Genomic DNA, 54232 nt, shown 5'->3' on the forward strand with positions numbered 1-54232 from the left:
AACATCGTCGAGACGATCGACATCGGTGCGCCCCGCCGCCTGGTGTACGACCAGTGGACGCAGTTCCAGGACTTCCCGTCGTTCATGAAGAAAGTGGAGAACGTCAAGCAGGAGTCCGACGAGAAGCTCACCTGGAAGGCGCAGGTCTTCTGGTCGCACCGGAGCTGGACGGCGAGCATCGTCGAGCAGATCCCCGACCAGCGGATCATCTGGCGGTCCGAGGGGCCGAAGGGTCATGTGGACGGCGCGGTGACGTTCCACGAGCTGAGCGACGACCTGACGCGGGTACTGGTGGTGCTGGAGTACCACCCGCAGGGGCTGTTCGAACGGACCGGCAATCTGTGGCGGGCGCAGGGCCGCCGCGTACGGCTCGAGCTCAAGCACTTCCGCCGCCACGTCAATGCGCACCTGCTGCTGCACCCGGAGGACGTCGGCGAGGGCTGGCGCGGCGAGATCCGCGACGGCGAGGTGGTCAAGGACCACGAGACGGCGATGGAAGAGGAACGCGCGGCTCAGGCCGAGGAAGAGGAAGAAGAGCCAGAAGAGTACGAGGAGGAAGAGGGCGAAGAGCCGGAGGAGGGCGAGGAGCCCGCCGAGCAGGAGCCCGGGGAGGAGGCAGAACTGGAAGAGGAGGAAGCGGAAGAGGCCGAAGAGGAGCCGGAAGGAGGCGAATACGAGGAGGAAGAAGGCGAAGGCGAGGAGCGAAGCCGCTGAAAGGCGGCCGGACCGATCGGCCCATGACGGGCCCGCGCCTCGCCGCCACACGTGCCCGCCTCCGGCTCAGCGGCCCGGAGGCGGGCACTCCCCTGTTCCGGCACACCTGGCACGTTGAACGCACGCACGCTCGGCGGCACCGGCCGGCGCGGGCAGCACCTCGCCCGGCGGCGGGCTGACCCGTCACTTGAGGACTCAGCCGAGCCGGTCGCGCAGCCACTTCGGGTCGGGGTTGACGTGCGGCTCGCCCGCCAGCACCACGGTCGGGACGGTCTCGTCGCCGCCGGTGATCCCCCGCACCGCCGCCGCGCCCTTCGGGTCGCGCCAGATGTCCACCCAGTACGCCCGCCGGGCGGCGCGGCCGAGCCGGAACCTGAGGCGCATGCAGTACCGGCAGCCCGGACGCCAGTAGACGATCGCCCGCCCGTCGGCCGCGCTGCGCCGCCGCGCCTCCTCAGCGCCGACCGGCCTGGGGAACGCCAGCGGCGAGATCACGAAGCCGAGCGCGGCGTACACCACCAGCATCGCGGCCGCCGCCACGAGACCGCCCCTCGCGGCCGTCCACGCCGCGAGCACCACCCCGATCGCCGCCAGCAGGCCCGGTGCCATCCATCTGCGCCTCACGATCAGGCAAGCTATCGGAACGCCTCTCGCACCTGCGCTCCGGGGCCGTGTCAGCCGATCCTCCGCCGCTTCCAACGGCGTCAGCCGGTCCCCGGCGCCGGCCGATCGCGTCAGCCGCTCCCCGGCGCCGGCCGATCGCGTCAGCCGCTCCCCGGCGCCGGCCGGCCGCGTCGACCGCTCCCCGGCGTCGGCCGGCCGCGTCGACCGCTCCCCGGCGTCTTCGGCCGCGTCAGCCGGAAGACCGGCGCGGGATGCAGGCGAGTTCGGCGAGCGCGTCGTCCACCGACTCCGCCACCTCGATCCCGGCCCGCTCACCGGCGTGCCCATGGCCGGTGATGCCGTCCCCTGGGATCACGATCAGCCGTCCATCGGACACCCTGGCGTGCCGCGCCGCCGATCGCAGGACGTCGCGCCCGTGCTCGTCCACCGCCGCCAGCTCGCGCAGATCGACCACGATCAGCGGCGGGATCCGCGCCACCAGCGCATTGACCAGGTACTGCTGCAGGATCAGGCACGCCACCCCCTCAAGCCGCCCGGTCAGGGACAGCAGGACGACCTCCTCCTGCCTGTCGAGCCGGATGTCGAAGTCCGGAGCGCTCTCGTGGATGCCAGGTTCTGAGGGGTGCATGACAAGGGTCCCAGCGTGGACGTACGAGGAAGATCTGCGCCGACCAGATCACCTATCGCGACCATAACAGTCCTTTGCGTAACGCAACGATCGGACGGCACGGAAAGTGACCGAAAAGCAGCAGAAGCGTAAGCCCGTCCGCCATCGCACTAGTCTGGCTCCAGAGCCGCCGGACTGACGGAGGTGCGCCGCCGATGCGCGAGATCGACCCGCACATCCACGTCGAGCAGAAGGTGCTGCAATCCGGTGCCGCCTTCCGCAACGTGATCGCCTCGACGCTGGGCCGCGTCCCCGACGCGCCGTCCGTGGTGACCTCCGGCTGCGGGCTTCAGGTGCCGTACGCGATGACCTCGCCCCACCCCGAGCGCGTCACCTGCCTGCCGTGCAGGGAGCACGCCCACCGCGAGCACCTCCGCCTCGCCGAGCAGGTCGAACGGCTGAGCGGCATGCCCGGCTCGCCGATCCCGGACGAGCAGACCGCGCAGATGGTGCAGTGGGCCCGCGACCGCGCTCAGCGATTCGCCTCCGGCTAGCGCCCCTCCCATCGAGGCGGCGGTTCGGGTTGCGCTGGGAGTGAAGCGGGCCGGTTCCGCCTGCCTCGATGGGCCAGGATGAGGGCATGCGGACACTTGTTCTGGGTGGCACGAGGTTTCTGTCGAGGGAGATCGCGCGGCAGGCACGCGATCGCGGGCACGAGGTGGTGTGCGCGGCGCGCGGCCAGGCGGGCGACCCGCCGCAGGGGGTGGAGTTCGTCCGCGTCGATCGCGCGCAGGACGGCGGCCTGTCGCCCTTGGACGGCTCGTTCGACCTGGTGATCGACGTCGCCAGGCAGCCGAGCATGGTCCGCAGGGCGGTCGCCGAGCTGGCGGGGCGCGCCGGGCACTGGACGCTGATCTCCTCGTGCAGCGTCTACGCCGAGACCCACGAGGCCAACCAGGTGCTGCACGAGCCGCTCGCGCCGGGCGCCGACGAGAGCGCCCCGGAGAACTACGGGCCGGCGAAGGTGACGTGCGAGCAGATCGCCGGTGACGCGGCGCTGATCGTCCGCGCCGGGCTGATCGTGGGCCCGGAGGACGGGTCCGACCGGTTCACCTATTGGGTGGATCGGCTGGCGCGCGGCGGGCCCGTGCTGGCTCCCGGCTCCCCTGACGACCTGGTGCAGCTCATCGACGTACGCGACGTGGCCGCCTGGACGCTCGACGCCGCCGAGAAGGGGCTCGCCGGGCCGTACGACGTGATGTCCAGCCCGTTCACCAGGGGCGAGATGCTGGCCGGCATCGCCGAGGGGTTGTCGGTGCGGCCCGAGCTGGTCTGGGCCGACCAGGCGTTCCTCACCGAGCACAAGGTGGCGCCGTGGATGGGTCCGCGGTCGCTGCCGCTGTGGCTGCCGCTGCCGGAATACGCCGGTTTCATGGCCCGCGACGTCTCGGCCACGCTGGACGCCGGGCTGCGCATCCGCCCGGTCGCCGACACCGCGCGCGACACGCTCGCCTGGCTGCGCGACTCCGGTCACCAGGTCACCAAATCCGGCCTCACCGCCGAGGAGGAGGCCGAGCTGCTCCGCCTCCTCACCTGATCCCCGGGCGCGCGCCGATCGGTGCGTCATGCCCGGGACATCCCCGACGCTTGGCGGGCGATCTCGGTGCCGGGAATCGTCAGGATGGCGGGCATGAACGGAGAACTGGAGGCGCTCGTCCCGCTGATCCCCCGACATGACGTGAGCGGCTCGAGGCCGATCGACCTCCTCGCGTCCGAGATCCACCTGGGCCGGGACGGCGAGATCCGCGCGGGCAGGAGAGGCGCGGGCGGCGACCGGGACGGCTGGCGGCTGACGGCCTTCCACGCCAAGACCGCCGACGACGTGCACGCCGACCACTGGGAGATGCACCCGGAGGCCGACGAGATCGTCTCCTGCGTGGTCGGCAAGATCCGCCTCTTCCTGCGTCCGGACGGGCGCGGGGAGGAGGTGGTCAGGCTGGGGGCGGGCACCGCCGCCATCGTGCCGCGTGGCCGCTGGCACCGTATCGAGCTGGACATCCCGAGCACGATCCTGGCCGTCACCCTGCCGCACGGCACCCGCCTGGAGCGGCGGACCGGCGCGGAGCGGCCGGACCTGGCGAGGCCGGAGCCGCCCGGCGGGGCGCGTTGCCGCCGCCCGGCATGACCTCCCAGGTAATCGACGGCTTCCGGCCTGAGGTGGAAGCATCGCCGTCATGAGTGAACGCACCCGTGACGTCGTGACCCAGCTGCTGACCAGGATCGCCGAGGGAGACCACGACCGTACGGCGGAACTTTTCGCCGAACCGGTGGACTGGCGGCTCTCCTGGCCTTCCGAGGGGCATCCCGCCGTGCCGTGGATCCGTCCCCGGTCCAGCCGGGCCGAGGTGGCCGAGCATTTCCGGTCGCTGGCCGAGCACCACGTGCCCGAGCTGAACGGCACCTCGATCGAGCGCATCCTGGTGGACGGGCCGCATGCCGTGGTGCTCGGGGTGATCAAGCAGACCGTACGGGGCGGCGGAGTGGCGTACACGTCGCCGTTCGCGCTGCATCTGACGGTCGAGGACGGTCTGATCACCCGCTACCACATCTACGAGGACAGCCTGACCGTCACCCGGGCGCTCACCGCCTCCTGAGCACCGCCGTCATGAGCCGGTGCCTGAGCACCGCCGTCATGAGCCGGCGCCTGAGCACCGCCGTCATGAGCCGACGCGCAACCGCTCCGCCGCCCGCTCGTAGGCGCGCGCGGCCCTGCGGAAGTAGTCGTAGGGCACGTCGAGCTGGTCGTCGGTGCAGCCGGCCAGGATCTCGCCCACCTCGCGCCTGACCGGCGTCATGACCTCGTCGAGCTCGGCGGGCTTGCCGACGGGCTCGACGATGACCTTGCTGCGGTCGTCGGTGGCGGGGCTGCGGCGGACGTATCCGGCCTGCTCCAGCCGGTCGATGAGCCGGGTGGTCGGGCCGGTGGTCAGCCCGGCGCGGGCGCCCGGCTCCCCCGGTCGTTCAGGTTCCAGCCGGCCACCCGGCCCGCCGCCCAGGCGCGGTGAGGCCATCGCGTCCGGTCAGGCCGCCGTCAGGCCGAACGCCTCCACCAGCTCCTCCGTGGTGCGGATGGCGTGGGCGAATGTGGGGCCGTTCAGCTCGTGGGCGGCGTACATCATCTCCGGGCTGAACGCCGCCGTGGCGTCGCGCACCAGCGTGACGTGGTAGCCCAGCTCCATCGCGAACCTGCCGGTCGACTCCAGGCAGGTGTTGGCGAGCACGCCGATCAGCACCACGTGCGTGATGCCGTGCTGCTTGAGCTGGAAGTCCAGGTCGGTGTTGGCGAAGCCGCTCTGCGCCCAGTGCTCGTGGACGACGATGTCGCCGGGCTGCGGCGCGAGGTCAGGGTGGAACTCCCCGCCCCACGTCCCGCGCGCGAACGAGTGCCGCTCCATGATGCCGCGCTGGGTGGGGTTCGGGTGCCGCCAGCTCTCGTAGTCGCCCGGCTCCCAGCGGCGGTGCGGCACGATCAGCAGCCGGGCGCCGATCCCGCGCGCGGCGGCGGTCACCGTACGCAGGTTGTCCACCAGCCCGACCTCGGTGGCGACGGGGGCGAGCCTGGGCCAGAGCTTGCCGCCCTCGGAGATGAAGTCGTTGTACGGGTCGATCAGCAGGACCGCCGTGTGACGGGGATCGTAGAGCCGGGTCACAAGTGTTCCTCCGCCTTCGCGTACAAGGGGGCGGCGCCCGTTCCGCGCCTCCCGTCACGGCTCTACCCCGCAGGCCGGCACGTGCGCGTCCCGCGCGGGTCAGCGCGGCGCCAAACCCCCTTGACCGGAAGCGAAGGCGATCAGCCGAGCAGGATGTTCGTGGACTGCGACGGTACGGCGTCCAGCGCGGCGAGGGTCTCGTCGTCGAACGCGATCTCGCCCGCGGCGACGTTCTCCTCCAGGTGGGCGGCCGACGCGGTGCCGGGGATGAGCAGCACGTTGGGCGCGTGCCGCAGCAGCCAGGCCAGACCGATCTGGGACGGCGTGCGGCCGAGCTTGGCGGCGGCCTCGGTCACCGCCGGCTGCTCCACCACCCTGGGCATGCCGGGGAACGCGCCGCCCAGCGGGAAGTACGGCACCCAGGCGATCCCCTCGGCGGCGCACAGCGCCAGCATCTCCTCGTGGTCGCGCCCGACGAGGCTGTAGGCGTTCTGAACGCAGACGATGCCGGCGGGCAGGGCACGGCGCAGCACGTCGAGCGAGACGGCGCTGAGCCCGATCCCACCGATCTTGCCCTCGTCGCGCAGCGCCGTCATCACCTCGAGCTGGTCGTCCACGTCCACCACCTGGGGGCCGGTGGCGCGGATGCCGGGGCCGACGTCGAGCCTGCGGAGGTTCACGACCGGGATGCGCTCGACGCCGAGGCTCTTGAGGTTGGCCTCGACGCTCGCCCGCAGCTCCCCGGGACGCTGGGCGGGGCGGAGCGGGAACGGGCCGTCCGGGTCGACGACCGCGCCCACCTTGCTGACGACGACCACGCCGTCCTCGGGGCGCAGCGCCTCGCGGATCACGTCGTTGACGAAGCCGTCGCCGTAGAAGTCGGCCGTGTCGACGTGATCGACGCCCAGCTCGACGGCGCGGCGCAGCAGCCGTACGGCGGCGGCGCGGTCGTCGTGCAGCCGCTCGAGCTGCATGGCGCCGTAGCCGACGCGGGAGACGGTAAGGTCGCCGAGCAGGCCGGAGCCGCCGGGACGCGGTGCTCCGGTGGCCGTGACGTCGGAGGAAGAGGTGCCGGAGGACATCAGGAAACACCGTCCTTGAGACAATGACGAGAGAAAGCGGAGGACCCTCCGCCAAGACCGACCCTAGCACTATCGGAGGTGCCTCCGCTTTGGTTGCCCCGGAATCTTCCGAATCTCCGGCCCCCGGGCGGCCCGTTCGCGCGCACGCGCGCCGCAACCGCGAGAACCTGCTCGCCGTCGCCCGCGCGGCCTTCGCCACCGCCGACGGGCCCGTCTCGCTCGAAGGCATCGCCAAGCAGGCCGGCGTCGGCATCGGCACGCTCTACCGCCACTTCCCCACCCGGGAGGCGCTCGTCGAGGCCGTGTACGCCGCCGAGCTCGACGAGGTGACCGGATGCGTACCCGCCCTCCTTGCCGAGCACCCGCCCGAGGTCGCGCTGCGGGCGTGGATGAAGCGTTACGGGGCGTTCGTCTCGACCAAGCGCGCCATGCTCGACACCCTGCGCGCCGGCTGGGCCTCAGGACGGCTCGCCACGCCCACGACCAGGGAACGCATCACCGCCGCCATCGGCACGATCCTGGAGCGCGGTGCCCGCGCGGGCACCCTGCGCGGCGACATCGACCCCGACGACGTCACCGCGATGATCCTGGGCGTCTTCCTGTCCACGGCGGCCGGCGACACCTGGGACCGCATGGACCGCCTCTTCGACCTCCTCATGGACGCCCTCCGGCCCTAGCCGTCCGGGCGGGCATCGCTGCGGGGCGGGGTGGCGGATCGTGCCGCCCAGAGCGAGCGGCGGCCTGGCGCAGGTCGCGCTCCGCGGCGGCGGCCTGGCCGGGCACGCGCATCGCCCAGGCGGCAGGCGCGACGGGGCGGGCGGCCGGGCGGCGGGTCACTCCGTCACGAGGGTGATGCCCTCGGGCAGGCCGGTGACGTGGGCGGTGCCGGACGCGTCCACCGTGACGTCCACCGAGGAGCCCGCCACCCGCAGGCCGCGGACCGACAGGGCACCGAGCGGGGCGGAGGGCAGTGGACGGAGGACCGCCTTGCCTTCCGGGACGTCGGGGTAGAGGCCGGTGGCGGCGTGCAGGATCGCGACGGCGGCCGCGGCCGACCACGCCTGCGGGCGGCAGGCCGCCGGGTACGGCACCGGCCGGCCCAACAGCTCCCGCGAGTCGCCCGCGTGCAGTTCCGGCAGGCGGTAGTCGAACGCCTCGGCGGCGGCGAGCAGCCCCCGGGCGAGGCCGGCGGCCAGATCGGCCGGGCCGGACGGCGCGCCGGCCGCATCCGTCTCGCGGGACGGCGCGCCGGCCACATCAGGCTCGCCGGGCAACGTCCCGACCGCACCAGGCGCGCCGGCCACGTCAGCCCGCCCGGACGGGGCGGCGGTCAGCGCGGTCTCCCTGGACAGGGCGGCGCGGGCGAGGCCGGTGATGACGATCGCCGTGTCGTGGGTCCAGACGGAGCCGCAGTGGTACGACAGCGGGCTGAACCCCGCATCGCCGCTCGACATCGTGCGCAGCCCGAAGCCGCCCGACATGGCCGGGTCGCTCAGCAGGCCGGCGATGCGCAGCTCCTCGTCGGGCGTCAGGATGCCGGTGCCGAGCAGGTGCCCGATGTTGCTGGTGAGCGCGTCGACCGGGCGCTTGTCGCGGTCGAGGGCGAGCGCGGGGCGCCCGCGGTCCGTCCAGAACTTCGCGCGGAACCGTTCGGCCAGCCGGCCGGCGTAGTCGCGCCACCGCTCGGCGCCGGGCCGGCCGAAGGCGTCGAGCAGCGCCGCCCCGGCGGTGGCCGCCTCGTACGCGTACCCCTGGACCTCGACGAGCGCGATGGGCGGCTCGGCGTGCGAGCCGTCGTGGAAGCGGACGGCGTCGCCCGAGTCCTTCCAGCCCTGGTTGGCCAGGCCGCGCCCGCTGGTGTCGATGTACTCGAGGAAGCCGTCGCCGTCGGCGTCGCCGTGGTCGGCGAGCCAGCCGAGCGCCGCCTCCATGGCGGGCAGCAGCGCGGCGACCTCGGATTCGGGCATGCCCCAGCGCCAGGCGTCGTGCAGCAGCGTGATCCAGAGCGGGGTGGCGTCGATGGTGCCGTAGTAGGCGGCGGGCAGGCGGAGCTGGTTCGCTTCGAGCTTGAACTCGTGGCGGCGCAGCTCGTGCATGATCTTGCCGGGCGCCTCGCCCGAGGTGGGGTCGATCTTCGTGCCCTGGCGCCGGGCCAGGACGCGCAGGGTGCCGGCGGCCAGCTCGGTGCCGAGCGGGAGCAGCATGCGGGCGGCCCAGATGCTGTCGCGGCCGAAGAGGGTCAGAAACCAGGGCACTCCGGCGCCCAGGAACGTGTCATCGGGCGCGCCGGTCTCGGTGAGCCGCAGCGACTCGAGGTCGTCGAGCGACTGGCGGGCCAGGCGTACCAGGCGGGCGTCGTCGGCCTCCACCTGCGGCCTGCTCCATTCGAGCGCCTTGGCAGGCGCGGCGACGACCGCCTCGGGGTCCTGGACGGTCACGCCCCACCGTACGGTCACCCGCTCCCCCGGCGGGACGGTGACACGCCACCGCAGCGTCTGCCCGCTGATCTCGGCGTCGGCCCGCACGCTGACCCGGACGTCACCGGACTCCCAGACCAGCCCGCCTGCATCGGACACGGGGGCGAGAGGCGCCGTGTCCCCGCCGGACTTCACCACTTCGATGGGCGCGAGGTCGCAGCCGAGCTCCACCGTGATGGTGCAGGTGACGGGGGCCGAGGCGGTGGAGGCGAGGGTGATCTCCTCGTCCATGCCGCCGGGCGTGACCCGGCGCAGGCGGTCCACTCTGACGGTCGGGTCTGGGACGGGGTCGCCGAGCCAGCGGGCCAGCGCGACGAAGCGCGAGAGCCCCGGCCCCGGCACAGCGTGCGCGACGGCCTCCGGCTCGCGGCCGTCGATCAGCAGCCCGGCCTGGGAGAGCACCCGTGCGTCGGCGTGGAAGAGCCCCTGCACCCCTGCGGGCCTGATCTGGCCGTCCGCACTGCTGAGCGCGGTCGTCGGCGCCATCACGGTGCTGACGAGATCGTGCAACAGCGGTTGCAGCCGGTGGTCGGTCACGTGAGGCCCCCTTGACACTCCGTTAACTTGAACGATCTAATCCTGGCATACATCATTTTGATCGTTCAAACTCACGGAAAGGCGATATATGGCGGCGAAGGTCACGATCGCCGATGTGGCGCGGCTCGCCGGTGTGTCCCGCCAGACGGTGTCGAACGTCCTGAACTCCCCGGAGGTCGTCAAGGAGGAGACCCGGCAGCGCGTGCTCGCCGCGGTGGAGACCCTCGGCTACCGGGTGAGCGCCGCCGCCAGGCAGATGCGGACCGGCCGGTCGCGGCTCCTTGCCGTGCGGATCGAGACGACCGAGGACGGCATGAACGTCTTCGACCGCTGGCTGCACGGCCTCACCGAAGCGGCGGAGAGGTCCGGCTACCGGGTACTGCTCTACACCGCCACCGACGACGAGAACGAGATCGACACCATCGACCGGCTCCGCGGCGAGTTCGAGCCCGACGGTTACGTGCTGACCAGCACCCACCACGACGACCCGCGCACCGCCTGGCTGGCCGAGCGTGACCTGCCGTTCGTCACCTTCGGCCGGCCGTGGGGCGCCACGGACGTCGGCCACCCTTGGGTGGACGTGGACGGCGCGGCCGGCACCGAGGCCGCCACCCGCCACTTCCTCGCCACCGGGCACCGGCGGATCGGCTTCATCGGCTGGGAACCGGGCTCCGGTGTGGGCGACGACCGCCGCGCCGGCTGGTCGAGGGCGCTGTCGGCCGAAGGGCTCGACACCGACCTCGACCTCGCGACGGACGGCACGCTGACCCAGGGCAGGGCGGCCGCGCTCGAGCTGACCGGGCGCGGGGCCACCGCCCTGGTGTGCGTCAGCGACGCCGTGGCGCTCGGCGCCCTGCAGGTCACGCGCGACGTCGTCGGGTTCGACGACACGCCGGTGGCCGCCGCCGTCGGTCTCAGCAGCCTCGGCCAGCCGCTCGCCGAGGTCGCCGCCCGTTGCGTGGAGATGCTGACCGGCCGCCTGTCGGGCCGGCCGACCGAGTCCCACGCGCTGCTCAGTCCCACCTTGGTCATCCGGAAGGACCCTCGATCATGAAGAGATTCGCGATCCCCGCCGCGGCCGCCGTGCTCCTGACCGCCACCGCCTGCGGCAGCGGCTTCGACGACCGGCAGGCCGCGCCGCAGCAGCAGACCAGCGGCCCGGCGGAGCTACAGGTCCTGATGGCCTCGTCCGGCGACGCCGAGACGAACGCGGTCAAGGAGGCGGCCGACGCGTGGGCCAAGGCCACCGGCAACAAGGCCGTGGTCACCCCGGCCCAGGACATCCACCAGCAGCTCGGCCAGGCGCTGGCGGGCAGCAACCCGCCCGACGTGTTCTACGTGGACGCCTCGCGCTTCGCCGACTACGCGAGCGTCGGCGCGCTGGAGCCGTACGCCGACAAGATCTCCGACGTCCAGGACTTCTATCCGAAGCTGCGCGAGACCTACACCTACGACGGCCGCTTCTACTGCGTGCCGAAGGACTTCTCCACGCTCGCCCTGATCGTCAACGACGACCTGTGGAAGAAGAACGGCCTCACCGAGGACGACATCCCCACCACGTGGGAGGAGCTGACCGCCGTCACCAAGAAGATCAAGGACGTGACGCCGCTGACGTTCAGCGACACGCGCGACCGGGTCGGCGCGTTCATGGTGCAGGCGGGCGGCTGGATCACCAGCGCCGACGGCAAGCAGGCCACCGGTGACAGCCCCGAGAACCTTCAGGCGCTGCAGTACGTCAAGGACCTGCTCACCGGCAAGCAGGCCCAGTACGCCAAGGCGCTCGACGCCGAGTGGGGCGGCGAGGCGTTCGGCAAGGGCAAGGCCGCCATGACGATCGAGGGCAACTGGATCAAGGGCGCGATGAAGGCCGACTATCCGGACGTGAAGTTCTCGGTGCACGAGCTGCCCGCCGGGCCGAAGGGCAAGGGCACGCTGTCGTTCAGCAACTGCTGGGGCATCGCCGCCAAGTCCAAGCAGAAGGCCGCGGCCATCAGCTTCGTCGAGGCGATGACGAAGAAGGAGCAGCAGCTCGCCTTCGCCAGGGCGTTCGGCGTGATGCCGTCCAGGGCCTCGGCCAAGGAGGACTACCTCAAGGAGTTCCCGGGCGACGCCGCCTTCGTGGGCGGCGCCGACTACGCCCAGGGCCCGGTGAACGCCCCGAAGATGGACAGCGTCCTGTCCGACTTCGACGCGGGCCTGCAGCAGCTGGCCTCCAAGGACCCGAAGGAGATCCTGGCCAGGCTGCAGAAGAACACCGAAAGCACGCTGGGCTGACGTGATGCGCAGCCGTACCAGGGAGAACCTCGCGGGGTGGCTCTTCGTCGCGCCGGTCGTGGTGATCCTCGGGCTGTTCCTGCTCCTGCCCATCCTGATGGCGCTCTGGGTGAGCCTCACGGGATGGAACGGGCAGGGCAGCCCGTTCCGGGCCGAGGTGCCGTTCGTCGGCGTCGACAACTACGCCCGGCTGTTCACCGAGGACGGGCTGGCCCGCGAAGACTTCATGACGAGCATCCGCAACAACATCTACTACGTCGCCGCGGTCGTGCCGCTGCAGACGGCGCTCGCGCTCTTCCTCGCACTCGTGGTGAACAAGCGCAAGGGATTCTTCCGCACCGCCTTCTACTTCCCGTCGGTGACCAGCTCCGTCGCGATCAGCGTGGTGTTCCTGTTCATCTTCAGCAACTCCGGAGCGGTCAACCAGGTGCTCGGCTTCCTCGGCGTGCAGGGGCCGCAGTGGTTCTCCGACCCGCGCGGCGTGATCCAGCTCCTGATCGGCGATCCGCCCGCGGTGCTCACCGAGCACGGCATGCTCGGCCTGAGCTGGTGGGACTGGCTGTCGGGGCCTAGCGTGGCGATGTGCGCGATCATCATGCTGGTGGTGTGGACGACGTCGGGGACGTTCATGCTGATGTTCCTCGCGGCGCTGCAGAACATCCCGAAGACGCTCGACGAGGCCGCCATGATCGATGGCGCCACCCGGTGGCAGCGGTTCTGGCGGGTGACGCTGCCGATGCTCAAGCCGACCATGTTCCTGGTGCTGACGCTGGGGCTGATCGGCACGTGGCAGGTGTTCGACCAGATCTACGTGATGAGCCAGGGCGATCCGGCCAAGACCACGCTGACGCCGGCGTTCCTGTCGTACCGGACGGCCTTCCGTGACTTCGACTACGGCGTGGGCACGGCGATCTCGTTCGTGCTCTTCTCGATCATCGTGCTGCTGACGCTGTTCCAGCGGTGGGTCATGAGGGAGCGCAAGGCATGAGACGCCTCGTCCTGATCGTCTTCTCGGTCGTCTTCATCTACCCGTTCGTCATCCAGATCGCGAACTCCTTCAAGACCGACCCCGACGCCGCCGCCAACCCGCTGTCGCCCATCCCCCACCCGGCCACGCTGGCGGCGTTCGAGCGGGTGTTCGGCGGCACCGACATGCCGATCTGGCTGGGCAACTCGCTGCTGGTGACCATCGTGGTGACGCTGGGGCGGGTGCTGCTGGACTCGATGGCGGGCTACGCGCTGGCCCGGCTGCGCTTCCGCGGCCGGGCGGGGCTGTTCGCGGCGGTGATCGCGGTGATGGCGGTGCCGGGCGTGGTGCTGTTCATCCCGAAGTTCCTGGTGCTGAACCAGCTCGGCATGTACGACTCGTACCTCGCGCTGATCCTGCCCCTCGTGGCGGACGCGACCGGGGTCTTCATCATGAAGCAGTTCTTCGAGTCGGTGCCGCGCGGCGTCGAGGAGGCGGCCAGGATCGACGGGGCGGGCACGTTCCGGGTCTTCTGGTCGGTGGTGCTGCCGATGTCCCGGCCCGCGCTGATCACCTTGACGATCCTGTCGTTCCAGGGTTCGTGGAACGAGTTCCCGCACACGCTGGTGGCGGTGCAGAACCCGGAGCTGTTCACCCTGCCGCGCGGCCTCGCCGAACTGGTCAGCGGCTCGCTCGGCGGCGGCACCCAGTTCCCGCTCAAGCTGGGCGCCGCGCTCCTGGCCACCGTCCCGGTCGCGGTGATCTTCCTCATCTTCCAGCGCTACTTCGTCCGCGACGCCAACGAGGGCGCGGAGAAGGGCTGACGCCGCGTCGGGCTCGGGTCGCGTCCTCGGCTTCGAACGGCTCCGCCGCGGTCGCGGGTCCGGTGATGACCGCCGGTCTTCGCCGGAGCCCGCGGCCGGACGGAGCCGTCCTGTTGGGATGAGTGCCTCTCTTCCGCACCTCAGCGGGTGCGCCACCCATGCTCCCGGTTCCGGCCGCCGCTCCCTAGGGCCGAAAGTCCCTTGATCGCGAGGACTCTTGGCCTCGCTCAGCCGGGCTCGTGCTCGCCCGCCAGCGGCAGCCGCAGCACGAAGCAGGTGCCGCGCGGGGTCTCCTCGATGGCCAGGTTGCCCTGGTGTGCCTGGGCGATGGCGCGGGAGATGGCCAGGCCGAGCCCGCTGCCCCCGGGGTCGCGTTCGCGCCCCGCGGCCAGCCGGATGAAGGGCTGGAAGACCTGCTCGCGCTGGTCGGGCGCGATGCCGTTGCCGTCGTCCCAGACGGTCAGCACGGCCTCGCCGTCGGCGCGCTCGACGCTCACCTCGATCGCGCTTCGAGCGTGCCGCTCGGCGTTGACCAGCAGGTTCGTCAGCACCTCTCCGAGCTGGACGCGGTTGCCCCACACGCGGGGAGCGTCGTGGACGGACACGCGCGGCCGGTAGGCGGGCGACAGGCGCTCGACCTCGTCCCGTACGAGAGCACCCAGATCGACCCGCTCGGCCTGCTGCGGTGACGACGTGCGCACCCGGGTGAGCAGCAGCATCTCATCGATGATCACCTGGAGACGGCCCACGCTGCCGAGCGCGTCGCTGATCGTCTGGCCTCGGTCCACGCCCGGATAGATCAGCGCCTCCTCCAGCCGGGTACGCAGGCCGGTCAGCGGCGTACGCAGCTCGTGGGAGACCATCGAGGAGTAGTAGCCCTGCTGCCGGACGGCCTCCTCGAGCCTGGCCAGGGTCCGGTTCACGGTACGGGCGAGCGTGGCGATCGCGTCACGGCCGCGTGGCACGGGCACCCGCAGGCCGAGGTCGGTGACGGTGATCTCGGCGATCAGGTCCCGCATCACCTCGACCGGGCGCAGGGTACGGCGGATGAGCAGCGCCGCCAGGCCGGTCACCAGCGCGCTGGCGACCAGGACGGCGCCGGCCAGGCCAAGCTCGAGGTTCCAGCCGGCCAGGACGGGAGGCTCCACGCGGCCGGCGTACACGACGTGGGAGGCGCCGCCCCACAGCCCTTCCTCCTCCTGCGGGGACGGCCGGAAGGCGGTGAACATCACGCATTCGCCGTTCGCGCACTCCCTGCCGTGCTTGATGCGGTCGTCGGAGCCCGGCCACAGCGTGCTGATCGGCGGGCGCCCTGCCGCGTCGCGGCTGGCCGCCACGACGCGGCCGGTGGCGTCCACGAGCTGGAGCAGGTTGACCTCCGCCGTGGTCACGGGCTGCGGGGTCGAGGTGTCCATGGCCGCGATCCAGTCCGAGGCCGCGCGCTGGGTGCTCTGGTAGACCTCGCTCTCGACCTTCTCGCGCACGATCAGGTCCGCGGCGACCGCGACCCCGGTGAGGCTCGCCAGCGACAGCAGCGCGGTCATCAGGATGAGGCGGGCCTGCACGGAGAGGCGGCCGGGACGCAGGGGCATAGGCAACCTCCCCGCTCGCCTCGCTCCTCAGGGCCATGCTTGCAACTGCCGGTTCATGGGGAGCCAATGCCGCCGCAACGTGCGGGTCATAGGTGGAGAAACCGGGTCAACGCCCGTCGTGGACCAGCCGCCCGCCCACGGCGGTGGCGATCACGGTGACGTCCTTGATCGCGGCGGGATCGACGGCGAACAGGTCGTCGGAGAGCACCGCGAAGTCGGCCAGCTTGCCCCGGCTCAGCGTGCCCTTGAGGTGCTCCTCGTGCACCGCGTACGCCGAGCCCTCGGTGTAGGCGCGCAGCGCCTGCTCGACGGTGAGCGCCTCCTGCGGGTTGAACGGCCGCCCGCTCGCCGTGCGCTGGTTGACCAGGTCGTGGATGCCGAGCAGCGGCGCGCCCGCCACCACGGGGCAGTCGGAGCTGCCCGGCAGCACGATGCCGGCCTCAAGGAACGAGCGCTGCCGGTAGCAGCCGCGCGACCGCTCGGGCCCGAGCGCCTCCAGCATGCCGTCGCCGATCTCGGAGATGAACCGGCCCTGCGGCACGGGGATGACGCCCAGCTCGGCGACCCTGGCGACCTGGGCGTCGCTGGTGACCGCGCAGTGCTCGATGCGGTGGCGGGCGTCCGGGCGCGGAGTGCGGGCCTGCGCCTCGGCGTAGGCGTCGAGTACGACGTCCACGGCGGCGTCGCCGATGGCGTGGGTGGCGATCTGCCAGCCGGAGCCGTGGGCGCGCAGGATGAAGCCGCGCAGCGCCTCCGCCTCCTCCTGCAGGAAGCCCCGGTTGCCGGGCTCGCCCGCGTAGTCGCAGCACATGGCGGCGGTGCGGCCGATGAGCGAGCCGTCGGAGAACAGCTTGACCGGCCCGATCCGCAGCCACTCGTCGCCGAGCCCGGAGCGTACGCCGAGGTCGAGCCCGAACTCGGCGTCCACGTCGTGCAGGTTGGGCGAGCCCGGCATGAGCGTGGCCCGCTGCGGCAGCAGGCCCCGCCTGATCGCGTCCTGGAAGGCGGCGACGTCCCAGCGGCCGTTGCCGGCCAGGCCGGCGCCGACGCCCGGCTCGGTGAAGCTGGTCAGCCCCTCGGCGGCGGCGGCCCGCCCGGCCAGCGCGATGCCCTCGATGAACTCCTCGTGCGCGAGCGGCCGCAGCACCCGCAGCGCGAGGTCCTGTGCCTGCTCGGCGAGCAGGCCGTCGGGCAGCCCGCGCTCGTCGCGACCGACGGAGCCGCCCGGCACGTCGGGCACGTCCTCAAGCGACGGGAAGCCCATGAGCGCGAACGCCGCCGTGCTGGCCACGCCCATGTGGCCGGAGGTGTGCTGGAGCCAGACCGGGCGGCCGCCGGAGGCCCGGTCGAGGGCCTCGCGGGTGGGGTGGACGCCGCCCAGCTTGTTCTGGTCGTAGCCGCCGCCGCGGATCCAGGCCCCTTCCGGCAGGGTCGCGGCGCGCTCGGCGACCCGCGCGTACAGCTCGTCGAGGCTGCTCACGCGCACGTCCAGCTCGCGCAGCCGCTGGCCGCGCATGCTCAGGTGGTGGTGGGCGTCGTTGAAGCCGGGCACGACGGGCGCGCCGCCGAGGTCCACGACCGTCTCGGCGCTCACCCCGTCGAGCTCCTCGTCCAGCCCGGCGATCCGGCCGTGCAGCACGCCCAGTCGGGTGGCCTGCGGCCGGTCGCGGTCGAGGGTGGTGAAGCGGCCGTTGACGAACAGCGCGTCGAGACGCATCAGACCTCCAGCGGTTCCCGCGCCGCCACGCTCCTGCGCCGCAGTGCGGCCACGCAGGCCATGGTGAGCAGAATGATGACCAGGTACTGGGCGACGACCGCCCAGATGGTGCCGGTCGAGGTGAGCAGCGCCTGGGCGATCATCGGGGCGGTGCCGCCGATGAGGGCGCCGCAGAGCTGGTACGACAGCGAGATGCCGGTGTAGCGGACCCGGGCGGGGAACGCCTCGGCCAGGAAGCCGGCCAGGGCCGCGTACGACATGCCGCCGAAGACGATGCTGAGCGCCAGCCCCAGCGTGGCCAGGACGGGCGAGCCGGTGCCGACCATGGCGAAGGTGATCGGCGTGCACACGATGAGCGCGGTGAACGCGATCAGCATGAAGCGGGCGGCGCCGTAGCGCTGGCCGAGCACCGCGCCGATCGGCTGGGTGACGAACTGGGTGATGGCCACGATGAGCAGCACGTCGAGCATCGTGCTCCGGCTGATGCCGAGGTCGGTGGTGGCCCACGACAGGATGAAGGTGTTGGTGAAGTACGCCGAGGCGATGCCGACGCCGCTCGCGCCGATGCCCAGCAGCACCAGCGGCCAGGAGCTGCGGAAGACCTCGGCGACGGGCAGCTTGGCCACCTCGCGCCGCTCCTGCATGCGGGTGAACTCCGGCGACTCCTCCACCCGCATCCTGATGACCAGGCCGACCACGAGCAGCACGGCCGAGCACAGGAACGGGATCCGCCAGCCGTAGGACAGGAAGGCGTCCTCGGGGAGCATGCTGACCAGCGCGAACGCGGCGGTGGCGAGGATCGACCCGGCGGGCGAGCCCTGCTGGGCGAAGGCGGCGTAGAAGATGCGCTTGGGGCCCGCGTGCTCGGCGGCGATCAGCACCGCGCCGCCCCACTCGCCGCCGACGGCGATGCCCTGCACCAGCCGCAGCGTGGCGAGCAGCACCGGCGCGAGCACCCCGATCTGCGCGAACGTGGGCAGCACGCCGACGAGCGTGGTGGCCCCGCCCATGAGCAGCAGGGTGACGACGAGCGTGCGCTTGCGGCCGATGCGGTCGCCGAGGTGGCCGAAGACGACGCCGCCGAGCGGCCTGGCCAGGAACCCGACCCAGAAGGTGGCGAAGGAGGCCATCACGCCGGCGGCGGGGCTGACCTCGGGGAAGAACAGCTTGCTGAAGACGAGGGCGGACGCGGTGCCGTAGATGTAGAAGTCGTACCACTCGATGGAGGTGCCGACGAAGGACGCGATGCCCGCGCCGCGGGCGGTGGTGGAGCTCATACGGGGGGATTCCTAGGCGAAGTGGTGGAGTCGAGCCAGCGGCACCTCGGTGGCGGGGGCCATGCTCGCCGCGGCGCCGTCCACGAGGACGGGTCCGGGTTCGCGCGGCACCTCGACGCGAGGAGTCGCCATATTTCGGCACATGTCGGATCGGGTGAGGCCGCGGGAGTGCCGGATCGCCGCGTACCGCAGGCCGCGTGGCAGGGCGTCCCTGCTGTCGGCGGAGTCGAGCGCGTCGTGCGCGACGAAGATCCGCGACAGCCGGGCGGGCGCGTCGCCGAGTCCGCCGAAGTACGGCCGGTAGACGCGCGGCTGGGTGAGCCGGGTGGAGCCGGAGCCGCTGCCGGAGACGCCGTGGGCGACGAAACCGGCTTTGATCACCAGCTCGGGCTTGGTGCCGAACCAGGCCGGCTGCCAGAGCACGATGTCGGCCAGGCGGCCGGGCTGCAGCGTGCCGACCTCGTGGGCCAGGCCGTGCGCGACGGCCGGGTTGACGGTGAGCTTGGCGAGGTAGCGCAGGATGCGCGCGTTATCTCCCGCGGGGTCTCCCGCGCCGGCCGCCAGGGCGTTGAGATGCGCCACCTGCCACGTGCGCCGCACGGTCTCGGCCACCCGGCCCATGCCCATCGAGTCGGAGTTGACGATGCTGATCGCGCCCAGGTCGTGCAGGACGTTCTCGGCCGCGATGCCGTGCTCCCTGACCCGGCTGCGGGTCACCGCCACGTCGCTGTCGATGTGGTGGTTCTGCCGGTGCACGGTCATCGTCATCGGGAACAGCTCGCCGGCGGTGTTCGTGGTGTAGGGCAGCGTGGGGGTGGTGGACGAGGGCAGCACGTGCGGCTCGGAGAGGATCTCCAGCAGGTCGGGATGCCCGCCGCCGCCTTCGACGTGGTAGGCGTGCACGGTGCGCCCGCGCGTCGCGGCGATCGTGTCGGCCAGGTAACCGGACTCGTTCATCGAGTCGGAGTGCAGCGCCACCGGCAGGTCGGCCTGCTCGGCGACGCCGAGGCAGGTGTCGATGACGCGCGGCGTCGCGCCGAAGTCCTCGTGGATCTTGAAGCCGCCCGCGCCCGCCAGCACCGCCTCCTCCAGCAGCCGCTGCGAGCTGGAGGAGCCGCGGGCCAGGAACGCCACGTTCAGCGGGGTGCCGCGCCAGGCGGCCATCAGCGTGTGCAGGTTGTGCGCCGGGTTGACGCCGACGTCCCACACGCCCCCGAGGCCCATGCCGACCACGGTCGTCACGCCGGAGGCCAGCGCGGCGGGCGCGATCTCCGGCGACGACAGGTGCACGTGCGAGTCCACGACGCCGGGCGTGGCGATCAGGCCCTCGCCGGGCACGATCGCCGTGTGCGAGTCGATGATCGCGCCTTCGAACGGGACGATCCTGCCGTCCTTGACGCCGATGTGCGTCTTGCGCACGCCGAGCACCGGGTCCATGAGCACGACCCCGGCCACGACCAGGTCGAGCGCGGACTCCCTGTCGCCGCGCGGGCTGGCCAGCAGCCCGTCGCGCAGCGTCTTGCCGCAGCCGCCGAGCAGTTCGTCGCCGTGCGGCACGTCGTCGGCCTCCACCTCGGCCCACAGGCAGGTGTCGCCGAGCCTGATGAGGTCCCCGGTGGTGGGGCCGTAGATCGCGTTGTACGTCTCGCGTCTCATGACGTGATGACCTCCACCTCGACGGTCTCGCCCGGCGGGAAGGCGGTCGCCGTGCCGGCGGGGATGGCGAGCCTGAGCCCCTCCGGCGACCTGTCGAACGACAGCGCCGCGTTGACCTCTCCCAGCGGGAAGTGCGAGGAGACGTAGACCGTGCGCTCGCCCCGGTTGGTGATGCGCAGGGTGGTGCGCTCGCGGCCGGGGTTCAGCTCGACCTCGCGCGGCAGCGGCCGGACCGCGCCGGGGCCGCCGGGCTCCGGCGGGCCGATGGGGGCGTCCACGGCGACGAGCGCGGTGCCGTTCGGGAACAGCGCCTCGACCTGGACGTGGGGCACGAGCGCGCAGACGCCCTCCATCACGTCGCCGGGGCCGAGCACGGCCTTGGCGCCCTCGATGACCTCGGGCAGCGTGGCGCCGTCCCAGGCGAGTTCGAGGATCTCGTCGCAGATCAGGGCGATGGCCTCGGGGGCGTTCAATCTGCGCCCACGGGCGCGGCGGCGGCGGGCGAGCTCGGCGAGCGTGAAGATGGTGAGCCGCTCCTGCTCGCGAGGTGTCAGATGCAACGTCGAACCTCCCGTTTCGCTCACGGTATGGCGAGGTCAGGGGGCCGACCAACGGTGAGACGGTGCGTAAATGCGCGGCTAGATTGTGCACATGACCAACGACGTGCTGGTCCGTCTCGCCCGGCGATGTCTGGAGAGTTACGAAGACCTCATCGACGACTGGGCCGAGCAAGTGATGGCGATGGAGCCGTACGCGCGGGGCCTGGTCAGCCGCGAGGAGGTGCTGGAGGGCGCCAGGGTCGGGTTCGAGCTGATCCTGCGCCACCTCGCCGAGGGCCGGGTGCCGCCCGAGCTGCGGCCGCACTCCGAGCGGCTGGGCGAGCGGCGGGCCGGGCAGGGCGTGCCGCTGGAGTCGCTGCTCGCGGCGGCCCGGCTGGACGCCCGCGCGCTCTGGCTGGGCCTGGTCCGGCTGGCCGCGCCGGAGGACCTGCCGCCGCTGCTCGAAGGGGCCATCCTGGTGTGGGAGGCGGTCGAGCAGCACAACACCGGCCTGATGACCGGCTATCAGCGGGCCGTGCTGGAGATGGGCAGGCAGCGCGAGGACGAGCGGCGCACGTGGTTCGCGCGGCTGCTGGACAACGACGGCCGCAACCCCGACGTGGTGCGCGACGCTGGGCGGGTGCTCGGCTTCGACGTGACGGCCTCGTTCGTCGCGGTGGTGGCGTCCCCGGCGGCGGGGGCGGCGCTGCGGGTGGCGGCGAGCGGGATGAGCGGGCTCGGGCTGCGTACGCACCGTCACGAGTCGCCGTCGGGCGACATGTTCGTGGTGCAACTGCCCCATCGGGCGCCCGATCCGGAACGGCTGGTGCTGGAGGCGCTGGCGCGCGTGGCGTGCGGCGTGTCCCCGCGGGTGGCGGGTCTGGCCAGGGTGCCGCACGCGGTGCGTCTGGCCGCGGCCGCGATCCGGGCCGGCGGCGCGGCGCCTGCGGGGCCGATGCGGCTGGAGGACCGGTGGCTCGAGGTGTTCGTCGCGCACAGCCCCGAGCTGGCGGCGGAGCTGGCGGAGCGGGTGCTGGGGCCGCTGGAGTCGATCGGCGCGGTGGAGCGGGAGCGGCTGCTGGAGACCGTACGCGTGCATCTCGCGGGCAACGGCTCGATCGCCGACACGGCAGCGGCGCTCTACTGCCATCGCAACACCGTTCAGCACCGCTTCGCCAGGTTCAGGGAGCTGACCGGGCGCGACGTGCGGGTGCCGGGTGACGCCGCCGTGGTGGCGCTGGCGCTGCGCGTCCGGCCCGCGAGTGAGGGTGGGTGAGCGCGTGAGAGGGGCGGATGGCGCGAGACGGAGCAGGCGCGGGAGGCGGGTGAAGGCGTGAGAAGGGCCGGTCTCGAGGGCCGGCCCTGGTCTCATCGCCTCCTCGTCATGCTCATGCCGAGCGCCACCAGGCCGAGGATGAGAATGATCGCGCCGACGATCACGTTGGTGGTGATCGTGGCCGGCGTGTCCGCCTCCCCCCTGATCAGCCAGGGCGCGAGGATGGTCCACACACCGATGACGGGCACGATCCACGCGATTCCGTGCGTCCGCCCGTACGCGGAGCTGAACCCCGCCGCCAGCAGCGTCACAGCGAGCCCCGTCACCAGATTGCTGACGGTCAGCGACGTGATGCCGGAGAAGCCGACGATCCATGGAGACAGGGCCAGGAACAGCCCGGCCAGCATGGTCAGCCCGTCCGCCACCTGAAAGGCCGGTTTGGCCGCGGCCACGTCGTACTTCTCACGCATGCCGATGATGTCGGGATGCCGCTCCATTTCGCGGGTCATCAGGGACATCACCTCCCCGTACGACCGGCGAGGACCTTTCCCGCCGTGCCTCCACTACCCCGCCAGGGGTGAGTCATACCGGCGGTTTGCCTGGTCAGCGCGGGGGAAACGACTTGGAGCCGGTAAGAGGGGGTGCTTCGTGACAGCGGTCGACGCCATCGGTGGACACGGCAGGACCGTCCAGGACACGCCGGGCGGGCTCTCGCCGGGGCTGCCCGCGCCGCGCGGACCCGTCACCGCGCTGCTGTTCCGCCGCCTGGCCGCGCCCCCTGACGGGCGGGCGCTGCACCTCGACGTGACCGGCGCGGACCTGGGCGACGGCGACTTCCAGCTCGCCCTGTTCACCTGCTACGAGCTGCACTACCGGGGTTTCTCCGGCGTCGACGAGCGCTGGGAGTGGGAGCCGTCGCTGCTGGCCGGCAGGGCGGTGCTGGAGCGGCACTTCGAGAAGCTCCTCGCGCGCGCCGTGCCCCGGCCGCGCGTGAACGGGCCGGGCGACGTGCGGCGCACACTGGTCGCCCTCACGGCCGACGACAGCGGGCCGTCGGTCTCGCGGTTCCTGGCGCAGCGGGCCGGCCGAGAGCACTTCCGCGAGTTCGTCGTCCACCGCTCGATCTACCACCTCAAGGAGGCCGACCCGCACACGTGGGCGATCCCCCGCCTGGCGGGCGGGCCGAAGGCGGCGCTGGTGGAGATCCAGGCCGACGAGTACGGCGGCGGCCGCGCCGAGCGCATGCACTCCGAGCTGTTCCGCGCCACCATGCGCGGCCTCGGCCTCGACGACTCCTACGGCGCCTACCTCGACCACGTCCCCGGCGTCACGCTGGCCATCTCCAACGCCATGTCGCTGTTCGGCCTGCACCGGCGGCTGCGCGGCGCGCTGGCCGGGCACCTGGCCGCCTTGGAGATGACCTCGTCGCTGCCCAACCGCCGCTACGCGCGGGGGCTGCGCCGGCTCGGCGGCGACGCCGTGAGCACGCGCTTCTACGACGAGCACGTGCAGGCCGACGCCGTGCACGAGCAGGTCGCGGCGCACGACCTGTGCGCGGTGCTGGCCGCCGACGAGCCGCACCTGGCGGGCGACATCGTGTTCGGCGCGGCGTGCGCGGTGGAGCTGGAGCGGTTGTGGGCGGCGTACGTGATGGCGCGGTGGGAACGCGGCGACTCGTCGCTGTCCCGGCCCTCCTGAGCCTCAGCCGGGCAGGCGGTAGACCGACACGTGCTCGGTGCTGGTGTCGGTGAACGGCGTCCTGTTCCAGTCGGCCCAGCGGTACTCGCGCTCCATGCCGGCCAGCCGCGCCATCAGGTCGAGCTCGCAGGGCCAGGCGTAGCGGTGGTTGGCGGGCAGCAGGCGTACGCCGCCGTTGGTCAGCCGTACCTTGGTGGTGGCCATGAGCTGCTCGGCGGGCGAGATGCGGGCCGCCTCGGCGAGCACGACGTCCTCGTTCAGCGCGAGCAGCCGCAGCGCGCCGCCCCTGCGGAAGGCCGCGAGGTCGGGCACCCACGCCTCCACCACGAACCTGCCGCCGGGCCGCAGGTGCGCGGCCGCGTTGCGGAAACAGGCGACCTGCGCGTCCTGCGAGGGCAGCGCGTAGATGGTGTTGGTGGTCAGCGCCACCAGCGAGAACGAGCCCTCGACCCGGGTGGTGGAGAAGTCGCCCACCGCCACCGGGATGCGCTCGCCGCCCGGCTTGGCGCGCAGGAGCTCCACCATCTCGGGCGAGCCGTCGATGCCGGCCACCTCGTGCCCGCGTGCGGCGATCGGCACGGCCAGCCGGCCCGTCCCGATGCCGAACTCCAGGATCGGCCCGCCCTCGGCGAGCAGGCACAGCTGCTCGACGGTGGCCTCGGTGGGCAGGTTCGCCACCGTGAGGTCGTAGATGTCGGCGATGCCGCGCCCATAGGCGGCCGGGTCGAAGCCGGTCGTCATCGCCGCTCCCCCACTCTGGTCACGCGCTGCTCACGTGTGGTCACACGGCAGTGCTACCCCACAGGTCACGGATCATTCCGGCATACCGCCCCGCCTCTCGGGCACTGAAGTGGGATGTCGCAACACCGGGAAGACGGGGACGGCATGGACGATGTGGTGACCGTGACGCCGTGCGAGGACGGGCCGCTGCTGGTCAGAGGGCCGTTCCGGCTGGTCACTCAGGACGGCGTGCCGATCCCCGCCGGACGCTCGACGGTGGCGCTGTGCCGGTGCGGGCGCTCGGCGGTCAAGCCGTTCTGCGACGGCTCGCACAAGGTGGCCGGCTTCCGCGCGCCGAGCGAGCCGGACCCGCCGGACTGATGTCGCTCCGCAGAGGTACGTTCCGCCTGCGAGCGCGCCGCCCGCCGCAGCCACCGCAGGGAGTGGGCGGCCCGCCGCAGCCTGCGCCCCGCGTACGGAACGCCGCCCCGCAGCGCGGCACCGGCGGCGAGCCAGCAGCAGGTGGCCCGCTCCAGCACCCACACGGGCGCGAACAGCGCCGACGTGGCGGGAAAGACACGCCTGCCGCCCGCCCGCCGCCGCCCCGCCTCGGCCAGCGCGACCGCCAGCGCGGCTCCGGCCAGCGGCGGTGCGTACCGGCGCCGCCACAGGCACCAGGCCAGCGCGGGCAGCACCGGCAGGAACAGCGCCAGCCGGGCCGGTTGCGCCAGGTCGTCGTAGGCCTGGCGGACCCGCTGGTTCCAGAAGCGGGCCGCGTCGGGCGGCAGGCGCGGCACGTACAGGTCGAGCGGGCGCAGCTCCCTGCCGCCGTGGGCGCGCACCGTGCGGATGAGCTCCAGGTTCTCGAACAGCACGTCGCCGTCGTAGCCGCCCATGCGCTCGAAGAAGGCGCGGCGCACGCCGAACGTGCCGGGGTAGTCGGCGCCGGCGCTGCGGTTCAGCAGGGTGCGGGCGGTGTCCCAGCGGGCGTGCCAGGGCAGCTCGGTGAAGTGGTTCTGCGGGCGTACCAGCTCGGCGGTCTCCAGCAGCGCGTCGATCCTGGCGAGCGTGTCCCCGTCGTGGCGTACGTCGTCGTCAGCGATGACCACGTGCCGGGCGCGGGCCAGCCGCATGCCGGTGAGCACGCCGGCCACCTTGCCGTTGGCGCAGCGCAGGCCGGGGTCCGGGCGGGCGTGCGTGACCAGGCCGCGCCAGGCGGCGGCGTGCCGCTCGTACAGCGGGGGCGGCGAGCCGTCCACGACGATGATCTCCCGTACGTGGCGGGCCAGCGCCCGCAGGTAGGCGGTGAGCTCGCCGAGGCCGCGGTCGTCCTCCCAGCGCAGCGGGAGCACGTAGTCCATCATGGGCGGCGGCTTCCCGGGGAAGATCGGGTTAAACGAGCTGCGACCTGCTGCAACGGACCGGCTCTAACGGGCCAGGCGGCCGAGCAGCGCGGCCGCGGCCGTGATCCCCGCCGCGGCGGCCACCGCGAGCACCGCGAAGTCCAGCGGCAGGTGCGCCGGTACGCCGAGCAGCAGCCCGCGCAGCGCGTCCACCTCGTAGCTGAGCGGGTTGACCGCACTGACCACCTGCAGCCAGTCCGGCATCGTGGTCGTCGGGTAGAGCGCGTTGGAGGCGAAGAACAACGGCATCGTGATGGCCTGCCCGAAGCCCATCAACCGGTCCCGGGTGCGGACGATCCCGGCGATCGTCACCGACAGGCAGGCGAAGAACGCCGACCCGAGCAGCACCGTCACCACCACCCCGAGCAGGCGCAGCGGATGCCAGCCCAGGTGCACGCCCAGCAGCGCGGCGATGACCACCACCACGGCGGCCTGCACGATGGCCTTCACCCCGGCCGCGAACGCCTTGCCCGCCACCAGCGCCGCCCGCGGCGTCGGCGTGACCAGCAGCTTGGTCAGCACGCCCGAGTCGCGCTCCCAGATGATGTGGATGCCGTAGAAGATGGCGATGAACATCGTGGACTGCGCGATGATCCCCGGCGCGAGGTAGTCGCGGTAGGGGATGCCGCCGGTCGGGATCACGTTGATGCGGGTGAACGTCTCGCCGAAGACCAGCAGCCACAGCGCGGGCTGGACGGCGCGGGTGTAGAGCTCCGTACGGTCGTGGCGCAGCTTCTGCAGCTCGACCACGCACATCGCGGCCAGCCTGGCCGGGACCACCCGCCAGGCGGGCCGGTCCTTCGGCGGGGCGGCTAGCGGCGCGGCGAGCGAGCCGTCAGCCGACGCGGGAGGCGGTGGTGCGGGTACGGCGGACATCGCGGAACTCCCCTCCCTCCTCGTTGAGACCGCTGCCGGCGACGTCGCGGAAGACGTCCTCCAGGGTCGGCGCCGGGCCGCCGCCGCGCCGGGCGCGCAGGTCGTCGGTCAGCTCGCGCGGCGTCCCGGACGCGCGTACCCGGCCCTTGTGCATGAGCGCCACCCGGTCGCAGTACTGGTCGGCCTCGTCCATGTAGTGGGTGGTGACCAGGACGGTCATCCCGGTCGCGGCGCGCACGGCCATGATGTGCTCCCACACCACCGTGCGCGCGATGGGGTCGAGCCCGATCGTGGGCTCGTCGAGTATGAGCAGGCGCGGCGCGCTGACCAGCGCCTGGGCCAGCTCCAGGCGGCGCACCATGCCGCCCGAGTACGTCTTCGCCAGCCGGTCGGCGGCGTCGGCGAGCCCGACCGCCTCGAGCGCCTGGTCGACGCGGGCGCGCCGCTCGCGCCTCGGCACGTCGAAGACGCGGGCGAAGAGCGAGACGTTCTCCCTGCCGGTCAGCCCCGAGTCGGCAGAGAGCTGCTGGGGGACGTAGCCGAGCAGGCGGCGCACCCGCATCCTGTCGGCGGCCACGTCGAGGCCGAACACCCGCGCCATGCCCTTGGGCACGGGAAGCAGCGTCGTGATGCACCTGATGGCGGTGGTCTTGCCCGCGCCGTTGGGGCCGAGCAGGCCGAACACCTCGCCGGAGCGTACGGTCAGGTCGAGGCCGTCCACGGCGGTGGACTCGCCGAAGGAGTAGCGCAGCCCCGTACACGAGACCGCCGCCGCCTCCGCATCGGCCCCGCTCTCCGGCGCGCCGCCGTGCCCCGCTCCGCCGTCCCGCCCGCCGTAGCGGCTCACCTCGCCGTCCAGCCCGCCACTGTGTCTGCCACAGTGCCCGCCACTGTGTCTGCCACTGTGTCTGCCACTGTGTCTGCCACAGTGCCCGCCGCCGTGGGCGGGGCCGTCGTGGGCGGGGCCGTCGTGGGCGGGGCCGTCGTGGGCGGTCCCCGTGGCATGGTCTCGTACGCCGTCGGCGTCCGTCATCACGCCGTCACCTCCTCCTGCAGGCTCTCGGCCAGGCGGCGCATGGCCGGGAGTGCGGCCTCCAGTGCGGCCAGGTCCTCTTCGCCGAGCCGTGCCAGGTGCTCGCGTACGAGCGCGGTGCGGCGTTCCTGCCAGGCCCGCAGCCGCGCCTCGCCCTCCGGCGTGGGCAGCAGCCTGGCGGATCTGCGGTCGTCCCTGCGCACCTCGCGACCGATCAGCCCGGCCCCGCTGAGCTGGTTGACCAGCGTGGAGACCGAGTTGCCCGCCAGGTAGAGCTCCCTGGCCGCGGCCGAGACGCTGATGCCGGGGTTGTCGGCGACCAGGCGCAGCAGCTCGACCTGGGCGCCGCGCAGCCGCGGCCCGGTCAGGCCCTGTCGCAGGCGGCGCCGGATCAGCCGGTTGAGGCCGAGCAGCACGCCGGCGAACGCACCGGGCAGATCCTCGTCCGCACTCATGCCCGAAATATTAGCTCTGCTTACGATGTATCGTGAAATATGCAGGTCAAGGGACGTTTGCCAGTCGGTTGCGGTGATTTCCAGCCGAGGAGGCCGGTCGGCGCGACGCTCGCGGCAGAGCGCCACACCGGCGAGAGCCGCTGTGACGGCGGTCGCGGGCATAGCCTTGGCTCATGGTGCGCTTCGCTGTCGGACTGCCGAACGTCGGCGAGTTCGGAGACCCCACGCTGCTGACCGAGCTCGGCGTCGCCGCCGAGGAACACGGCTGGGACGCGGTCTATCTCTGGGACCATCTGCTCTACCACGACCCGAGCTGGCCGGTCGCGAACCCGGTGGTGACGCTGTCGGCGATCGCCGCGCGTACGAGCCGGGTCCGGCTCGGCATCCTGATGACCGCGCTCCCCCGGCGGCGGGTGCAGACGGTGGCCAAGGAGACCGCCTCGCTCGACCGGCTGTCCGGCGGCAGGCTGGTGTTCGGCGCGGGGCTGGGGTCGCTGGACTCCGAGTACGCCGACTTCGGCGAGGACCCCGATCTGAAGGTCCGCGCGGCCAAGCTCGACCAGGGCCTCGACGAGCTGACCCGGCTGTGGGAGCGGCTGCCGCCGACGCCCGTGCAGCGGCCGCGCATCCCGATCTGGTGTCCAGGGCGCTGGCCCACCAAGGCCGGTTTCCGCCGCGCGGCCCGCTGGGACGGCGCGATGCCGACGTTCCGCGACTACGGCCACGATCTTCCGCCGGTGCCGGTGGACGAGTTCGCGCGGGTGGTCGACTTCCTGGGTGAGGAGCGGGGGTCGCTGGACGGGTTCGACATCGCGCTGGAGGGCCGGGCGGCGGACGGGCTCGTCGAGGGGTACGCGGCGGCCGGGATGACCTGGTGGGTGGAGGCGATGGGCTGGTGGCGCGGCGGCGTCGCCGACGCCCGCCGCACGATCGCAGCCGGCCCGCCCCGCTGACCCCGCACCACCATCGCGGCCGCCTCGCCACGCCGGTCCCGCGCCCCCATCGTGGCCGCCCGCCGCGTCGGCCCCGCGTCCTGACGGGGCGGGCAGCACCGTGGCGTGCCAGCCCTGGCCAACCCTGGCCAGCCCTGGCGAGCGTGGCGAGGAGGGCAATGCGGCAAGGCGAGCGGCGCCGTGGCGGAACGGGCAGGCGACGCTGCGACGAGCGAGCGTCATGGCGTAGCAAGCGGCACCCCAGCAGGGCACCGTGGCAGGTCCGAGCAGCGCGGCGCAGAGCGAGCAGCACAGAGGCGGGCGGGCGCCATGGCGTAGCGGGCGGTGCCGCGGCGAGCGCGGCGAGAAGGGCAACGCGGAGGCGGGCAGGCAGCGCTGCGGCGAGCGGGCGCCATGGCGTGGCGAGCGGCGCCGTAGCAGGGCGGGGCCCGGCAGGCGCCGTGGCAGAGCGCCATAGCAGAGCGCCGTGATAGGGCGGGGGCGCTGTAGCGGAGCGCCGTGGCGGGGCGGGCAGCGCTGTGGCGCGGCGGTGTTTCGCGACCGCCGCGCCACAGGGTTCTCAGGAGGGGGAGAAGGCTAGCCCGCGCTGCAGGAGACGGTGGGCCAGGTCCAGTTGCCGTTGTGCTGGATCGTCACCCCCCAGTTGTTGCCGTTGCCGTTGGGTCTCGCTTGCAACACCTGGGAGCTCGGGTAGGTGGCGCTGATGTTCCAGGTGGCGATGATCCGCGCCGGGGACGGCACGTTCATCGTGACGGTCCAGTTGTTGGAGCCGCTGACCGAGACGTTCAGGTTGTAGCGGTCGCTCCACTGCTGGCCGGCGGAGAGGGTCGCGGTGCAGCCGCCACCGCCGTTGTCACCGCCGCCGTCGTCGCCACCGCCGTTGTCACCGCCGCCGGTGCCGATGGTGATGTTGGAGCTGCCGCTGCTCTGGTAGCCCTCGGTGGCGAGGATCTGGTAGTCGTGGCTGCCCAGATGCATGCCGGCGCGGGCCCAGGCGTCGAAGTGGTTGCCGGCGGTGATGGTGCCGCCCGTGCGCCGCTGCTGCCTGACGCTCCAGAACTGGTCGAAGGTGCGGGTGCCCTCGATGGACGGGGCGTTGTAGCGGGTGGTCTGGTAGATGTCGTACGTCCCGCCGTCCGTGGTCACGGTGCCCTTGTACGTCCCGGTGGGCCGGTAGGTGCCCCAGTTGTCGACGATGTAGTACTCGATGAGCGGGTTCCTGGTCCAGCCGTACAGCGTCAGGTAGGCGTTGCCCGACGGGTTGAAGCTGCCGGAGTACGTCACGGTCCTGCGCCCGCCGGTGGCCCAGCCCTTCCCGGCGACGAAGTTGCCGGTGTTGCGCCAGGAGGTGCTGTAGTTACCGCCCGAGCCGAGTTCCATGGAGACCGTGCCCTGAGCGTCGGTCCAGAAGGAGTAGAAGTAGCCGCCGTGGTTGCCGGTCTGGTTGGTGGTGACGGCGGCGTGGGCGACGCTGGGGAGCATCGCGACGCCCAGGGCCGCGATGACGGCTAACGCGCGGGCGGCGAATCGCCACCGGCGCCTGCGGCCCGGTGGATAGGGGGGTGCGCCGTTCATGGGGTGCTTCCTCCTCGCGTGATGGCGGCGGGAATGCGGGCGCGCGGGTACGCGCCCCATGGCCTCAAGGGCCCCGGATCGACGATGGGTGAGAGCGAGTCGCTTTCCGAAAATATCGGGAAGCTGGCGAAAGTATCGGACTCGCTTCCGGTGTCTGTCAACGGCCTCTTGCTCGTTGTGAAGCCCACTTGACCACAGACCCGCAGCAAGCTGCGGAATCGTCCCCCACGAAGGCCGTGAAACTTTCGTGGCTACCCCGAAAATTGACGATCACACTGCCGTCACGGCGTCGGCCGCAGCCCTGATGATGTCGAGTGCGCGCTCGACGTGGCGGGCGTGCGTACGGAAGCTGAGCACGCACAGCCGCAGGTAGAGCCGCCCCTGAACGTTCGTGCTGCTCAGGTAGATCTGCCGGGTGTCGTTGATCTCCTTGAGCAGGCGGCGGTTGCGCTCGTCGTCGCCCTCGCGCAGCCGGAACACCACCACGGTCAGATCCGGCCGCCACGGCACCGCGAAGCGGGGATCGGCGGCCAGCTCCCGGTGCACCACGGCGGCCAGGTCGAGCTTCTCCTCCAGCTCGCGGGCGAAGGCGTCCACGCCGTGCAGGTGCAGCGGCAGCCACAGCCGCAGCCCCCGGAACTCCCTGGTCAGCTCGACGCCGAGGTTCGCGAAGTCGGGCAGGCCGTCCATCGCGGCGAGGTCCTGGAGGTAGTCGCCGCCGTCGGCGTGCGCGGCGTGCAGCGCGGCCGGGTCGCGGACGAGCAGCACGCCGGTGCCGTACGGCAGAAACATGCTCTTGTGCGGGTCGATGGCGATGGAGTCGGCGCGTTCGATGCCGGCGAGCAGCGGCCGGCCGCGCTCGGTGAGCTGGAAGCCGCCGCCGTAGGCCGCGTCCACGTGGAACCACAGCCCCTCACGGGCGGCGAGCCCGGCCAGCTCGGGCAGGGGGTCGATGGTGCCGGTGCCGGTGGTGCCCGCGGTCCCGGCCAGCAGGAACGGCCGCAGCCCCGCGGCCCGGTCGGCGGCGATCAGCTCGGCGGCGGCGCGCACGTCCATGCGCAGGTCGCCGGTCATCGGCACCTGGCGCACGGCGCCGGCGGGCAGGCCGCAGATGCGGGCGGCCTTGGCCACGCAGTGGTGGGTGTGCGCGGTGACGTACAGGGTGCCGCCGGTCAGGTCGTCGCCGAGGCGGCTCTGGCGGGCGGCGAGCACCGCCGACAGGGTGGCCGTCGATCCGCCGCTGGTGGTGATGCCGCCCGCGCCCGGCGGCAGCCCGAAGCGCTCGCACAGCCAGGTGAGCACGCCGTGCTCCATCGCGACCAGCGCGGGCGCCATCTGCGCCAGGCCCGTGTACCGGTTGACGGCGTTGGCCAGCAGCTCGGCGAGCGCGGCCGAGTACAGCCCGCCCGCGGGGAAGTAGGCGAGGTAGCCGGGACCCGCCGTGTTGACGCCCTGCCCGGCGGCGCGCAGGAACGTCTCCACCAGCTCGCCGAAGTCGCCCGGCCCGGCGGCCGGCGGGCGGCGCAGGCGTTCCGCCAGGTACTCCGCCGGCGTGTAGTCGCTGGCGGGCGACTTCTCCAGCGCATCGAGCCAGTCGGCCAGCGCGTCCACGGCCTGCCGGCCGAGTCCGGCCATCTCGGGCCGGTTCACATCGAGTTCCGTCATGCCCGGCACCTTAGGAGGAAACGAGCTCGTCGGGCTTGGACGCCGGTGCACCCGGGGACCACGAGCTCCCATACGACTTCGCACAGTGCCATGAACGGCCCCGCCTCCGGCGGCGTACCTCACCATGACGGCCGTCTCAGGCCGGGGAAGGGGACGATGATCATGGGACCCCGACGCGTACTCATCGTCTGCGGCATCGCCGCGCTCTGGCCGCTGACGGCGTGCGCCGGCTACACGCCGACGCCCACCGCCGACACGGCCGCACTCGCCGAACTGGCGAGCGAAACACCGTTTCCCGCAGCGGAGCCCTCCGAATCCGCGCCGCCCGCGGAGGAGGAAGAGGACACCGGGACCTGGCAGACGAAGTGGGGGCCGCTGTCGGAGCTCGACCGGGACCTCATCCGCAAGGTGCGCCTCGCCGGCCTGTGGGAGATGCCGATGGCCCAGGACGCCGTGCAGCGCGCCACATCGGCCAAGGTCAGGCAGGTCAGCGAGACCATCGCGAGCCAGCACCACACGCTGGACGAGCAGGTCCGCGAGGTGGCATCGAAGCTGGAGGTCAAGTTGCCGGTGAAGCCCACCGAGCAGCAGCAGCGCTGGATGAGCGACATCTCCGGCAGCACCGGCTCCTCGTACGACGCCACGTACGTCAAATGGCTGCGCCTGGCGCACGGCCAGGTCTTCGGCCTGATCGGCAAGGTGCGCGGCAGCACCCAGAACACGCTGGTCCGCCGCTTCGCCGAGCAGTGCAACGAGGCGGTGCTGAACCACCAGCGCCTGCTGGAGAGCACGGGCCTGACGACCCCGGAGAGCTTCCCCGACCCGACGGCCTGACGCCAACCACCCCGCCGCACGAACCGCCTCCGCGCACCCGTCCGGCCGCCTGAACCCGCTTGCCGGTGGGGCTGACGGCCTGCCGCGAGGGCGGGCACAGGGGCGGCCGGGTGACGGCAGGGCGCTGAAGCGGCTTCCCACCTGACCACCCCACCGGTCCGGCGGCGAGACGGCGGGCGACGGCGGAGAGCCCCGCAGGTCAGACGTCTTGCAGGCCGAGCGGGCGGGGCGCGGCGTCCGGTGACTCGCCGCCCGCCGCGTTGAAGGCGTTCATGGCGGAGACGAGCGCGCGGCGCTGCTCGGCCGGCATGCGGGCGACGATGGCGCCGATGTCGGCGCGGCGGCGCTCCATCACCTGGTCGACGATGCGCCGGCCCTCGCCGGTGAGCCGCATCAGGCTCTCGCGCCGGTTCTGCGGGTTGACCTCGCGGACGACCAGCCCGGCGGCCGCCAGGCGGTCGGCCATGCGCATGGCGGTGGAGGAGTTGACGCCGAGCAGCTCGGCCATGGTGACGAGCTTGGTCTCGCCGTGCCCGGCCAGCAGCACCATCATCCGGAACTGCGGCAGCGTGATGCGGTCCTCGACCGCGCCGAGCGACCTCGCGGCGACGGCGACGAGCAGCCGGGACCCGCTCAGCACGGCCGTGACGACGGCCGACAGGTCGTCATCCTGGCCGGCGACGTGTGTCCCCACGTTTGAGGACATGTCACCCATGTCCACAGTTGTACCGCCGCTACCCCTCCTGCCGCGCGGGCGCCCTCTCACAGGAGCTGAACGGCACCCCCGGACACTCCCGCTCCCCCGTCGTGATCAGCAGCACGATCCCCATCATGACGATCGCGCAGGTGAGCAGCATCAGCATGAGCCAGACATGCATGGCCGACCCGCGCCGCCGGTGGTGACCGGCCTTCCCGGAGAGCAGCGCGTCCAGCTCGGGCTCATCGAGCGCTAACCGTTTCTCCAGTTCCTCCAGTGCCCGACGCTCTTCCCGGGATAGACCCATGCCTCATCTCCTCGGCGGCCCAAGAGCGGCACCCAGGACACGCCCCCGTGTACTCCCCGCTTCGCGCCATGCTCGACATCCTGACGACGACTGACATTCCAGCCGGACTGATCAAGGAGACCAAGAGAACCTTGCATACTGCAATGAACCTGTGATGTGGGGCGTTCCGCCGCCGGCGTCCGCGAGCGGCCGGGTCAGGAGGATGCGAGGGGCCGTGAGGGTGCGCAAGCGTCATCGGGAGCGGTGACGCGGCGGCGGGGGCGCCAGGAGCTCGCCAGGGCCAGGGCGAGAAGGAGCTCGCCCAGGTCCCCGCCGTAGTACATGATCTCGGCCGCGCCGCGCCGCTCCTCGGCGGGTACGGGCAGGTCCACGCCGACGCCGGCGTACATGAGCTGGGACAGCCCGGCGTGTACGGCGATCGCCACGCCCAGCACGACCAGCCGGGCAGGCACGGACGGCCGCCGGGGAGCCGGGTCGGGCCCGGCGATCACCCAGGCGAACAGGCACCCGGCCAGCAGGAAGTGCACGTGGACGGCCCCGTGCAGCACGGGGTCGGCGGTGCTGTGCCGGTAGAGCGGGGTGCTGTACAAGATCACCATCCCGCCGACGCTGAGCAGCAGCGCGACGACGGGGTTCGCGACCGCGTGGACGGCGCGCGAGCGCAGCAGCGCGGCCAGGCGGCGGGCGCGGGCGGCCGGCAGCGTGCGCAGCAGCAGCGTCATCGGCGCGCCCAGCACCAGGCCGAGCGGCGCCAGCATGCCGATGAGCAGGTGCTGCAGCATGTGGCCGCGGAAGTCGGTCGCGGCCAGCGCGGCGACGGGCCCGGTCAGACCGGCGGCGAGCAGCGCCAGTCCGGATAGAAACGCAGCGGAGCGCCACCGGCTCCACTTCCTGGGGCCGGGCCGGGCCGCCGTGATCAGGTACGCGGCGGCCACGAGCAGCACGGCGACGACCGGCAGCGCCGTGACGTGGTCGTGGTGCCCGTGGCTCATCGCGGTGCGGGCTCGGCGTCGCGGCACAGGTCGAGCGCGTCGCCGCCGCGGCGCAGCCCCCACCCGGCGGCCAGCAGCACGACTCCGAGCACCAGGAACCCGAGGTCCCACCAGAGCTGTCCCGGCCCCGTACGGACGTGGTGCACGCCGAGCAGGTGGTGGTCGATGACGCCCTCGACCAGGTTGAACAGCCCCCAGCCGGACAGGATCCAGCCCCACAGCGTCCGCGAGCGCCACACCCGGCCGCGCGAGGCGGTCACCCGGGAGTAGAGCAGGCCGAGCCCGATGAGCACGGCCAGCCAGGTCACGGTGTGGAACAACCCGTCCCACACCGTGTTCATCCGCAGCCCGGGCACGGTGTCGACCGGGTAGCGGCTGCTGAGCATGTGGTGCCACTGCAGCAGCTGGTGCAGCAGGATGCCGTCGACGAAGCCGCCCAGCCCGATCCCGAGGATCGTGCCGGGCAGCCCGATTCCCTTGGGGTCCGTCATGGTCAGGGGTTCTTGCCCATGGCCCTGCGGATGACGTCGCGGACGCGGTCCATCATCGCCATCGGCGTGCCCATCAGCACGTTCTTGGTGGCCGACTCGGTGCCGGGGTGCGGGTGGGTGGGCGCCATGGCCTCGGCCGCCTTGACGCCTGCGGCCATGCTGCGCCGCTCGGCCTCGGTGGTCTGGGCGATGAGCTTGTTGAACTCGTAGCGTTCCTCGGCGCGGGCGTGCGCCTCGACGGCGCCGCGCAGCATCAGCAGGTTCTCCATGAAGTCGGGCGCGTCGGGTCCGGCCTCGTCCATGAGCGAGAGGAGCTGCTTGGCCTGGTTCTCCTCGGCCAGCCGATCCTCGACGACGCCGTCACCGCCGTCGATCTTGCCCCGGGCGTAGGGGTGGACGATCTCCTCTTCGGCGGTCTCGTGCACGGCGAGCATGCGCACCAGGCGGGTGAACGCCTCGCCCCGCTGCCCGGCGGGGGCCTGCTCGACCTCGTCGAACAGGTCCCTGATCACGCCGTGCTGGGCCACCAGCAGGTCGATGACGTCCGTCTCGGCCATCTTCTCCGGAGCCGTCTTCGTCATGTCTGTCCTCCTTCGAGTACGGGGCCGCCTACCCCGGCCGAAGGCGGACACGCCCGCCCGGCGAACCGATTACCGAACGCGGAGCCTCGGCAGACGACGTCCTTGGATGAGCGGCTCCGGGTGGTCTTGGCGCCCAGCGCAGCGAGGCGATCAGCCGGTCCGCGCGGGGGGCTCGACCGGCCGTCCAGCACGCCGATGACGAACGCGCCGCCTCGGATCGTCGGCCATCGATGCAAATCGGCGACCGGCGGAGAATTCGCCGACCGAGCACGGCGACGCACCCTTGATCAGGTCCCGATAAAGCGGATCAAGCCAGGTCAGGCCGCCTTTCCACGCGAGCGAAACCGCCTGGAGCGCCACGCCACCGGAAAAGGGGAAATACGTCACCGGCCGCGCATTCATCGGCATAAACGCGGTGAATTCGACGGCATACAATCCCATAGGTGATACGGAACCTGGCCCGCCGGTGGTCGTGCCTGATCCTGGGCGGAGCGCTGCTGATGCCGTACATGATGGTCGGCAGCCTGATCGCGGGCCTGGGGAGCGGCAGGACGGCCAACCTGCTGCTGCTGCCCGCGCAGGTCGGCGTGTTCTTCGCGATGCTGCCCGTCGTGGCGGTGACCGGGCTGTTCCTGCCGATACGCGGGCTTGAGGTGAGCGCGGCGCAGGGCCTGCTCGGAGCCCGCGTGCTCACCCCGCCCCGGCAGCCGGGCCGGTCCTGGCAGGAGCGGCGGCGCACCGCCGCCTGGTTCACGCTCCACCTGGGCGTCGGCGGCGTGGTCAGCGGCTGCACGCTGGCGATCGTGCCGTTCACGATCTTCACGGTCGTGGTGTTCTTCACCGGCCCGCCCACGCAGACGATGGGGCTGGAGATCGCGCCGGGCTGGAACGCGTTCCTGTGGGCGCTGGCCGGAGTGGCGTTGCTGGCCGGGCTGGTCGCGCTGGCGGCCGGAGCCGGTGCGCTGCTGGCCAGGCTCGCGCCCGTCCTGCTCGGCCCCACGCCGGCCGAACGGCTGGCCGCCGCCGAGGAGCACGCCCGCGCGCTGGCCGAGCGCAACCGCCTGGCCCGTGAGCTGCACGACTCCGTCGGCCACGCGCTCAGCGTCGTCACCCTGCAGGCCGCGGCGGCGGGGCGGGTCCTCGACCGCGGCTCCGACGGCGCGCCCCAGACGGCGCGCAGCGCGCTGGCCGCCATCGAGCAGTCGGCCCGCGCCGCCCTCGCCGATCTCGACCACGTCCTCGGCCTGCTCAGAGACGACGACGCCGCGCCGCGAACGGCCGGGGACCCGAGCGACGGGCGCCCTACGGCCGGGGACCCGAGCGACAGCCCCCGTACGGCCGGGGACCCGAGCGACAGCCCCCGTACGGCCGGGGACCCGAGCGGCGGCACCCGTACGGATTGGGACACCAGCGACAGCCCCCGTACGGCCGGGAACGCGAGCGACGGCCCGGCCGGGCGCCCTGACGACCGGTCCGGCAGAGCGCCGCAGGCGACTCTGGACGACCTCGGCGACCTCATCACCACCTCGGGCGCTTCCGTGGACCAGCAGGTGGGCGACCTGTCGGAGGTGCCGGCCGTGGTGTCCCGCGAGGCGTACCGGATCGTTCAGGAGGCCCTCACCAACGCCATCAAGCACGGCGCCCACGGCCCCATCCGCCTGACCGCCGCCGTGCACGGCGGCGACCTGCGCGTGGAGGTCGTGAACCCGTGCGACGGGCGGCGCGGCGACGGCATCCAGAGCGGCGGGCTGAGCGGCGGACGGGGCCTGGCGGGGATGCGGGAGCGGGTCAGGCTGCTGCGCGGCGACCTGGAGGCCGGTCCCACGGAAACCGGCTGGCGCGTGGCCGCCCGCCTGCCGCTACGGTCGAGTCCATGACACTGCGTGTCGTGATCGCCGACGACGAGGACCTCATCCGCGCCGGCCTGCGCATCATCATCGACTCCGAGCCCGACCTGACCGTGGTGGGCGAGGCCGCCGACGGCGCGGAGGCGCTGACCGTGGTCCGCCGCGAGCGGCCCGACGTCGTGCTGATGGACGTCCGCATGCCCGCCGTGGACGGCATCCGAGCCACGGAGCGGCTGCTGGCCCTGGACCAGCCGCCCAAGGTGCTGGTGGTGACGACGTTCGAGAACGACGACTACGTCTACGACGCGCTGCGCGCGGGCGCCAGCGGCTTCCTGCTCAAGCGCACGAAGCCGGACGATCTCGTCCAGGCGGTGCGCCTGGTGGCGGCGGGCGACTCGCTGCTGTTCCCCGCCGCGATCCGCGCCCTGGCCGGCCGCCGGTCACGGGCGGGCTCGCCGGAGCGGGTGCCGGGCATCGACCGGCTGACCGAGCGTGAGGGCGACGTGCTGCGGCTGATGACCAAGGGCCTGTCCAACCAGGAGATCGCCGCCGCACTGGTGGTCAGCCAGGAGACCGTCAAGACGCACGTGGGCAACGTGCTGACCAAGCTGGGTGCGCGCGACCGCACCCAGGCCGTGATCGCCGCGTACGAGTCGGGCTTCGTCTCCCCCGGCTGACGTCTCCCGCCTGACAGCTCCCCCGGCTGGCGTCTCCCCCGGCTGGCGTCTCCCCCGGCTGATCGGGCGCCGCGCCGGAAGCGTGCGGCGCGGCGCCCGGATCACTTGCGTACGCCGCCGCGCCGCAGCAGCTCGGCGGCCGGTACGACGGTCGCCTCCGCGGCGCTCATCCCCGTGGCGGCCAGGGCCTGGTCGACGAGGTGGAGGCCCACCGCGTACCCGGCCATGTCGGGGATGCCGCGCGGCTCGCCGCCGAAGCGGCGCGCGATGGTGTCGCCCAGCACGTACGCGGGCGTGTTCTGCATCCCCTGCAGGTCGAAGTCGGCCATGATCTTCGCGAAGGCGCCCTCGAACGCCTCCCCGGTCACCATGGACGACCACGGACCCATGGCCTCGGGCCCCGACTGCTCGCGGACGAACGCCTCGGCCAGCCCTTCGGCGACCACGTGCTCGCCCACGGTCACGGCGACCGGGTTCCACTCCACGTTGGAGAAGCGCACGTGGTGGTGGAACTCGTGCACCGCGAGGTGCGAGATCCGCCCGATGACCTCGTCGGACGGCCAGGCCAGCAGGTAGATGTAGCTGGTGCCGGCGCCCATGCCGTAGTAGCCGCCGGACGTCTTCATCAGGTGCTCGTTGCCGGGGTCGCCCATGATGAGGTAGACGTCCAGCTTGCCGGGCTGCTTGGCGTCGCCGAGCGCCTGCGAGGCGCGTTCCAGCTCGTGCTTCACCTGGCCGAGCACGTCCTGCTCGATCATGCGGCGCACGGCGGGCAGGTAGCGCGGGTCGTCGGCGTCGACGCGGAAGCCGCCGCCCTGGTGGTGGATGTCGACGATGTCGCCCGGCATCGGGATCTGCGCGCGCATCGGCTCCAGGATCTCCCGCAGCGCGTCCGGCCTGCGCTCCAGCGGCTGCTCCAGCAGGGACGCGATGGGCGTGAGGGTGTCGTGAACGATGAACTCCATGGCCCCGGACGCTAAACCCTCACGTTACGTGAGGCTCAAACGGTTTTTCCGCCGCCCGGTCACAGCGGGGCCTCGTCACCCGGGTCCTCGCCGGGTGAGCGGCCGGGTGTGCGCTGCCCGCTCTCCGACGGCGACGGCGACTCGGACGGCGAGGGCTGCGGGTTGGGCGTCTCGGGCGTCGGCGGCGGCGTGGGCACGAACACCGTCGGCGGGAGCTGGCGCGGCTGCGGCTGGCTGTCCTGCCGCCCGAACACCAGCATGAGCAGGATCGCCACCACGAGCAGCAGAAGGATGATCACGGCGAGCGCGGCGAGCAGCACGCGCTTGCGGGTCTCGGTCAGCGGCCGCCGGGGGCGCGGCGGGCCGGGCAGCGCGGGGGCGCGGTCGGTCAGCCAGTACGGCACGAAGTCCGGCCCGTGCGCCTGCCCGATGAGCGTCCCGCCCACCATGACCGGCTCCAGGAACCGTTCGGCGCCCGGCCGCCCCGGCTGGTACGGCACCGCCACCCACGGCGCCCGCCCGCCGTCGTACATGAGCACCTCGGGCATGCCCTCGAGCACGGCGCCGCCGGTACGCGGCCTGGCGGGACGGGTGAGCCAGCCGCGCACGCCCGACCGCTCCCGGCCGCCCGCCTCCTTGATGGCGGTGACGAACCGGTCGCGGGCCGCGGCGTCGTAGGCGGCGCCCCGGGTGAGCACCGCCAGCGAAACGGCGCGCCCGTCGGGGCCCTGGCCGAGGTACACGAAGCCGGCGGGCGCGCTGTGCAGGCGCGCCTGCACCACGTAGGGCCCCAGCCGGGGTGGGTCGCCGTACTGCAGGGGACTTGCCACGTTTGCCATGTAAGCACAGACGTGGCGTCGTGCGAGTTTGCGGCGCGTTTGGTGGAATGGGCGTCATGAGCGTCGCCGAAGAGTTGCCAGGCGGAAACGACGCGGCATTGCTGCGTCAGAGTCTCGACGAGGTCCGGCGTGTCATCGTCGGCCAGGACCACATGGTCGAACGCCTCGTCGTGGCGCTGCTGGCGCGCGGGCACTGCCTGCTCGAAGGGGTGCCGGGGGTCGCCAAGACCCTCGCCGCCTCCACCCTGGCCACCGTCGTGGGCGGCACGTTCGCCCGGATCCAGTTCACTCCCGACCTCGTGCCGAGCGACATCGTCGGCACCCGCGTCTACCACCCTTCCAACGAGAAGTTCGATGTCGAGCTCGGCCCGGTCTTCGTGAACTTCCTGCTGGCCGACGAGATCAACCGCGCCCCCGCCAAGGTGCAGTCGGCGCTGCTGGAGGTGATGGCCGAGCGCCAGGTCACGCTCGCGGGCGTCACCCATCCGCTGCCCAAGCCGTTCATCGTGCTGGCCACACAGAACCCGATCGAGTCCGAGGGCGTCTACCCGCTGCCCGAGGTGCAGCGCGACCGGTTCCTCTTCCGGGTGCGCGTCCCCCATCCCAGCGCCCACGAGGAGCTGGAGATCCTGCACCGCATGAGCGTCACACCGCCCGTGCCCGAGCGCGTGCTCGACCCGCCCAAGCTGCTGGAGCTGCAGAAGGCGGCCGAGCAGGTCTCGGTGCACCAGCTCGTCGCCGACTACGTCGTGCGGCTGGTGATGTCCACTCGCAGCCCGGCCGAGTACGGCCTGCCCGACCTCAGCGACACGATCGAGGTCGGGGTCAGCCCGCGCGCGACGCTCGGGCTGGTGTCGGCGGGGCGGGCGCTCGCGCTGCTGCGCGGGCGCGACTACCTGCTGCCCGACGACGTACGCGACGTCGCCGTGGACGTGATGGCACACCGGCTGATGCTCACCTTCGACGCCCTGGCCGACGGGGTCGATCCCGAGGACGTCGTCAAGCAGATCCTGCACGCCGTGCCCCCTCCCCTCGTCGTCTGGAACCAGAACCGTTGAGCACCACTGCCGAACAGGCGCTGCGGCGGCTCGAGCTGACGGTCACCCGCCGGCTCGACGGCCTGCTGCACGGCGCGCACCAGGGCCTGCTGCCGGGCACCGGCAGCGAGTCCGGCGACAGCCGGGTCTACGTGCCGGGCGAGGACGACGTGCGCCGCATGGACTGGGCGGTGACCGCCCGCACGACCATCCCCCACGTACGCGACCTGATCGCGGACCGCGAGCTGGAGACCTGGGCACTGGCCGACCTGTCGCCCAGCATGGACTTCGGCACCGCCGACACCGACAAGCGCGACCTGGTGGTCGCGGCGGTCGGCGCGATCGGGTTCCTGTCCAGCCGCATGGGCGACCGCTTCGGCGCGCTCGTCATCCACGACGAGTACGTCCACCGCATGCCCGCCCGCACCGGCCGCCCCGCGCTCTACGGCCTGCTGCACTCCCTCATGGACGCGCCGCGCGGCCGCGTGGTGCCCGACCCGCCGGACCTCGCCGAGGGCATCGACATCCTGAACGCCACGCGCCGCCGCCGCGGCATGCGGCTGATCGTCTCCGACTTCCTCGACGCGAGTCCCGATCTCGACCCCGACGCCGAGCGGCCGTGGGAGCGCCCGATCCGGCGGCTGGCGGCCCGCCATCAGGTGCTGGCCGTCGAGGTCATCGACCCGCGCGAGCTGGAGCTGCCGGACGTGGGCCGGGTCGCGTTCGCCGACCCCGAGACCGGGAACGTACGCGAAGTGCACCTTTCGCCGAAAATCCGGCAGGCGTACGCGGAGGCGGCGGCCCTGCAGCGCGAGGGCACCCGCCTGGCCCTGCGCCGCGCCGGCGTCGCCCACCTGGTGCTGCGCACCGACCGCGACTGGGTGTTCGACGTCGCGCAGTTCGTGTTGCGCCAGCGCCGCATGAGCCACCTCGCCCACAGGAGACCGACCGCATGACGTTTCTCGCCCCCGGCTGGCTGTGGTTGTTCGTGCTGGTGCTGCTGCTCGTGGCGGGCTACGTGGCGGCCATGTTCGCGCGCCGCCGCTACACGGTGCGCTTCACCAATCTGGCCCTGCTCGACCTCGTCGCCCCCGCAGGGCCCGGCTGGCGCCGCCACGTGGCGCCCGCGCTGTTCCTCGTCATGATGTCGCTGCTGGTGATCGGCGCCGCCAAGCCCGCCGACCAGGTACGCGTCCCCCGCGACCGCGCCACCATCATCATCGCCCTGGACATCTCGCTGTCCATGGACGCCGACGACGTGCAGCCCGACCGCATCAGCGCCGCCAAGGCCGCCGCGCAGGCGTTCGCGCAGGAGCTGCCCGACCGCTTCAACGTGGGCGTGGTCTCCTTCGCCCGCTCGGCCAACGTGATCGTCTCCCCCACCACCGACCACCAGGCCGTGATCACCGCGCTCGGCAACCTCACCACGCGGCCCGGCACCGCCATCGGCGAGGCCGTGTTCAACTCGCTGGAGTCGGTGCGCTCGTTCGACCAGCAGGCCGCGACCGACCCGCCGCCGGCCGCGATCGTGCTGCTGTCCGACGGCGACAACACCTCGGGCCGCTCGGTCAGCGAGGCCATCGAGGCGGCCGCGCAGGCCGGCGTGCCGGTCTCCACGATCGCGTACGGCACCCAGGAGGGCACGGTCAACATCGACGGCCGCCCGGTCAACGTGCCGGTCAACAAGCAGACGCTGCAGGCGCTCGCCGACGGCACCAGCGGACGGGCGTACACCGCCGAGTCCGGTAGCGAGCTGCGCGAGGTCTACGAGCAGATCGGCACCTCGCTCGGCTACAAACTGGTCAACCAGGAGATCACGCAGTGGTTCATCGTGGCCGCGCTCGTGGCCGGGCTGCTGGTGGCGGGCGCCGCGGTCTTGTTCGGTACGCGGATCCCGTAACGTTTGGCGACGTGGCCCATTACTTCTCCGAGCAGCCCGAGACCGCGAGCAGGCCGGCGTCGGTCGATCTCGTCCTGCCCGACCTGCATCTGCGGCTGGAGACCGACCGCGGCGTGTTCTCGCCCGAGCGGATCGACGTCGGCACGCGCGTGCTGCTGGAGAGCGTCCCGCCGCCGCCTCAGGAGGGCGACCTGCTCGACCTGGGCTGCGGCTACGGGCCCATCGCGCTGACCATGGCCAAGCGGGCGCCCGGCGCCACGGTGTGGGCGATCGACGTCAACCGGCGCGGCCTGGAGCTGACCGAGCGCAACGCGAGCAAGGCGGGCCTCGGCAACGTGCGCGCCGTGCACATCGACGAGGTGCCGGACGGCGTGACGTTCCGCGCCATCTGGTCCAACCCCGCGATCCGCATCGGCAAGCAGGCGCTGCACGAGATGCTCACCAGGTGGCTGACCCGGCTGACGCCCGACGGCGTGGCCCACCTGGTCGTCCAGAAACACCTCGGCTCGGACTCCCTGCAGCGCTGGCTCGGCGAGCAGGGCTGGCAGGCCTCACGCGAGGCCAGCCGGGCCGCCTACCGCATCCTGAAGGTGACCCGTTGAGAAAACAGCTGCGCCCCACCGACGTCAAGCGGCTCAACCGCACCTGGCGCAGGAACACCGGCAACCGGCTCGCGCTCATCGTCGAGTCGGTCACCGGGCCGTTCAACATCGGCTCGATCTTCCGCAGCGCCGCCGCGTTCGGCGTGGACGAGATCTGGCTGGCCGGCAACGCCACCCCGCCCACCAACCCCAAGGCGGGCAAGACCGCGCTCGGCACAGAACGCCTGGTCACCTGGCACGACCCGGTCCCGGCCACCGAGGCGGTCAAGGCGGCGCGCGAGGAGGGCTACGCGGTGCTGGCCATCGAGCTGACCGCCGAGTCGGTGCCGCTGCACCGCGCCGACCTCGACCGCGACGTGTGCCTGGTGGTCGGCAGCGAGGACCACGGCTGCTCCCCGGCCCTGCTGGAGGCCGTCGACGGCGCCTGCTACATCCCGCAGGTCGGGCGGGTCGGCTCGTTCAACGTGGCGGTCGCGGCGGCCATCGCGCTCGCCGAGGCGCGGCGGCAGGAGTGGCAGAATCTCCCCGATTCGTAACCGCACCGTTCATCACGAAGGGGCATACTTCTCCACGTGCTGAGCCGTCGATTCGCCTTCCTCGACCATCCGGGCCCGCTGGCCTTCGCCCACCGCGGTGGTGCGGCCGAGGGCGCTGAGAACACCGTCGCCGCCTTCGAGCGCGCGATCGGGCTCGGCTACACGTACCTGGAGACCGACGCGCACGCCACCTCCGACGGGGTGCTGATCGCCTTCCACGACCACACCCTCGACCGGGTGACCGACCGGCGCGGCCGCATCTCCGAGCTGCCCTACCGGACGGTCAAGCAGGCGCGCATCAACGGCGTGCACGAGATCCCGCTGATGGAGGACCTGCTCGGCACGTGGCCGGAGATCCGTTTCAACATCGACGTCAAGGAGTGGGCGGCCATCGGCCCGCTGGCCGAGGCGATCAGGCGTACCAACTCCTATGACCGGATCTGCCTGACCTCGTTCAACGACGAGCGCCTGGAGGCGGCCAGGCGGGCGCTGGGCAGGGAGGTGTGCTCCTCGCTCGGCCCGCGCGGCGTGGCCGCGCTGCGCGCCGCCGCCGCCACCTCCGGCTACGGCCGCACGCTGGCGCGCCTGTCGCGCTCCGGGATCCCCTGCGCGCAGGTGCCGGTCGGCTTCCGCGGGCTGCGGGTCACCACGCGCGCCCTGGTCCGTACGGCGCACGCCATCGGCATGCAGGTGCACGTGTGGACGATCAACGACACCGCCCGCATGGAGCAGCTGCTGGATCTCGGCGTCGACGGCATCATGACCGACAACGTCACCGGCCTGCGCAACGTGCTCGACCGCCGCGGGCTCTGGCATTCCGGCCTGGCGGCCTGAGATCGTAGCGGCACCGTCCCGACACGCCCGGCCCCCGCGCAGAGGGCCCCAGAGGAGCGACACGACACCATGCCCGCATCCGCACCCCCCGCGGCCCTCGACGACTCCCCCGCAGCGCGCCGCCGCGAGCAACGCGGCTGGTACTTCTACGACTGGGCCAACTCCGCCTTCTACACCGCGGTCATCTCGGTCTTCCTCGGCCCCTACCTGATCCCGGTCGCCAAGACCGCGGCCTGTGCCAAGGACTTCCCGGACGTGGCCTCCGACACGTGCGTGTCGGCCTTCGACGAGCTGGCCGCCGCCAACCCCGGCCTCGGCTACGTGGACGTGCTCGGCGCCGACATCCGGCCGGCCGCGTTCTTCGGCCTGATCACCACGGTCGCGGTGCTGCTGCAGATCGTGTTCCTGCCGATCGTGGGTGCGCTGGCCGACCACACCGGGCGCAAGCGCGAGATGCTCGGCGTGTTCGCCTACATCGGCGCGCTGGCCGCGATGGGCCTGTTCTTCGTCGAGGGCGACCGCTACATGCTCGGCGGCGTGCTGTTCGTCATCGCGAACCTGGCCTACGGCTCCTCGGTCGTGGTGTACGACTCGTTCCTGCCGCAGATCTCCACCGCCGAGGAACGCGACGCGGTCTCCTCGCGCGGCTGGGCGATCGGCTACCTCGGCGGCGGCCTGCTGCTCGCGCTCAACCTGGTCCTCTACCTCCAGCACGAGAACCTCGGGCTGACCGAGGGCATGGCGGTGCGGATCTGCATGATGTCGGCGGGCCTGTGGTGGGCGACGTTCACGATCATCCCGTTGCTGCGGCTGCGCAACCGTCCCGTGCCCGCCCACGAGACGACGGCGCTGGCCTCGGTCGGCGGCAGCCTCCGGCAGCTCGGCCGCACCATCGCCGGGCTGCGCAAGTATCCGCTGACGCTGCTGTTCCTGGTGGCGTACCTGGTCTACAACGACGGCGTGCAGACGGTGATCGCCAACAGCGCGGCGTTCGCGTCGGAGGCGCTGAAGCTGCCGCAGACCGTGCAGATCACCGCGATCCTCATGGTGCAGTTCGTGGCGTTCTTCGGCGCGCTGCTGCTGGGCCGGCTGGCGCGCGGCTTCGGCACCAAGCGCACGGTGCTGGCGAGCCTCGTGCTGTGGACGGCGATCGTGGCGATGGCCATGTTCGTGGCCGAGGGGCAGGCGGTGCAGTTCTACCTCATGGCGTTCGCGATCGCGATCGTGCTGGGCGGCACGCAGGCGCTGTCGCGCTCGCTGTTCTCGCTGGTCATCCCGAAGGGACGGGAGGCCGAGTACTTCAGCCTGCTGCAGATCAGCGACAAGGGCTCGGCGTTCATCGGCGCGCTGACGGTGACGATCGCGCTGCAGCTCACCAACAGCTACCGGATCGCGATCATGTCGATGATCGTGTTCTTCGTGATCGGCTTCGTGCTGCTGGCGCTGACGAACCTGCCCAAGGCCATCCGCGCGGCCGGCAACGAGGTCCCCGAGCGCATCTGACGCCCACGGACGGCTAGGACGTGAGCACGACCCCGCCGACGCCGCTGCGCCCGGCGGGCATGCCCACCAGGTCGACACTCACCCTGGGGCGGACGCGTTCGCCGACGACGGCGGCGATCACGTCCGTCACGCCGGAGATCAGGCGGGCCACGATGTCGTCGGCGTCCGGCCGGCCGAAGGCGGCCTCCTTGATGGCGAACGTCACGCTCGGCGCGGGATCCGCGGCGGGCTTGCCGCCGATGCCCCAGCGGCCCGCCGGGACGCCGACGAGCCGGACCTCGGCGATCTCGCGCGCCCACTCACCGTAGACGGCGACGACGGCGTCGGTCAGCGCCTCGATCCGCCGCCCGAGGAGCTGCGCTCGCTCGACCTCGCGCCGCGGCATCTGTCGCTGCTGTCGATGCTCCTGCTCGACGGCCCGCTGAGCGTCTCCCAGCTCGCCGACCGGCTGAGCGTCGCGCCGACCACCGTGAGCCTCCTGGTCGGCGAGCTGAGCCGCAAAGGCGTGCTGGAGCGGCGGGAGGACGACGCCGACCGGCGCCGCCGCATCGTCGACATCAGCCCGGCGAGCCGGCCGGCCATCTCACGGTGGCTGTCCCCGGGGGCGCGGGCCTGGCAGCGCGCTGGCGCCGCTGACGGCCGAGCAGCGGCGGCTGGTCGTCGACACGCTGCTCGCGTACGAGTCCGCCGTCGCCGAGGCCCAGGAGGACGCCTAGCCGCGCCTGACGCCCCTCCGCAGAGGGACGGCCGCCGTCACGCTCGCTCGCTTCTGGGGCGGAAGCGGCCGGCCAGGGATCGGGCGAGCAGGACGGTCATCACTCCGGCGAACACGACCGACAGCAGGCCCATCCGCAGCCCGGCCAGGTCGGCCACGGCCCCCACGATGAGCGGCGAGATGAGGAAACCACCGCGCAGCAGCCAGCTCACGACGGTCAGCCCGGCGCCAGGAGGCAGCCCCGGCAGCTCGTCGGCGGCGTGCATGGCGGCCGGTACGACGGTGGCGACGCCCAGCCCGGCCAGCGCGAACCCGGCCAGTGCCGTCGCCACGGAGGGCACCGCCAGCGCGCCGCCCATCCCCGCGGCGGCCAGCAGGCCCCCGGCCCGCGCGACCGTCCGGTTGCCGAAGCGGTCCACGACGCGGTCGCCGGTGAGCCGCCCGACGGTCATGGCGGCCTGGAAGACGACGACGGCGAGCCCGGCGGTGGCGGCGCCGGCGCCCAGGTCGCCGCTGAGGAACAGCGCACCCCATGACTCCCCCGCGTCCTCGACGAGCGCGCCGCAGGCGGCCAGCACGCCGAGCGCGATCAGCGCCCGCACGGCCGGCCGCCACCGCCTGCCGGCACGCCCCGGCGCGTCACCGGACGCCTCGGAGAGCACGCCCGGCCGCTCAGGAGCCGGCGTCGCCACGACCGCCCGTTCGGCATCGTCGGAGCCGGGGAGCAGGAAACGGTAGGCGACCAGGGCGACGGCGCTGATCAGCACGGCGGAGATCGTGAGGTGCACGGAGAGCGGCAGGTGCAGCCCGGCGGCGGCCGAGCCCATCAGCCCGCCCAGGACCGCGCCGATGCTCCACACGCCGTGGAACGAGTTCACGATGGAACGCCGGTAAAGGCGCTGCACACGAAGGCCGTGGGCGTTCTGGGCGACGTCCATGACCGCGTCGAGGGCGCCCAGGACGAACAGCACGCCCCAGAAGGCCGTCCAGTGCGACACGAACGGGATCGCCGGCGTCACGACCGCCATGGCCACGACCCCGAACGCCGCGACCCGCGCCGAGCTGAAGCGGCGCACGGCCGCACCCGCGAACAGCCCGGCCAGCAGCGCCCCGATCGGCATGCCCGCCACCGCGCCGCCGAAGACCGCGTTGCCGACGTCGAGCCCCGCCTTGATCTCCGGGTAGCGCGGGACGACGTTGAAGAACACGGCGCCGTTCGTGAGGAACAGCGCCGCGACGGCGGCACGGGCCCGCCGGGCTTGCTGATCGGGCGCGGGCATCGACCTTCCGTTCAGGGCCATGCGGTCTGCTCAGGTGGACGGCGAGGCGCGGCGCGGCGGCCGACGGGCGACCGGGCGGGGACGCTCTCCGCGCCTGGCGCCCCCGCCCGGAGTTCAACCGATCCGCCCGTACGACGTCAACTCGCGACGCGAGATGGTCCGCCGTACGGGCCGTCGCGCCGGATGCGGCGTGGCGGCACTTTCACAGAACCGATCAACACCCTGTCAGATCCGACGCAAGAATTGCCCATCGAGTTGAGTGAAACACATCACTCTTCCGAAAAACCGCCCCCAGACTCCCCATGAGGACGCTAACCACTCAGGAGTCTATGTGCGTCAGCGAGTGACGATGATCACGCAGCGCACTTCCGGGAGTGCGGGGGCGGGGTGACGGCGACGGGGCAGCGCACTTCGGCGAGCGCGGCCTGGAGGACCGGCCCGATGAGCGCGCCCGCCCGCCTGCCGCTGCGCCCCAGCACGAGCAGCGTCGCCCCGCTCGCGCGCTCCACGATCGCCCTGGGCGGCCGCTCGGTCACGAAGTCGGCCGTCACGGGCACGCCAGGCCCTCCGGAGGCCAGGCGGCGCACCGCCTCTTCGAAGCTCCTCTTGGCCCCGGCCCGGATGGACCTGGCGTCCACGAACGGTTGCTCGTCCTCCCCCGGACGGTCGCAGGGATCCCACCAGCCGCAGACCGCCTCGAGGGAGCCGCCGCGAAGCGCCGCCTCCCGCAACGCGAACCGGAAGGCCGCCTGACTGGCCGGCGACCCGTCCAGCCCCACCACGATCCGCACCCCACCGGCGTCCTCGTCGGCCACGCCGCTGGGGTACGCCACGTCCCACTCCTCGCCACCCTGCCTCTCCGACGGCCCGCCAGGGCGCTCCAGACCGCCGGCCCGCTCCCCGGACAGGTCGCCCGGGTACGCCACGGCCTGCTCGCCACCGGCCGGCTCCTCGGACGAGCCGTCGGGGCGTACCACGATGACCGGGGCGGGGCTGTGCGCGGGCACCTGGACGGCCGCCGACCCCACCCGCAGGTCCTCGAACCCTCCGACCCCGCGCGAGCCCAGCACCACCAGCTCCGCCTCGTGAGCGGCCTCCAGCAGCACCGCGGCGGCCGGCCGCTTGACCAGCAGCGGACGCACGTCCAGCGGACCGCCCAGTGCACGCGCCCGCCGCACGCCTTCTTCCACGACCCCGGCGGCGACCTGCTCGACCTCCGCCAGCAGCGTCCGGCTCACGGGGCGCAGCGCGTACGGCCAGTGCCAGGCGTGGCAGACGACCACGGGGCGCCCGCGCAGCCGCGCCTCCTGCACCGCCCACCGCAGCGCCTGCTCGCTCCCCGGCGACTCGTCGTAGCCCACCAGGACGCACCCCACGCCAGGCTCCCGCACCACGGCCCTCCCCACGAGGTGTCCGGCCCTCATGGGTGCGCTGCCCTGGCGACCGGCCCCGACTCTCCGGCCATGAGACTTTGACCTGCCCTTGGGCCACCGGCCTGACGTCCCCGCAGCCCGAACCTCCGCAGCGCGCACCACCCGGGCCTGCGCTCCGGAGCAGATGCGAGCCCGGACACGGCGAGCCGGCCCGCACCTGAAGACCGCCGGCACCGGCCGGAGAGAAGGCCCCGCACGCGAGAAGGCCGGGCCCGCACCCCCGAAGGGATGCGGGCCCGGCCCGTTACATGCTCGCCTGGTCAGGCGGCCACGATGTTCTCCGCCTGCGGGCCCTTCTGGCCCTGCACGACGTCGAAGGACACCTTCTGCCCCTCGAACAGCTCGCGGTAGCCACCGTCGGAGACGATGTTGGAGTAGTGGGCGAAGACGTCGGACCCGCCGCCGTCCTGCGCGATGAAGCCGAAGCCCTTTTCAGAGTTGAACCACTTGACGGTTCCGGTAGCCATGTCGATCTCCTTCAGAGATGGGTGCGATCCGCACCGTGCGGACCGCGGTGTCGCCGCGTGAAAGCCCATCCGGAGATGACCGGGAGAAAACAAAAAACGCGTCCAGCCGCACTCTGCCAGACGCGCACAAAGTCTTATGGGTACAACAACTGCAACTCGTTCACGCTATCACGCATCCCCCCGGCCGCCAAACCCGGCCACCGGAGCGAGCGCTTCGCCCCTCATGGCACGCGGCGGGACGGCAGGCGGGGCGGCTCACACGCCGGACGGCGGGCTACGTGCGGGCAAAAAAATCCGGATATATGCCCCCCGTGCCGCGCGAGCACCGGCATCACCGCAGGTTACGGCCCTGATCGGCGATCACCTGAAGAACCATGGCCCCAAGCGCGATTGGATCACCTCACAGGTGGGAATCCCATCACGGTACCAAGCGTTAGACACCGTGGGAGACAGACCCCCCACGCAAGGGGGCCCTGTAGGAGGCATGTAAACATGGGCGAGCGCGCGCTTCGTGGCACCCGGCTCGGGGCAACCAGCTACGAGAACGACCGTAACACGGACCTGGCTCCGCGCCAGGAGGTGTCCTACACCTGTCCGAAGGGCCATCGCTTCGAGGTTCCGCTTGCCGCCGAGGCCGAGATTCCCGCCAGCTGGGAGTGCCGGATGTGCGGCGCCACCGCGGTGCGGGTGGACGGCGAGCAGCCGGAATCCAAGAAGACCAAGCCCCCGCGGACGCACTGGGACATGCTCTTGGAGCGGCGGTCCATCGAAGATCTTGAGGAGGTGCTCAACGAGCGGCTCGCGGTCCTCCGGGCCCAGCGTCGCAAGAGCGCCTGACCTCCTCTCACGGTGAACCCCCGGGCTTCAGGCCCGGGGGTTTCTCTGTGCCTTCGGCCGGCCGCACTTGTGCCCTCGGCCGGCCGCTGTGTCCTCGGCCGACCGCACTGTTGTGTCCTCTGTCGGCCGCACGTGTGGTGTCCTCGGCCAATCGAACGCCCCTGCAACCCGTCGAGCATTCCTCGGGCCGGATGCGGTTGAGAGCCGGATGCGCTTCAGGACTCGTTGTCGTCGCGGATGACCTCGCCGTGCACCACGCGGGTGCCGCGAGGCGCGCCTGAGGCGGGGCCGGGGTCGTCGCCGGGGAAGCCGGACGTGGGCGGGAAGAGGTTCGCGTACGGGGACGACTGCGCCAGCCGCTTGATCCGCCGTTCGAAGAACCACGAGCCCAGCCGGCGCATCATCGGCCGCGTGGCCGGGATCAGGCACAGCAGGCCGAACACGTCGAGGAAGAAGCCGGGCGCGAGCAGCAGCGTGCCGCCCACCAGGATGATGCCGCCGTCGGCCAGCTCCCGATCGGGCATCCGGCCGCTCTGCAGGGCCTCCTGCAGCGCCCGCCACGCCCTCCTGCCCTCGCGCCGCACCAGCCACGCGCCCAGCAGGCTGTCGGCGATGAGCAGAGCGATCGTGGCCGGTCCGCCGATCACCTGGCCGACCTGGATGAGCAGCCAGATCTCCAGGATGGGGATGACCAGAAAGGCCAGGAAGAGCAGCAGCCGCATCGTTCAAATCCTCGTTTCCGCACACGCGTCACTGCACTGGACAACGCCCGGCGCCTGCTGAGCGTTCCGCCGGATGCCGCGGGCCGCGCGATCCTCCGCCCCTGCGGCAAGCCGCAGGAGCCGCCCGCCCTCTGGCGCTAGCCGCGCGGCCCGTCCCCCTTGAGGCGCTTGGGCAGCCCGGTGACGCCCCACATGCCGATCCGCCACAGCGCCTCGGACATGATCTTGCCGCTCATCTTGCTCTTGCCGACCGTCCGCTCCACGAACGTGATCGGCACCTCCACCACCCGCAGCCCGTTACGCGCGGTGCGCAGCGTCAGGTCGACCTGGAAGCAGTAGCCCTGCGACTCGACGCCGGCCAGGCCCACCTTCTCCAGCGTGGCCGCGCGGTAGGCGCGAAAGCCCGCGGTCGCGTCACGGACCGGCAGGCCGAGCATCACCCGCGTGTAGAGGTTGGCGCCCTTGGACAGCAGCTCGCGGCGCTGCGGCCAGTTGACGACCTTGCCGCCCGGCACGTACCGGGAGCCGATGGCCAAGTCGGCGCCGTCGGCCAGCGCCTGCAGCAGCTTCGGCAGCTCCTCGGGCTGGTGCGAGCCGTCGGCGTCCATCTCGACCAGTACGTCGAAGCCCTCGTCGAGCCCCCAGCGGAACCCGGCGATATAGGCCGCGCCGAGTCCTTGCTTGCCCGGCCGGTGCAGGACGTGCACCTGCTCGTCGTCGGCGGCGAGGGCGTCGGCCACCTCGCCCGTGCCGTCGGGGCTGTTGTCGTCGGCCACCAGCACATGGGCCTCCGGCACGGCCGCGCGTACGCGCTGGACGATCGCCGGCAGGTTGTCGCGCTCGTTGTACGTCGGCACGACGACGAGCACCCGGCCGAGACTCTCCATCATCCGTCGTTCCTCATTTGATCGGCTCGCCGCCTGCCACGCCACGCGGCGAACCCGGCAGCCGCCGCTCCCATTACCATCAATGCCCATTCAGGAAGTGCGCCCACCTTTGTGGCGATTGTTTCCTGCGTACGTACGGGCACCTTGACCACGTTCATGTCAGCGACAAGCTCACGGGTCTGCCAGGAGACCTTACCGTCAGGCGTGACATAAGCGGATATACCGGTCGTGGCGGCGGTGACCACGGCCCTGTTGTGCTCGACCGCACGCAGCTTGGACATCGCGAGCTGCTGCGGCGGCAGGTTGGACAGGGCGTAGCTGGCGTTGTTGGTCTGCACGACGAGCGGGGTGCCGCCGGCCCGCACGGTGCCGCGTACGGTGTCGTCGTAGGCCACCTCGTAGCAGTTGACGGCGCCGATCGTGACCGGCCCCATCTTCAGATCGCCCGGCTTGTCACCGGGCACCGACTGCCTGCCGACGAGGTTCGCCCGCTCCCACAGCGCCAGCACGATCTCCTTGAACGGGGTGTACTCCCCGAACGGCACCAGATGCTGCTTGTCGTAGTAGGCGCCAGGCCCCGTCACCGGGTCCCAGACGAGGCTGCGGGTGGCGCGGTTCTCCTCGCCGATGGCCACGACCGCCCCGACCAGCGTGGGCACGCCGACGTCGCGCACGGAGTCGTGGATGACCTGGCGGGCGTACTCGTCGCGGTAGGGGTCGATGTCGGTGGAGTTCTCCGGCAGGACCACGATGTCGGGCTTGGGCAGCTTGCCGTCGCGTACGGCCTGGGCCAGGCGCTTGGTCTCGTTGGCGTGGTTGCGCAGCACCACGGCGGGCTCGTCGCCGAGCGCGTACATGCCGCGGCCCGGCACGTTGCCCTGCACGATGCCGATGTTGACGGTACGGCCCTCGTCGCCGTACCTCGGCACCGCGAGCCCCAGCACGGGCACGGCCACCGCCAGCGCGACCGGCACCAGCCTGCCCGCGCCCCCGATCGG

The 54232-nt window shown here is 72.3% G+C and carries 58 protein-coding genes and 2 pseudogenes (2 of these 60 only partly in view); 26 read left to right on the plus strand and 34 right to left on the minus strand.

Annotated features, from left to right (window positions below; all coding sequences use genetic code 11):
• Positions 1-714 carry the end of an SRPBCC family protein gene (locus AB0K67_RS04470; RefSeq protein ID WP_364052717.1) on the plus strand. 861 nt of this gene lie to the left of the window's left edge, so 714 of the gene's 1575 nt are visible here — the last part of the coding sequence; the start codon falls outside the window, past its left edge; the stop codon is at positions 712-714.
• Positions 715-909: 195 nt separating this feature from the next.
• Here AB0K67_RS04470 and AB0K67_RS04475 read toward each other — a convergent pair whose 3' ends face one another.
• Positions 910-1338 carry a glutaredoxin domain-containing protein gene (locus tag AB0K67_RS04475; protein ID WP_364052720.1) on the minus strand — a complete coding sequence of 143 codons (429 nt, stop codon included), beginning with the start codon at positions 1336-1338 and terminating at the stop codon, positions 910-912.
• A gap of 229 nt (positions 1339-1567) precedes the next feature.
• Complete coding sequence (locus AB0K67_RS04480) at positions 1568-1966, minus strand: hypothetical protein (protein ID WP_364052723.1); 399 nt, start codon at positions 1964-1966, stop codon at positions 1568-1570.
• Between the two features lie 194 nt (positions 1967-2160).
• Between AB0K67_RS04480 and AB0K67_RS04485 the strand changes: the two genes are divergently transcribed.
• From AB0K67_RS04485 to AB0K67_RS04500, 4 genes are all read left to right on the plus strand, one after another.
• Positions 2161-2499 (plus strand): hypothetical protein, encoded by a 339-nt coding sequence (locus AB0K67_RS04485; protein ID WP_364052726.1) that lies wholly within the window; start codon positions 2161-2163, stop codon positions 2497-2499.
• Between the two features lie 86 nt (positions 2500-2585).
• Entirely contained in the window at positions 2586-3542 is a 957-nt protein-coding gene (locus AB0K67_RS04490; protein WP_364052729.1) for an NAD-dependent epimerase/dehydratase family protein, read from the plus strand.
• Between the two features lie 93 nt (positions 3543-3635).
• Positions 3636-4130, plus strand: a complete 495-nt coding sequence (locus AB0K67_RS04495) for a cupin (RefSeq protein WP_364052732.1) — start codon at positions 3636-3638, stop codon at positions 4128-4130.
• A 49-nt stretch (positions 4131-4179) separates the two neighbouring features.
• Entirely contained in the window at positions 4180-4599 is a 420-nt protein-coding gene (locus tag AB0K67_RS04500; protein ID WP_364052735.1) for a nuclear transport factor 2 family protein, read from the plus strand.
• A gap of 63 nt (positions 4600-4662) precedes the next feature.
• Here the strand turns inward: AB0K67_RS04500 and AB0K67_RS04505 are convergent, their stop codons facing one another.
• The 3 genes from AB0K67_RS04505 to AB0K67_RS04515 form a co-directional block, all read right to left on the minus strand.
• Positions 4663-5016, minus strand: a complete 354-nt coding sequence (locus AB0K67_RS04505; protein ID WP_364052738.1) for a MarR family transcriptional regulator — start codon at positions 5014-5016, stop codon at positions 4663-4665.
• Between the two features lie 9 nt (positions 5017-5025).
• On the minus strand, positions 5026-5655 hold the full coding sequence (locus tag AB0K67_RS04510) for an isochorismatase family cysteine hydrolase (protein WP_364052741.1): 630 nt from the start codon (positions 5653-5655) through the stop codon (positions 5026-5028).
• 140 nt (positions 5656-5795) lie between these two features.
• Positions 5796-6737, minus strand: a complete 942-nt coding sequence (locus AB0K67_RS04515) for an aldo/keto reductase (protein WP_364052744.1) — start codon at positions 6735-6737, stop codon at positions 5796-5798.
• Positions 6738-6826: 89 nt separating this feature from the next.
• On the opposite strand from AB0K67_RS04515, the gene AB0K67_RS04520 reads away from it, so the two are divergent.
• The gene (locus AB0K67_RS04520) at positions 6827-7414 is read left to right on the plus strand and encodes a TetR/AcrR family transcriptional regulator (RefSeq protein ID WP_364052747.1); all 588 of its coding nucleotides are present in this window, start codon (positions 6827-6829) and stop codon (positions 7412-7414) included.
• Positions 7415-7570: 156 nt separating this feature from the next.
• Here the strand turns inward: AB0K67_RS04520 and AB0K67_RS04525 are convergent, their stop codons facing one another.
• A complete protein-coding gene (locus AB0K67_RS04525) occupies positions 7571-9751 on the minus strand; it encodes a glycogen debranching N-terminal domain-containing protein (RefSeq protein ID WP_364052750.1) in 2181 nt (726 codons plus the stop codon).
• An 88-nt stretch (positions 9752-9839) separates the two neighbouring features.
• Here AB0K67_RS04525 and AB0K67_RS04530 point away from each other — a divergent pair, with 88 nt between their 5' ends.
• Genes AB0K67_RS04530 through AB0K67_RS04545 form a run of 4 tightly spaced genes read left to right on the plus strand, consistent with a single transcriptional unit; the run spans position 9840 to position 13816 of the window.
• Positions 9840-10805 (plus strand): LacI family DNA-binding transcriptional regulator, encoded by a 966-nt coding sequence (locus AB0K67_RS04530; protein WP_364052753.1) that lies wholly within the window; start codon positions 9840-9842, stop codon positions 10803-10805.
• Positions 10802-12025 (plus strand): extracellular solute-binding protein, encoded by a 1224-nt coding sequence (locus AB0K67_RS04535; RefSeq protein ID WP_364052756.1) that lies wholly within the window; start codon positions 10802-10804, stop codon positions 12023-12025. Before AB0K67_RS04530 ends, AB0K67_RS04535 begins: the two co-directional genes overlap by 4 nt.
• A 4-nt stretch (positions 12026-12029) precedes the next feature.
• Positions 12030-13013 carry a sugar ABC transporter permease gene (locus AB0K67_RS04540; RefSeq protein WP_364052759.1) on the plus strand — a complete coding sequence of 328 codons (984 nt, stop codon included), beginning with the start codon at positions 12030-12032 and terminating at the stop codon, positions 13011-13013.
• Positions 13010-13816 carry a carbohydrate ABC transporter permease gene (locus AB0K67_RS04545; protein WP_364052762.1) on the plus strand — a complete coding sequence of 269 codons (807 nt, stop codon included), beginning with the start codon at positions 13010-13012 and terminating at the stop codon, positions 13814-13816. Before AB0K67_RS04540 ends, AB0K67_RS04545 begins: the two co-directional genes overlap by 4 nt.
• Before the next feature lie 227 nt (positions 13817-14043).
• Here the strand turns inward: AB0K67_RS04545 and AB0K67_RS04550 are convergent, their stop codons facing one another.
• From AB0K67_RS04550 to ureA, 5 genes are all read right to left on the minus strand, one after another.
• Entirely contained in the window at positions 14044-15408 is a 1365-nt protein-coding gene (locus AB0K67_RS04550) for a HAMP domain-containing sensor histidine kinase (RefSeq protein ID WP_364052765.1), read from the minus strand.
• Positions 15409-15514: 106 nt separating this feature from the next.
• Positions 15515-17125 carry an amidohydrolase gene (locus tag AB0K67_RS04555; protein ID WP_364052768.1) on the minus strand — a complete coding sequence of 537 codons (1611 nt, stop codon included), beginning with the start codon at positions 17123-17125 and terminating at the stop codon, positions 15515-15517.
• Positions 17125-18402 (minus strand): MFS transporter, encoded by a 1278-nt coding sequence (locus tag AB0K67_RS04560; RefSeq protein ID WP_364052771.1) that lies wholly within the window; start codon positions 18400-18402, stop codon positions 17125-17127. The genes AB0K67_RS04555 and AB0K67_RS04560 overlap by 1 nt, the downstream gene beginning before the upstream one ends.
• 12 nt (positions 18403-18414) lie before the next feature.
• Positions 18415-20058 (minus strand): urease subunit alpha, encoded by a 1644-nt coding sequence (locus AB0K67_RS04565; RefSeq protein ID WP_364052774.1) that lies wholly within the window; start codon positions 20056-20058, stop codon positions 18415-18417.
• Complete coding sequence (ureA, locus tag AB0K67_RS04570) at positions 20055-20618, minus strand: urease subunit gamma (protein WP_364052777.1); 564 nt, start codon at positions 20616-20618, stop codon at positions 20055-20057. The genes AB0K67_RS04565 and ureA overlap by 4 nt, the downstream gene beginning before the upstream one ends.
• 91 nt (positions 20619-20709) lie before the next feature.
• Here ureA and AB0K67_RS04575 point away from each other — a divergent pair, with 91 nt between their 5' ends.
• Positions 20710-21873 carry a helix-turn-helix domain-containing protein gene (locus AB0K67_RS04575; protein WP_364052780.1) on the plus strand — a complete coding sequence of 388 codons (1164 nt, stop codon included), beginning with the start codon at positions 20710-20712 and terminating at the stop codon, positions 21871-21873.
• Between the two features lie 92 nt (positions 21874-21965).
• On the opposite strand, the gene AB0K67_RS04580 is transcribed toward AB0K67_RS04575, so the two are convergent.
• Positions 21966-22382 carry an SPW repeat protein gene (locus AB0K67_RS04580; RefSeq protein WP_364052783.1) on the minus strand — a complete coding sequence of 139 codons (417 nt, stop codon included), beginning with the start codon at positions 22380-22382 and terminating at the stop codon, positions 21966-21968.
• 139 nt (positions 22383-22521) lie between these two features.
• On the opposite strand from AB0K67_RS04580, the gene AB0K67_RS04585 reads away from it, so the two are divergent.
• Entirely contained in the window at positions 22522-23571 is a 1050-nt protein-coding gene (locus AB0K67_RS04585; RefSeq protein WP_364052786.1) for an iron-containing redox enzyme family protein, read from the plus strand.
• 3 nt (positions 23572-23574) lie between these two features.
• On the opposite strand, the gene AB0K67_RS04590 is transcribed toward AB0K67_RS04585, so the two are convergent.
• Positions 23575-24312 carry a class I SAM-dependent methyltransferase gene (locus AB0K67_RS04590; RefSeq protein WP_364052789.1) on the minus strand — a complete coding sequence of 246 codons (738 nt, stop codon included), beginning with the start codon at positions 24310-24312 and terminating at the stop codon, positions 23575-23577.
• A 144-nt stretch (positions 24313-24456) separates the two neighbouring features.
• Between AB0K67_RS04590 and AB0K67_RS04595 the strand changes: the two are divergent.
• Positions 24457-24567, plus strand: a pseudogene (locus tag AB0K67_RS04595) (hypothetical protein); the annotation flags it as partial.
• On the opposite strand, the gene AB0K67_RS04600 reads toward AB0K67_RS04595, so the two are convergent.
• The 4 genes from AB0K67_RS04600 to AB0K67_RS04615 all read right to left on the minus strand — a co-directional run bounded on the left by AB0K67_RS04600 (position 24531) and on the right by AB0K67_RS04615 (position 28058).
• Complete coding sequence (locus AB0K67_RS04600; RefSeq protein WP_364052792.1) at positions 24531-25655, minus strand: glycosyltransferase family 2 protein; 1125 nt, start codon at positions 25653-25655, stop codon at positions 24531-24533. The pseudogene AB0K67_RS04595 and the gene AB0K67_RS04600 overlap by 37 nt on opposite strands.
• A 63-nt stretch (positions 25656-25718) precedes the next feature.
• Positions 25719-26570: an ABC transporter permease gene (locus AB0K67_RS04605; RefSeq protein WP_364052795.1), complete on the minus strand. Its 852-nt coding sequence runs from the start codon at positions 26568-26570 to the stop codon at positions 25719-25721.
• Positions 26530-27417, minus strand: a complete 888-nt coding sequence (locus AB0K67_RS04610) for an ATP-binding cassette domain-containing protein (protein WP_364052798.1) — start codon at positions 27415-27417, stop codon at positions 26530-26532. The genes AB0K67_RS04605 and AB0K67_RS04610 overlap by 41 nt, the downstream gene beginning before the upstream one ends.
• A 185-nt stretch (positions 27418-27602) precedes the next feature.
• A complete protein-coding gene (locus AB0K67_RS04615; protein WP_364052801.1) occupies positions 27603-28058 on the minus strand; it encodes a MarR family transcriptional regulator in 456 nt (151 codons plus the stop codon).
• 173 nt (positions 28059-28231) lie between these two features.
• Between AB0K67_RS04615 and AB0K67_RS04620 the strand changes: the two genes are divergently transcribed.
• Entirely contained in the window at positions 28232-29011 is a 780-nt protein-coding gene (locus AB0K67_RS04620; protein WP_364052804.1) for an LLM class flavin-dependent oxidoreductase, read from the plus strand.
• A 576-nt stretch (positions 29012-29587) separates the two neighbouring features.
• Here AB0K67_RS04620 and AB0K67_RS04625 read toward each other — a convergent pair.
• A complete protein-coding gene (locus tag AB0K67_RS04625) occupies positions 29588-30586 on the minus strand; it encodes a glycoside hydrolase family 11 protein (protein WP_364052807.1) in 999 nt (332 codons plus the stop codon).
• Positions 30587-30856: 270 nt separating this feature from the next.
• Complete coding sequence (locus AB0K67_RS04630; RefSeq protein WP_364052810.1) at positions 30857-32251, minus strand: aminotransferase class V-fold PLP-dependent enzyme; 1395 nt, start codon at positions 32249-32251, stop codon at positions 30857-30859.
• A gap of 162 nt (positions 32252-32413) precedes the next feature.
• On the opposite strand from AB0K67_RS04630, the gene AB0K67_RS04635 reads away from it, so the two are divergent.
• On the plus strand, positions 32414-33085 hold the full coding sequence (locus AB0K67_RS04635; RefSeq protein ID WP_364052813.1) for a DUF4142 domain-containing protein: 672 nt from the start codon (positions 32414-32416) through the stop codon (positions 33083-33085).
• Positions 33086-33284: 199 nt separating this feature from the next.
• Here the strand turns inward: AB0K67_RS04635 and AB0K67_RS04640 are convergent, their stop codons facing one another.
• The 6 genes from AB0K67_RS04640 to AB0K67_RS04665 all read right to left on the minus strand — a co-directional run bounded on the left by AB0K67_RS04640 (position 33285) and on the right by AB0K67_RS04665 (position 36594).
• Complete coding sequence (locus tag AB0K67_RS04640) at positions 33285-33779, minus strand: MarR family transcriptional regulator (RefSeq protein ID WP_364052816.1); 495 nt, start codon at positions 33777-33779, stop codon at positions 33285-33287.
• A 40-nt stretch (positions 33780-33819) separates the two neighbouring features.
• Positions 33820-34089 (minus strand): DUF3040 domain-containing protein, encoded by a 270-nt coding sequence (locus AB0K67_RS04645; protein ID WP_364052819.1) that lies wholly within the window; start codon positions 34087-34089, stop codon positions 33820-33822.
• 194 nt (positions 34090-34283) lie between these two features.
• Positions 34284-35081, minus strand: a complete 798-nt coding sequence (locus AB0K67_RS04650; RefSeq protein WP_364052822.1) for a cytochrome c oxidase assembly protein — start codon at positions 35079-35081, stop codon at positions 34284-34286.
• Complete coding sequence (locus AB0K67_RS04655; RefSeq protein WP_364052825.1) at positions 35078-35572, minus strand: DUF2243 domain-containing protein; 495 nt, start codon at positions 35570-35572, stop codon at positions 35078-35080. The genes AB0K67_RS04650 and AB0K67_RS04655 overlap by 4 nt, the downstream gene beginning before the upstream one ends.
• A 2-nt stretch (positions 35573-35574) precedes the next feature.
• Positions 35575-36153: a hemerythrin domain-containing protein gene (locus AB0K67_RS04660; protein ID WP_364052828.1), complete on the minus strand. Its 579-nt coding sequence runs from the start codon at positions 36151-36153 to the stop codon at positions 35575-35577.
• A gap of 150 nt (positions 36154-36303) precedes the next feature.
• The gene (locus AB0K67_RS04665; RefSeq protein ID WP_364052831.1) at positions 36304-36594 is read right to left on the minus strand and encodes a hypothetical protein; all 291 of its coding nucleotides are present in this window, start codon (positions 36592-36594) and stop codon (positions 36304-36306) included.
• A gap of 2 nt (positions 36595-36596) precedes the next feature.
• Here AB0K67_RS04665 and AB0K67_RS04670 point away from each other — a divergent pair, with 2 nt between their 5' ends.
• Complete coding sequence (locus AB0K67_RS04670; protein ID WP_364052834.1) at positions 36597-38030, plus strand: histidine kinase; 1434 nt, start codon at positions 36597-36599, stop codon at positions 38028-38030.
• Positions 38027-38677 carry a response regulator transcription factor gene (locus tag AB0K67_RS04675; protein WP_364052837.1) on the plus strand — a complete coding sequence of 217 codons (651 nt, stop codon included), beginning with the start codon at positions 38027-38029 and terminating at the stop codon, positions 38675-38677. Before AB0K67_RS04670 ends, AB0K67_RS04675 begins: the two co-directional genes overlap by 4 nt.
• Before the next feature lie 101 nt (positions 38678-38778).
• On the opposite strand, the gene AB0K67_RS04680 is transcribed toward AB0K67_RS04675, so the two are convergent.
• Together AB0K67_RS04680 and AB0K67_RS04685 are read right to left on the minus strand one after the other, a co-directional pair.
• Positions 38779-39642 (minus strand): DUF2268 domain-containing putative Zn-dependent protease, encoded by an 864-nt coding sequence (locus tag AB0K67_RS04680; RefSeq protein WP_364052840.1) that lies wholly within the window; start codon positions 39640-39642, stop codon positions 38779-38781.
• Positions 39643-39701: 59 nt separating this feature from the next.
• Complete coding sequence (locus AB0K67_RS04685) at positions 39702-40481, minus strand: hypothetical protein (RefSeq protein ID WP_364052843.1); 780 nt, start codon at positions 40479-40481, stop codon at positions 39702-39704.
• Positions 40482-40537: 56 nt separating this feature from the next.
• Between AB0K67_RS04685 and AB0K67_RS04690 the strand changes: the two genes are divergently transcribed.
• From AB0K67_RS04690 to AB0K67_RS04720, 7 genes are all read left to right on the plus strand, one after another.
• Entirely contained in the window at positions 40538-41539 is a 1002-nt protein-coding gene (locus AB0K67_RS04690; protein ID WP_364052846.1) for an AAA family ATPase, read from the plus strand.
• Positions 41536-42474 carry a DUF58 domain-containing protein gene (locus AB0K67_RS04695; protein WP_364052849.1) on the plus strand — a complete coding sequence of 313 codons (939 nt, stop codon included), beginning with the start codon at positions 41536-41538 and terminating at the stop codon, positions 42472-42474. The genes AB0K67_RS04690 and AB0K67_RS04695 overlap by 4 nt, the downstream gene beginning before the upstream one ends.
• Positions 42471-43418 carry a VWA domain-containing protein gene (locus AB0K67_RS04700; protein ID WP_364052852.1) on the plus strand — a complete coding sequence of 316 codons (948 nt, stop codon included), beginning with the start codon at positions 42471-42473 and terminating at the stop codon, positions 43416-43418. The genes AB0K67_RS04695 and AB0K67_RS04700 overlap by 4 nt, the downstream gene beginning before the upstream one ends.
• Before the next feature lie 11 nt (positions 43419-43429).
• Positions 43430-44020 (plus strand): methyltransferase, encoded by a 591-nt coding sequence (locus AB0K67_RS04705; RefSeq protein ID WP_364052855.1) that lies wholly within the window; start codon positions 43430-43432, stop codon positions 44018-44020.
• Complete coding sequence (locus AB0K67_RS04710) at positions 44017-44556, plus strand: TrmH family RNA methyltransferase (RefSeq protein ID WP_364052858.1); 540 nt, start codon at positions 44017-44019, stop codon at positions 44554-44556. Before AB0K67_RS04705 ends, AB0K67_RS04710 begins: the two co-directional genes overlap by 4 nt.
• Before the next feature lie 39 nt (positions 44557-44595).
• Positions 44596-45390, plus strand: a complete 795-nt coding sequence (locus tag AB0K67_RS04715) for a glycerophosphodiester phosphodiesterase (protein ID WP_364057437.1) — start codon at positions 44596-44598, stop codon at positions 45388-45390.
• Between the two features lie 69 nt (positions 45391-45459).
• Entirely contained in the window at positions 45460-46893 is a 1434-nt protein-coding gene (locus AB0K67_RS04720; protein ID WP_364052861.1) for an MFS transporter, read from the plus strand.
• A 13-nt stretch (positions 46894-46906) separates the two neighbouring features.
• Here AB0K67_RS04720 and AB0K67_RS04725 read toward each other — a convergent pair whose 3' ends face one another.
• Positions 46907-47278, minus strand: a complete 372-nt coding sequence (locus tag AB0K67_RS04725) for a hypothetical protein (RefSeq protein WP_364052864.1) — start codon at positions 47276-47278, stop codon at positions 46907-46909.
• A gap of 15 nt (positions 47279-47293) precedes the next feature.
• On the opposite strand from AB0K67_RS04725, the pseudogene AB0K67_RS04730 reads away from it, so the two are divergent.
• Positions 47294-47398: pseudogene (locus AB0K67_RS04730) on the plus strand (MarR family transcriptional regulator); the annotation flags it as partial.
• A gap of 248 nt (positions 47399-47646) precedes the next feature.
• Here the strand turns inward: AB0K67_RS04730 and AB0K67_RS04735 are convergent.
• The 3 genes from AB0K67_RS04735 to AB0K67_RS04745 all read right to left on the minus strand — a co-directional run bounded on the left by AB0K67_RS04735 (position 47647) and on the right by AB0K67_RS04745 (position 50788).
• Positions 47647-48909: an MFS transporter gene (locus AB0K67_RS04735; protein WP_364052867.1), complete on the minus strand. Its 1263-nt coding sequence runs from the start codon at positions 48907-48909 to the stop codon at positions 47647-47649.
• A 332-nt stretch (positions 48910-49241) separates the two neighbouring features.
• Positions 49242-50279 carry a universal stress protein gene (locus tag AB0K67_RS04740; protein WP_364052870.1) on the minus strand — a complete coding sequence of 346 codons (1038 nt, stop codon included), beginning with the start codon at positions 50277-50279 and terminating at the stop codon, positions 49242-49244.
• 302 nt (positions 50280-50581) lie between these two features.
• Positions 50582-50788, minus strand: coding sequence for a cold-shock protein (locus tag AB0K67_RS04745; protein ID WP_364052873.1), 207 nt, complete (start codon positions 50786-50788; stop codon positions 50582-50584).
• 492 nt (positions 50789-51280) lie between these two features.
• Between AB0K67_RS04745 and AB0K67_RS04750 the strand changes: the two genes are divergently transcribed.
• On the plus strand, positions 51281-51625 hold the full coding sequence (locus AB0K67_RS04750; protein ID WP_364052876.1) for an RNA polymerase-binding protein RbpA: 345 nt from the start codon (positions 51281-51283) through the stop codon (positions 51623-51625).
• Between the two features lie 215 nt (positions 51626-51840).
• On the opposite strand, the gene AB0K67_RS04755 is transcribed toward AB0K67_RS04750, so the two are convergent.
• The 3 genes from AB0K67_RS04755 to lnt form a co-directional block, all read right to left on the minus strand.
• Positions 51841-52347 (minus strand): FxsA family protein, encoded by a 507-nt coding sequence (locus tag AB0K67_RS04755; protein ID WP_364052879.1) that lies wholly within the window; start codon positions 52345-52347, stop codon positions 51841-51843.
• Positions 52348-52484: 137 nt separating this feature from the next.
• On the minus strand, positions 52485-53237 hold the full coding sequence (locus tag AB0K67_RS04760) for a polyprenol monophosphomannose synthase (protein ID WP_364052882.1): 753 nt from the start codon (positions 53235-53237) through the stop codon (positions 52485-52487).
• Positions 53234-54232 carry the 3' portion of an apolipoprotein N-acyltransferase gene (lnt, locus tag AB0K67_RS04765; RefSeq protein WP_364052885.1) on the minus strand. The gene runs 549 nt beyond the window's last position, so only the last 999 of its 1548 coding nucleotides appear in the window; the start codon falls outside the window, past its right edge — the gene reads right to left on this strand; its stop codon occupies positions 53234-53236. Before lnt ends, AB0K67_RS04760 begins: the two co-directional genes overlap by 4 nt.

The sequence above is a fragment of the Nonomuraea sp. NPDC052634 genome (assembly GCF_040678535.1).
GTDB classification, from domain to species: domain Bacteria; phylum Actinomycetota; class Actinomycetes; order Streptosporangiales; family Streptosporangiaceae; genus Nonomuraea; species Nonomuraea fastidiosa.

What these genes read in the sequence shown, in the direction of transcription:
- AB0K67_RS04480 (WP_364052723.1), bottom strand. Translation starts at nt 1,966, where the DNA reads ATGCACCCCTCAGAACCTGGCATCCACGAGAGCGCTCCGGACTTCGAC.
- AB0K67_RS04485 (WP_364052726.1), top strand. Translation starts at nt 2,161, where the DNA reads ATGCGCGAGATCGACCCGCACATCCACGTCGAGCAGAAGGTGCTGCAA.
- AB0K67_RS04490 (WP_364052729.1), top strand. Translation starts at nt 2,586, where the DNA reads ATGCGGACACTTGTTCTGGGTGGCACGAGGTTTCTGTCGAGGGAGATC.
- AB0K67_RS04495 (WP_364052732.1), top strand. Translation starts at nt 3,636, where the DNA reads ATGAACGGAGAACTGGAGGCGCTCGTCCCGCTGATCCCCCGACATGAC.
- AB0K67_RS04500 (WP_364052735.1), top strand. Translation starts at nt 4,180, where the DNA reads ATGAGTGAACGCACCCGTGACGTCGTGACCCAGCTGCTGACCAGGATC.
- AB0K67_RS04505 (WP_364052738.1), bottom strand. Translation starts at nt 5,016, where the DNA reads ATGGCCTCACCGCGCCTGGGCGGCGGGCCGGGTGGCCGGCTGGAACCT.
- AB0K67_RS04515 (WP_364052744.1), bottom strand. Translation starts at nt 6,737, where the DNA reads ATGTCCTCCGGCACCTCTTCCTCCGACGTCACGGCCACCGGAGCACCG.
- AB0K67_RS04530 (WP_364052753.1), top strand. Translation starts at nt 9,840, where the DNA reads ATGGCGGCGAAGGTCACGATCGCCGATGTGGCGCGGCTCGCCGGTGTG.
- AB0K67_RS04535 (WP_364052756.1), top strand. Translation starts at nt 10,802, where the DNA reads ATGAAGAGATTCGCGATCCCCGCCGCGGCCGCCGTGCTCCTGACCGCC.
- AB0K67_RS04540 (WP_364052759.1), top strand. Translation starts at nt 12,030, where the DNA reads ATGCGCAGCCGTACCAGGGAGAACCTCGCGGGGTGGCTCTTCGTCGCG.
- AB0K67_RS04545 (WP_364052762.1), top strand. Translation starts at nt 13,010, where the DNA reads ATGAGACGCCTCGTCCTGATCGTCTTCTCGGTCGTCTTCATCTACCCG.
- AB0K67_RS04550 (WP_364052765.1), bottom strand. Translation starts at nt 15,408, where the DNA reads ATGCCCCTGCGTCCCGGCCGCCTCTCCGTGCAGGCCCGCCTCATCCTG.
- AB0K67_RS04555 (WP_364052768.1), bottom strand. Translation starts at nt 17,125, where the DNA reads ATGCGTCTCGACGCGCTGTTCGTCAACGGCCGCTTCACCACCCTCGAC.
- AB0K67_RS04560 (WP_364052771.1), bottom strand. Translation starts at nt 18,402, where the DNA reads ATGAGCTCCACCACCGCCCGCGGCGCGGGCATCGCGTCCTTCGTCGGC.
- AB0K67_RS04565 (WP_364052774.1), bottom strand. Translation starts at nt 20,058, where the DNA reads ATGAGACGCGAGACGTACAACGCGATCTACGGCCCCACCACCGGGGAC.
- AB0K67_RS04575 (WP_364052780.1), top strand. Translation starts at nt 20,710, where the DNA reads ATGACCAACGACGTGCTGGTCCGTCTCGCCCGGCGATGTCTGGAGAGT.
- AB0K67_RS04580 (WP_364052783.1), bottom strand. Translation starts at nt 22,382, where the DNA reads ATGACCCGCGAAATGGAGCGGCATCCCGACATCATCGGCATGCGTGAG.
- AB0K67_RS04590 (WP_364052789.1), bottom strand. Translation starts at nt 24,312, where the DNA reads ATGACGACCGGCTTCGACCCGGCCGCCTATGGGCGCGGCATCGCCGAC.
- AB0K67_RS04600 (WP_364052792.1), bottom strand. Translation starts at nt 25,655, where the DNA reads ATGATGGACTACGTGCTCCCGCTGCGCTGGGAGGACGACCGCGGCCTC.
- AB0K67_RS04605 (WP_364052795.1), bottom strand. Translation starts at nt 26,570, where the DNA reads ATGTCCGCCGTACCCGCACCACCGCCTCCCGCGTCGGCTGACGGCTCG.
- AB0K67_RS04615 (WP_364052801.1), bottom strand. Translation starts at nt 28,058, where the DNA reads ATGAGTGCGGACGAGGATCTGCCCGGTGCGTTCGCCGGCGTGCTGCTC.
- AB0K67_RS04620 (WP_364052804.1), top strand. Translation starts at nt 28,232, where the DNA reads ATGGTGCGCTTCGCTGTCGGACTGCCGAACGTCGGCGAGTTCGGAGAC.
- AB0K67_RS04625 (WP_364052807.1), bottom strand. Translation starts at nt 30,586, where the DNA reads ATGAACGGCGCACCCCCCTATCCACCGGGCCGCAGGCGCCGGTGGCGA.
- AB0K67_RS04630 (WP_364052810.1), bottom strand. Translation starts at nt 32,251, where the DNA reads ATGACGGAACTCGATGTGAACCGGCCCGAGATGGCCGGACTCGGCCGG.
- AB0K67_RS04635 (WP_364052813.1), top strand. Translation starts at nt 32,414, where the DNA reads ATGGGACCCCGACGCGTACTCATCGTCTGCGGCATCGCCGCGCTCTGG.
- AB0K67_RS04645 (WP_364052819.1), bottom strand. Translation starts at nt 34,089, where the DNA reads ATGGGTCTATCCCGGGAAGAGCGTCGGGCACTGGAGGAACTGGAGAAA.
- AB0K67_RS04650 (WP_364052822.1), bottom strand. Translation starts at nt 35,081, where the DNA reads ATGAGCCACGGGCACCACGACCACGTCACGGCGCTGCCGGTCGTCGCC.
- AB0K67_RS04655 (WP_364052825.1), bottom strand. Translation starts at nt 35,572, where the DNA reads ATGACGGACCCCAAGGGAATCGGGCTGCCCGGCACGATCCTCGGGATC.
- AB0K67_RS04660 (WP_364052828.1), bottom strand. Translation starts at nt 36,153, where the DNA reads ATGACGAAGACGGCTCCGGAGAAGATGGCCGAGACGGACGTCATCGAC.
- AB0K67_RS04665 (WP_364052831.1), bottom strand. Translation starts at nt 36,594, where the DNA reads ATGGGATTGTATGCCGTCGAATTCACCGCGTTTATGCCGATGAATGCG.
- AB0K67_RS04675 (WP_364052837.1), top strand. Translation starts at nt 38,027, where the DNA reads ATGACACTGCGTGTCGTGATCGCCGACGACGAGGACCTCATCCGCGCC.
- AB0K67_RS04680 (WP_364052840.1), bottom strand. Translation starts at nt 39,642, where the DNA reads ATGGAGTTCATCGTTCACGACACCCTCACGCCCATCGCGTCCCTGCTG.
- AB0K67_RS04685 (WP_364052843.1), bottom strand. Translation starts at nt 40,481, where the DNA reads ATGGCAAACGTGGCAAGTCCCCTGCAGTACGGCGACCCACCCCGGCTG.
- AB0K67_RS04690 (WP_364052846.1), top strand. Translation starts at nt 40,538, where the DNA reads ATGAGCGTCGCCGAAGAGTTGCCAGGCGGAAACGACGCGGCATTGCTG.
- AB0K67_RS04700 (WP_364052852.1), top strand. Translation starts at nt 42,471, where the DNA reads ATGACGTTTCTCGCCCCCGGCTGGCTGTGGTTGTTCGTGCTGGTGCTG.
- AB0K67_RS04720 (WP_364052861.1), top strand. Translation starts at nt 45,460, where the DNA reads ATGCCCGCATCCGCACCCCCCGCGGCCCTCGACGACTCCCCCGCAGCG.
- AB0K67_RS04725 (WP_364052864.1), bottom strand. Translation starts at nt 47,278, where the DNA reads ATGCCGCGGCGCGAGGTCGAGCGAGCGCAGCTCCTCGGGCGGCGGATC.
- AB0K67_RS04735 (WP_364052867.1), bottom strand. Translation starts at nt 48,909, where the DNA reads ATGGCCCTGAACGGAAGGTCGATGCCCGCGCCCGATCAGCAAGCCCGG.
- AB0K67_RS04745 (WP_364052873.1), bottom strand. Translation starts at nt 50,788, where the DNA reads ATGGCTACCGGAACCGTCAAGTGGTTCAACTCTGAAAAGGGCTTCGGC.
- AB0K67_RS04750 (WP_364052876.1), top strand. Translation starts at nt 51,281, where the DNA reads ATGGGCGAGCGCGCGCTTCGTGGCACCCGGCTCGGGGCAACCAGCTAC.
- AB0K67_RS04755 (WP_364052879.1), bottom strand. Translation starts at nt 52,347, where the DNA reads ATGCGGCTGCTGCTCTTCCTGGCCTTTCTGGTCATCCCCATCCTGGAG.
- AB0K67_RS04760 (WP_364052882.1), bottom strand. Translation starts at nt 53,237, where the DNA reads ATGATGGAGAGTCTCGGCCGGGTGCTCGTCGTCGTGCCGACGTACAAC.